This is a genomic window from Candidatus Methylacidiphilales bacterium, from assembly GCA_028713655.1.
GTDB lineage: Bacteria > Verrucomicrobiota > Verrucomicrobiia > Methylacidiphilales > JAAUTS01 > JAQTNW01.
Window position 1 is genome coordinate 1 of the sequence record JAQTNW010000019.1, and the last position, 56117, is coordinate 56117.

At 56.0% G+C, this 56117-nt stretch carries 62 protein-coding genes, 1 tRNA gene and 1 riboswitch; of the genes, 47 read left to right on the plus strand and 16 right to left on the minus strand.

The window, feature by feature from the left end:
- The 12 genes from PHD76_07705 to PHD76_07760 form a co-directional block, all read left to right on the plus strand.
- A partial coding sequence (locus PHD76_07705; GenBank protein MDD5261719.1) for a glycoside hydrolase family 16 protein occupies positions 1 to 1005 on the plus strand: 1005 nt, incomplete at its 5' end.
- A gap of 86 nt (positions 1006 to 1091) precedes the next feature.
- Complete coding sequence (locus PHD76_07710; GenBank protein ID MDD5261720.1) at positions 1092 to 2933, plus strand: glycoside hydrolase family 127 protein; 1842 nt, start codon at positions 1092 to 1094, stop codon at positions 2931 to 2933.
- 51 nt (positions 2934 to 2984) lie between these two features.
- Positions 2985 to 3851, plus strand: a complete 867-nt coding sequence (kduI, locus tag PHD76_07715; GenBank protein ID MDD5261721.1) for a 5-dehydro-4-deoxy-D-glucuronate isomerase — start codon at positions 2985 to 2987, stop codon at positions 3849 to 3851.
- A complete protein-coding gene (locus PHD76_07720; GenBank protein ID MDD5261722.1) occupies positions 3851 to 5038 on the plus strand; it encodes an enolase C-terminal domain-like protein in 1188 nt (395 codons plus the stop codon). The genes kduI and PHD76_07720 overlap by 1 nt, the downstream gene beginning before the upstream one ends.
- On the plus strand, positions 5035 to 5802 hold the full coding sequence (locus PHD76_07725; protein MDD5261723.1) for an SDR family oxidoreductase: 768 nt from the start codon (positions 5035 to 5037) through the stop codon (positions 5800 to 5802). Before PHD76_07720 ends, PHD76_07725 begins: the two co-directional genes overlap by 4 nt.
- Before the next feature lie 159 nt (positions 5803 to 5961).
- Entirely contained in the window at positions 5962 to 7221 is a 1260-nt protein-coding gene (locus PHD76_07730) for a XylR family transcriptional regulator (GenBank protein MDD5261724.1), read from the plus strand.
- Between the two features lie 537 nt (positions 7222 to 7758).
- Positions 7759 to 8541 (plus strand): glutamate 5-kinase, encoded by a 783-nt coding sequence (gene proB / locus PHD76_07735; GenBank protein ID MDD5261725.1) that lies wholly within the window; start codon positions 7759 to 7761, stop codon positions 8539 to 8541.
- Positions 8538 to 9404 (plus strand): glutamate-5-semialdehyde dehydrogenase, encoded by an 867-nt coding sequence (locus tag PHD76_07740; GenBank protein ID MDD5261726.1) that lies wholly within the window; start codon positions 8538 to 8540, stop codon positions 9402 to 9404. Before proB ends, PHD76_07740 begins: the two co-directional genes overlap by 4 nt.
- Positions 9405 to 9407: 3 nt before the next feature.
- Positions 9408 to 9803, plus strand: coding sequence for a hypothetical protein (locus PHD76_07745; GenBank protein ID MDD5261727.1), 396 nt, complete (start codon positions 9408 to 9410; stop codon positions 9801 to 9803).
- A 281-nt stretch (positions 9804 to 10084) separates the two neighbouring features.
- Positions 10085 to 10201: riboswitch (SAM riboswitch) on the plus strand.
- Positions 10202 to 10288: 87 nt separating this feature from the next.
- Positions 10289 to 11536: a threonine synthase gene (thrC, locus tag PHD76_07750; GenBank protein MDD5261728.1), complete on the plus strand. Its 1248-nt coding sequence runs from the start codon at positions 10289 to 10291 to the stop codon at positions 11534 to 11536.
- Positions 11537 to 11585: 49 nt separating this feature from the next.
- Positions 11586 to 11861, plus strand: coding sequence for a MoaD/ThiS family protein (locus PHD76_07755; GenBank protein MDD5261729.1), 276 nt, complete (start codon positions 11586 to 11588; stop codon positions 11859 to 11861).
- Positions 11862 to 12030: 169 nt separating this feature from the next.
- Complete coding sequence (locus PHD76_07760; GenBank protein ID MDD5261730.1) at positions 12031 to 12279, plus strand: NIL domain-containing protein; 249 nt, start codon at positions 12031 to 12033, stop codon at positions 12277 to 12279.
- A 49-nt stretch (positions 12280 to 12328) separates the two neighbouring features.
- On the opposite strand, the gene PHD76_07765 is transcribed toward PHD76_07760, so the two are convergent.
- Both PHD76_07765 and queA read right to left on the minus strand, forming a co-directional pair.
- Positions 12329 to 12709: a GxxExxY protein gene (locus tag PHD76_07765; GenBank protein MDD5261731.1), complete on the minus strand. Its 381-nt coding sequence runs from the start codon at positions 12707 to 12709 to the stop codon at positions 12329 to 12331.
- 42 nt (positions 12710 to 12751) lie between these two features.
- The gene (queA, locus tag PHD76_07770) at positions 12752 to 13759 is read right to left on the minus strand and encodes a tRNA preQ1(34) S-adenosylmethionine ribosyltransferase-isomerase QueA (GenBank protein MDD5261732.1); all 1008 of its coding nucleotides are present in this window, start codon (positions 13757 to 13759) and stop codon (positions 12752 to 12754) included.
- Between the two features lie 314 nt (positions 13760 to 14073).
- On the opposite strand from queA, the gene PHD76_07775 reads away from it, so the two are divergent.
- Positions 14074 to 14829 carry a prepilin-type N-terminal cleavage/methylation domain-containing protein gene (locus tag PHD76_07775; GenBank protein ID MDD5261733.1) on the plus strand — a complete coding sequence of 252 codons (756 nt, stop codon included), beginning with the start codon at positions 14074 to 14076 and terminating at the stop codon, positions 14827 to 14829.
- Positions 14830 to 15132: 303 nt separating this feature from the next.
- Here the strand turns inward: PHD76_07775 and PHD76_07780 are convergent, their stop codons facing one another.
- Positions 15133 to 16254 (minus strand): serine/threonine-protein kinase, encoded by a 1122-nt coding sequence (locus PHD76_07780; protein ID MDD5261734.1) that lies wholly within the window; start codon positions 16252 to 16254, stop codon positions 15133 to 15135.
- Positions 16255 to 16276: 22 nt separating this feature from the next.
- Between PHD76_07780 and PHD76_07785 the strand changes: the two genes are divergently transcribed.
- From PHD76_07785 to PHD76_07890, 22 genes are all read left to right on the plus strand, one after another.
- Entirely contained in the window at positions 16277 to 17272 is a 996-nt protein-coding gene (locus tag PHD76_07785) for an RluA family pseudouridine synthase (GenBank protein MDD5261735.1), read from the plus strand.
- Between the two features lie 168 nt (positions 17273 to 17440).
- Positions 17441 to 18280, plus strand: coding sequence for a uracil-DNA glycosylase (locus tag PHD76_07790; protein MDD5261736.1), 840 nt, complete (start codon positions 17441 to 17443; stop codon positions 18278 to 18280).
- 223 nt (positions 18281 to 18503) lie between these two features.
- A complete protein-coding gene (locus PHD76_07795) occupies positions 18504 to 18830 on the plus strand; it encodes a divalent-cation tolerance protein CutA (GenBank protein MDD5261737.1) in 327 nt (108 codons plus the stop codon).
- Between the two features lie 165 nt (positions 18831 to 18995).
- Entirely contained in the window at positions 18996 to 19235 is a 240-nt protein-coding gene (locus tag PHD76_07800; GenBank protein MDD5261738.1) for a hypothetical protein, read from the plus strand.
- Complete coding sequence (locus PHD76_07805) at positions 19232 to 19648, plus strand: type II toxin-antitoxin system VapC family toxin (protein ID MDD5261739.1); 417 nt, start codon at positions 19232 to 19234, stop codon at positions 19646 to 19648. Before PHD76_07800 ends, PHD76_07805 begins: the two co-directional genes overlap by 4 nt.
- 59 nt (positions 19649 to 19707) lie before the next feature.
- Positions 19708 to 20007, plus strand: coding sequence for a FeoA family protein (locus tag PHD76_07810; GenBank protein MDD5261740.1), 300 nt, complete (start codon positions 19708 to 19710; stop codon positions 20005 to 20007).
- A 10-nt stretch (positions 20008 to 20017) separates the two neighbouring features.
- Positions 20018 to 20251, plus strand: a complete 234-nt coding sequence (locus PHD76_07815) for a FeoA family protein (protein MDD5261741.1) — start codon at positions 20018 to 20020, stop codon at positions 20249 to 20251.
- Positions 20248 to 22470, plus strand: coding sequence for a ferrous iron transport protein B (gene feoB / locus PHD76_07820; GenBank protein MDD5261742.1), 2223 nt, complete (start codon positions 20248 to 20250; stop codon positions 22468 to 22470). Before PHD76_07815 ends, feoB begins: the two co-directional genes overlap by 4 nt.
- Positions 22467 to 22610 (plus strand): FeoB-associated Cys-rich membrane protein, encoded by a 144-nt coding sequence (locus tag PHD76_07825; protein MDD5261743.1) that lies wholly within the window; start codon positions 22467 to 22469, stop codon positions 22608 to 22610. The genes feoB and PHD76_07825 overlap by 4 nt, the downstream gene beginning before the upstream one ends.
- Positions 22611 to 22760: 150 nt before the next feature.
- Positions 22761 to 23588, plus strand: a complete 828-nt coding sequence (locus PHD76_07830; GenBank protein ID MDD5261744.1) for a prephenate dehydratase domain-containing protein — start codon at positions 22761 to 22763, stop codon at positions 23586 to 23588.
- 16 nt (positions 23589 to 23604) lie between these two features.
- Entirely contained in the window at positions 23605 to 24555 is a 951-nt protein-coding gene (gene tal / locus PHD76_07835; protein ID MDD5261745.1) for a transaldolase, read from the plus strand.
- Positions 24556 to 24598: 43 nt separating this feature from the next.
- Positions 24599 to 25390 (plus strand): TIM barrel protein, encoded by a 792-nt coding sequence (locus tag PHD76_07840; protein MDD5261746.1) that lies wholly within the window; start codon positions 24599 to 24601, stop codon positions 25388 to 25390.
- Positions 25391 to 25475: 85 nt separating this feature from the next.
- A complete protein-coding gene (locus tag PHD76_07845; GenBank protein MDD5261747.1) occupies positions 25476 to 25724 on the plus strand; it encodes a type II toxin-antitoxin system HicA family toxin in 249 nt (82 codons plus the stop codon).
- Positions 25725 to 25728: 4 nt separating this feature from the next.
- On the plus strand, positions 25729 to 25950 hold the full coding sequence (locus tag PHD76_07850) for a type II toxin-antitoxin system HicB family antitoxin (GenBank protein MDD5261748.1): 222 nt from the start codon (positions 25729 to 25731) through the stop codon (positions 25948 to 25950).
- A gap of 177 nt (positions 25951 to 26127) precedes the next feature.
- The gene (locus tag PHD76_07855; GenBank protein ID MDD5261749.1) at positions 26128 to 26283 is read left to right on the plus strand and encodes a hypothetical protein; all 156 of its coding nucleotides are present in this window, start codon (positions 26128 to 26130) and stop codon (positions 26281 to 26283) included.
- Positions 26284 to 26311: 28 nt separating this feature from the next.
- Positions 26312 to 27787: a circularly permuted type 2 ATP-grasp protein gene (locus PHD76_07860; protein MDD5261750.1), complete on the plus strand. Its 1476-nt coding sequence runs from the start codon at positions 26312 to 26314 to the stop codon at positions 27785 to 27787.
- 11 nt (positions 27788 to 27798) lie between these two features.
- The gene (locus tag PHD76_07865) at positions 27799 to 28791 is read left to right on the plus strand and encodes an alpha-E domain-containing protein (GenBank protein MDD5261751.1); all 993 of its coding nucleotides are present in this window, start codon (positions 27799 to 27801) and stop codon (positions 28789 to 28791) included.
- 294 nt (positions 28792 to 29085) lie between these two features.
- On the plus strand, positions 29086 to 30225 hold the full coding sequence (locus PHD76_07870) for a hypothetical protein (protein ID MDD5261752.1): 1140 nt from the start codon (positions 29086 to 29088) through the stop codon (positions 30223 to 30225).
- 49 nt (positions 30226 to 30274) lie between these two features.
- Positions 30275 to 31216, plus strand: coding sequence for an SDR family oxidoreductase (locus tag PHD76_07875; GenBank protein MDD5261753.1), 942 nt, complete (start codon positions 30275 to 30277; stop codon positions 31214 to 31216).
- Positions 31217 to 31244: 28 nt separating this feature from the next.
- Entirely contained in the window at positions 31245 to 32564 is a 1320-nt protein-coding gene (locus PHD76_07880; GenBank protein MDD5261754.1) for a S41 family peptidase, read from the plus strand.
- Positions 32565 to 32573: 9 nt separating this feature from the next.
- Complete coding sequence (gene tsaD / locus PHD76_07885; protein MDD5261755.1) at positions 32574 to 33581, plus strand: tRNA (adenosine(37)-N6)-threonylcarbamoyltransferase complex transferase subunit TsaD; 1008 nt, start codon at positions 32574 to 32576, stop codon at positions 33579 to 33581.
- An 81-nt stretch (positions 33582 to 33662) separates the two neighbouring features.
- Complete coding sequence (locus PHD76_07890; protein ID MDD5261756.1) at positions 33663 to 34853, plus strand: hypothetical protein; 1191 nt, start codon at positions 33663 to 33665, stop codon at positions 34851 to 34853.
- A 14-nt stretch (positions 34854 to 34867) separates the two neighbouring features.
- On the opposite strand, the gene PHD76_07895 is transcribed toward PHD76_07890, so the two are convergent.
- Together PHD76_07895 and mnmE are read right to left on the minus strand one after the other, a co-directional pair.
- The gene (locus PHD76_07895; GenBank protein MDD5261757.1) at positions 34868 to 35860 is read right to left on the minus strand and encodes a quinone-dependent dihydroorotate dehydrogenase; all 993 of its coding nucleotides are present in this window, start codon (positions 35858 to 35860) and stop codon (positions 34868 to 34870) included.
- Between the two features lies 1 nt (position 35861).
- Positions 35862 to 37181 (minus strand): tRNA uridine-5-carboxymethylaminomethyl(34) synthesis GTPase MnmE, encoded by a 1320-nt coding sequence (gene mnmE / locus PHD76_07900; protein MDD5261758.1) that lies wholly within the window; start codon positions 37179 to 37181, stop codon positions 35862 to 35864.
- 82 nt (positions 37182 to 37263) lie between these two features.
- Here mnmE and xylB point away from each other — a divergent pair, with 82 nt between their 5' ends.
- Genes xylB through thiS form a run of 4 tightly spaced genes read left to right on the plus strand, consistent with a single transcriptional unit; the run spans position 37264 to position 40941 of the window.
- Positions 37264 to 38784, plus strand: coding sequence for a xylulokinase (gene xylB / locus PHD76_07905; GenBank protein ID MDD5261759.1), 1521 nt, complete (start codon positions 37264 to 37266; stop codon positions 38782 to 38784).
- Between the two features lie 12 nt (positions 38785 to 38796).
- Complete coding sequence (locus PHD76_07910; GenBank protein MDD5261760.1) at positions 38797 to 39600, plus strand: thiazole synthase; 804 nt, start codon at positions 38797 to 38799, stop codon at positions 39598 to 39600.
- Between the two features lie 22 nt (positions 39601 to 39622).
- Positions 39623 to 40735, plus strand: a complete 1113-nt coding sequence (thiH, locus tag PHD76_07915) for a 2-iminoacetate synthase ThiH (protein ID MDD5261761.1) — start codon at positions 39623 to 39625, stop codon at positions 40733 to 40735.
- On the plus strand, positions 40732 to 40941 hold the full coding sequence (thiS, locus tag PHD76_07920) for a sulfur carrier protein ThiS (protein MDD5261762.1): 210 nt from the start codon (positions 40732 to 40734) through the stop codon (positions 40939 to 40941). Before thiH ends, thiS begins: the two co-directional genes overlap by 4 nt.
- Before the next feature lie 215 nt (positions 40942 to 41156).
- Here the strand turns inward: thiS and PHD76_07925 are convergent, their stop codons facing one another.
- Positions 41157 to 41876 (minus strand): polysaccharide deacetylase family protein, encoded by a 720-nt coding sequence (locus PHD76_07925; GenBank protein MDD5261763.1) that lies wholly within the window; start codon positions 41874 to 41876, stop codon positions 41157 to 41159.
- Positions 41877 to 42048: 172 nt separating this feature from the next.
- On the opposite strand from PHD76_07925, the gene PHD76_07930 reads away from it, so the two are divergent.
- The 8 genes from PHD76_07930 (at position 42049) to PHD76_07965 (ending at position 47024) form a co-directional block, all read left to right on the plus strand.
- The gene (locus PHD76_07930) at positions 42049 to 42540 is read left to right on the plus strand and encodes a hypothetical protein (protein MDD5261764.1); all 492 of its coding nucleotides are present in this window, start codon (positions 42049 to 42051) and stop codon (positions 42538 to 42540) included.
- Positions 42537 to 42725 (plus strand): hypothetical protein, encoded by a 189-nt coding sequence (locus PHD76_07935; protein MDD5261765.1) that lies wholly within the window; start codon positions 42537 to 42539, stop codon positions 42723 to 42725. Before PHD76_07930 ends, PHD76_07935 begins: the two co-directional genes overlap by 4 nt.
- Before the next feature lie 74 nt (positions 42726 to 42799).
- The gene (locus PHD76_07940; protein MDD5261766.1) at positions 42800 to 43642 is read left to right on the plus strand and encodes an alpha/beta hydrolase; all 843 of its coding nucleotides are present in this window, start codon (positions 42800 to 42802) and stop codon (positions 43640 to 43642) included.
- Positions 43643 to 44059: 417 nt separating this feature from the next.
- A complete protein-coding gene (locus tag PHD76_07945) occupies positions 44060 to 44359 on the plus strand; it encodes a helix-turn-helix transcriptional regulator (GenBank protein ID MDD5261767.1) in 300 nt (99 codons plus the stop codon).
- A gap of 18 nt (positions 44360 to 44377) precedes the next feature.
- Positions 44378 to 44563, plus strand: a complete 186-nt coding sequence (locus tag PHD76_07950) for a DUF2384 domain-containing protein (GenBank protein ID MDD5261768.1) — start codon at positions 44378 to 44380, stop codon at positions 44561 to 44563.
- A 252-nt stretch (positions 44564 to 44815) separates the two neighbouring features.
- On the plus strand, positions 44816 to 45121 hold the full coding sequence (locus PHD76_07955; protein ID MDD5261769.1) for a helix-turn-helix transcriptional regulator: 306 nt from the start codon (positions 44816 to 44818) through the stop codon (positions 45119 to 45121).
- Positions 45118 to 46341, plus strand: coding sequence for a type II toxin-antitoxin system HipA family toxin (locus PHD76_07960; protein MDD5261770.1), 1224 nt, complete (start codon positions 45118 to 45120; stop codon positions 46339 to 46341). Before PHD76_07955 ends, PHD76_07960 begins: the two co-directional genes overlap by 4 nt.
- Before the next feature lie 592 nt (positions 46342 to 46933).
- Positions 46934 to 47024: transfer RNA gene (locus tag PHD76_07965), tRNA-Ser, on the plus strand.
- Between the two features lie 303 nt (positions 47025 to 47327).
- Here the strand turns inward: PHD76_07965 and PHD76_07970 are convergent.
- The 10 genes from PHD76_07970 to PHD76_08015 form a co-directional block, all read right to left on the minus strand.
- Positions 47328 to 47666 carry a hypothetical protein gene (locus PHD76_07970; protein MDD5261771.1) on the minus strand — a complete coding sequence of 113 codons (339 nt, stop codon included), beginning with the start codon at positions 47664 to 47666 and terminating at the stop codon, positions 47328 to 47330.
- A gap of 52 nt (positions 47667 to 47718) precedes the next feature.
- Complete coding sequence (locus PHD76_07975) at positions 47719 to 49158, minus strand: TonB-dependent receptor (protein MDD5261772.1); 1440 nt, start codon at positions 49156 to 49158, stop codon at positions 47719 to 47721.
- Positions 49159 to 49399: 241 nt separating this feature from the next.
- Positions 49400 to 49702, minus strand: coding sequence for a hypothetical protein (locus PHD76_07980; GenBank protein MDD5261773.1), 303 nt, complete (start codon positions 49700 to 49702; stop codon positions 49400 to 49402).
- A gap of 25 nt (positions 49703 to 49727) precedes the next feature.
- Positions 49728 to 50006 carry a hypothetical protein gene (locus tag PHD76_07985; protein MDD5261774.1) on the minus strand — a complete coding sequence of 93 codons (279 nt, stop codon included), beginning with the start codon at positions 50004 to 50006 and terminating at the stop codon, positions 49728 to 49730.
- Positions 50007 to 50050: 44 nt separating this feature from the next.
- Positions 50051 to 50842: an ATP-binding cassette domain-containing protein gene (locus tag PHD76_07990; protein ID MDD5261775.1), complete on the minus strand. Its 792-nt coding sequence runs from the start codon at positions 50840 to 50842 to the stop codon at positions 50051 to 50053.
- Positions 50843 to 50870: 28 nt separating this feature from the next.
- Positions 50871 to 51251: a GxxExxY protein gene (locus tag PHD76_07995; protein MDD5261776.1), complete on the minus strand. Its 381-nt coding sequence runs from the start codon at positions 51249 to 51251 to the stop codon at positions 50871 to 50873.
- Positions 51252 to 51294: 43 nt separating this feature from the next.
- Entirely contained in the window at positions 51295 to 52128 is an 834-nt protein-coding gene (locus PHD76_08000; protein ID MDD5261777.1) for an ABC transporter ATP-binding protein, read from the minus strand.
- A gap of 43 nt (positions 52129 to 52171) precedes the next feature.
- Complete coding sequence (locus PHD76_08005; GenBank protein MDD5261778.1) at positions 52172 to 53203, minus strand: ABC transporter permease; 1032 nt, start codon at positions 53201 to 53203, stop codon at positions 52172 to 52174.
- A 1-nt stretch (position 53204) separates the two neighbouring features.
- On the minus strand, positions 53205 to 54215 hold the full coding sequence (locus tag PHD76_08010) for an ABC transporter permease subunit (GenBank protein MDD5261779.1): 1011 nt from the start codon (positions 54213 to 54215) through the stop codon (positions 53205 to 53207).
- Positions 54212 to 56005, minus strand: a complete 1794-nt coding sequence (locus PHD76_08015) for an extracellular solute-binding protein (protein MDD5261780.1) — start codon at positions 56003 to 56005, stop codon at positions 54212 to 54214. The genes PHD76_08010 and PHD76_08015 overlap by 4 nt, the downstream gene beginning before the upstream one ends.
- Positions 56006 to 56117: the final 112 nt, after the last annotated feature.

Below are 56117 nucleotides of genomic sequence, written 5' to 3' on the forward strand. Positions count from 1 at the left end.
ACCGGCAGCCGTTGCGCCGGGCCTGTGGGTATGAAAAACGATTCCGGCGCTGAGCTCATCTCGGTCGAGAAACTCGGCGCAGCCATCAAAAGCGACAAACGCCTCACCTGGGGTGGGGGCGGCTGGGTCGGGATGAAGTTCACCACCCCGGCAGACGGGCTGACCGTCAGCGAACTGGGTCTGTACAACATTCCCGGCAGCAGCGAGGAGCATGAGATTCGTATTTTCGACGCCGACACGGGCGATGATGTAGCCAAGGCGATTGTCAAACTGAAAGGCCAGCCGAAGCCGACGGGTTGGGTGTACGAGCCCATCATCGGCGGCAAGAAGACCCTCGTCGGCGGCCATGCCTATTACCTGATGACCTCCACGCTGGGCTGGAGCTACACTAAGAATGGTTACGCATCCGATCCCTGGTACGACGGCAACACCACGGTCAAGGCGGCGGGCGGGATCACGGTCAACGAGAGCGAATGGGGCAACTGGCACGCCGGATCGTTGTTCTCGATTGATCCAACCGGGGCCGGATTCACCCAGCAATACGGCTATTGGGAGGCCCGGGTCAAAATGCCCGCAGGCGGCGTGGGATTATGGCCGTCGTTCTGCCTGTACACTGCTAGCAGCAAGTCAGGCCTCAGTGAAGAGGTGGACATTTTTGAAGAATACGGCGGCGCGTACGACGCAGACAAAGACGGCGGCTTCGGGATGCGAAACGGCAACTGGGGTAAAGGCCCCAAGGCGGGGCACGCCAATGTCTGGCCTCCCGTTTCCAAGCCCTGGCTCAACTGGCACATCTACGGCTTCCTCGCCACCCCGACGAAGTGCGCCTTCTACGTGGATGGCGACAAGAAAGGGGAGTTTGACACGCCGACCGAATACCTCAACTCGCCCATGTACATAACATTGGAATACAACAACGGCGGGGGCTGGCCGATAACCGGACTCATCGCCAACTCGCACCTGGACGTGGACTGGGTCCGCGTCTGGGTGTTGCCCGACAAATAACCTTTTAAAATAATGTTCCTTATACTGCCCCAACTCACTTGAGCCACGGTGGAATTATTTGAATCCGAAAAGAGAGTATTGATCGCATGACAACACCATTGACCACGATTGACTCCGGCGTCCATCTCCTGCCGGGACTGTTTCAACACCGGGCTCAACTGACCCGGAACTATGTCGCAAGCTTGACCAACGAGGGCCTGCTCCAGAACTTCGAACTCGAGGCTGGCTTGAGAAAAATGTTCCATTTTCACTCCGATGCCTGTTTCCAAAAAGCACATTGGGGTTGGGAATCGCCCACCAGCGAGCTCCGCGGCCAATTCCTCGGCTGCTGGATGATGGCCGCCGCCCGTTTCGCGCAGCAAACCGACGATCCGATTTTCAAGCATAAGTTGGAGACCGTCATCGAGCGCCTCGCCCTATGTCAGAAACGCAACGGCGGGGAGTGGCTCAGTTCCTTCCCGGAAAAATTTATGCGCTGGCTGGCGGAGGGCACGCCGCCGTGGGTGCCCCATGGCGTCATCCACAAAACGTTGCTCGGACTGCGCGAAAGCTACTTGTTCTGCGGCAATGAAGAGGCGTTGGAAATGTCGAAAAAATTCGTCGCCTGGCTGCATCGCTGGTTCACTGCTCTCGACCAGGCCACGCGCGAGATGGTCCTGGATGTCGAGACCTGCGGCATGCTCGAGGAGTTGGCCCGGCTCTACGAGATCACGCGCGATCCCGCCCACTTGGAACTGGCCCGGCTTTACAGCCGCGAACGGTTCTGGAAGGAATTCCGGCCCGGCGCAGATCCCCTGACCAATCGCCACGCCAACACCACGATCGCCGAAGTTCACGGCGCAGCAGCGATGTACGAGGTCACCGGCGAGCAACGCTGGCGCGACATTACCGAAGCGTATTGGAAATGCGCCGTGACCGACCGCGGTACATTCTGCACCGGCGGACAAAATTCGGGCGAAATCTGGTGCCCGCCCCATGAGTTCGCAGCGCGCCTGGGCGACAAAAACCAGGAGCACTGCACCGTCTATAACATGATCCGCCTGGCCGACTACCTCTACCGCTGGACGGGCGAATCCACTTACGCCGATTACATTGAAAAAAATCTCTATAACGGAATCCTGGCCGGACAAAACGGCACGACTGGCATGGTCACCTATTATTTGCCGCTGGCCGCGGGTTCGAAGAAAAAATGGGGCCATCCGACGCGCGATTTCTGGTGCTGCCACTGCTCGCTCGTGCAAATCCACTCCCTCCTGCCTTCGTTCATTTACTACGCCTCGGATAAGGGCATCGACATCGCGCAATACATCCCCAGCCGAGTGGAGCGGAACATCAATGGCGTGAAGGTCGAGATTTCACAGGATTGGGCCATCACCCGGGGAGGCTGCGCCGTTGACAACGCGACGATCGCGGGAGAACGCCACCGGCCCAAGTCGTGGAGCATCCTCTTCAAGGTCAAGTGCGACCGGCCTGCCGAATGGTCGCTCTGTCTCCGCATTCCCGACTGGGTTGCCGGCCCGGTCCTGCTGCGCGAGAACGCCGGCGAGACTGTTCTCGTGCCAAACGCCCGGGGCTTTGTCGAGCTGCGCCGCACATGGGACCATGCCGAGTTCACGCTTATTCTTCCGCGCACCATCACACTCAGCGCAATCCCTGACGAACCGGAGACCGTCGCCTTTCTGGAAGGCCCGGTGGTGCTGGCGGCGATCACGGAAGAGGAACGCCGCATCGAGATCGATCCGGCCCGGCCCGAGGCTTTCCTGGTGCCGGAAAATGAGCGTCAATGGGGACAATGGAACGACACGTTTCGTTTGAAGGGACAGGCGCGCGGCCTCCGCTTCAAGCCGCTGTATGACATCACCGACGAGGCTTATGCGGTCTATTTTCCAACGATGACCCGCACCACTCCAACCAAGGATAGCTCCTAAGCTTGTTATCCGTCTCACATCTCCAGGCGCTTCACAAAAGGGAACTCATCCATGCCAAAATCAGTTGCCTCAAATGGGAAATTCCCGCCAAACACTCTACCCGGCACTGGAGCGAACGACTATCTATCGCTTAACAGTAAAGCCTTGCGCGAACGCTTCCTCATTGAACATTTGTTTGTTCCTGGCGAGTTGACGCTTCATGCTGCTGAACCCGACCGGGTGATCGTCGGATCAGTGGTGCCGACCGTCAACGCCATTTCCCTGGATTGTCCGGCGGAGCTGGGCGCGGACGGATTTTGCGCCCGGCGTGAACTGGGTGTGTTCAACCTCGGTGGGGTGGGGATGGTCACTATCGATGGGAAGACCTTCACGATGCCGCGCTTCGCATGTCTCTATGTTGGCCGTGGCGCGCGGTCGGTCTTATTCAGTAGCGCGGCGGCGCAGGAACCCGCGCAGTTCTACCTCGCCAGTTATCCCGCCCAGCACGCCTACCCGACCAGGCTGATAGGTCCTGACCAGGGCTCTGTGGCAGATCTGGGAACGGTCGAGGCCAGCAACCGTCGTCAGTTGCGAAAGATGATTCATCCAGGCGAGGTCGAGAGTTGCCAACTAGTCATGGGCTGGACACGGCTCCAGTCGGGCAGCGTCTGGAACACGATGCCACCCCACAGGCATGCCCGTCGTTCTGAGGTCTACTGCTATTTTGACATGGCCGCAGACACCCGCGTCATCCATCTGCTGGGATGTCCGCAAGAAACCCGTCACATTGTAGTTGCAGACCGCCAGGTTGTAATCTCACCCTCTTGGTCGATCCACGGAGGGGCCGGTACCGGACCCTACTCATTCTGCTGGGCTATGGGCGGGGAAAACCAGGATTTCGCCGACATGGATCACGTTACCATGCAGGAGCTACGCTGATGGAGGCAACAATCAAGGCTACGCCCTTCCCCTCAGCTCTCAATTGGGCCTGGGCGCACGAACTGCCTCGCAATTTGCGCATTTCCAGCGCAACCCCCTTCAGCATCTTATCGCATCGCGCCAAGACTGTGGGCAAGAATGCATGTCGTGGTGACCATGGCAGGTCGATGCAGGAACAGATGGTGCGCCTTGATACCAACCTCGGGATCAGTGGTTTTGGTTCTTGCGCCGCAGATGCCTCCGCTATCCAGTCGCTGGTGGGCACCGATCCATTCCACTGGTACCGCGAGCGGGGCGAGCCCGGCTGTCACCCGCAGCTTGGCCGCAACACCATGGCCTTGTGGGACCTCGCCGGGAAGCTGTTGGATCGGCCGGCTTATGTCCTCATGGGCGGGGCGGGAACCAGGCTTGTTCCGGTCTATGACGCCTCGATCTACTTCTCCGATCTGATGCCCGGGTATGCAAGCAACTACCTCGACCGTTTCCGTGCCGAGATCGATTGGGGGCTTGGCCAGGGATACCGTTGTTTCAAGGTAAAGATCGGTCGTGGCATGCGATGGATGCCCTGGGAGACAGGTTATCGCCGTGATCTTGAGGTCCTGCATTGCATCCGCACCCACGCCGGACCAGGCATCGAAATTGGCGTTGACGCCAACAATGGATATGGAGTCGAGTACACAAAGAACTTCATCCGCGAGGCCGGGTTCGAGCCGGCCTGGATGGAGGAGATGTTTCAAGAGAACGTCGGAGACTGCTTGTCGATCAAGGCTTTGATGCGCGCAAAAGGTTGGAAGACATTGCTTACCGACGGCGAAGGGCAGGGAGATCCCGAGGCCTTCCTTCCATTGATCGCGGCACGATCAATGGACGTTATTCAGGCTGACATGCGCTCCTTTGGCATTGAGCTGATTCTGCAGGTGGCGCAGTGGGCGCATGCCCAAGGCCTGCTGGTGGCCCCACACAATTGGGGCTCGGTGATCGGCTTTTATATGCAACTACACATGGCGCGCGCGGTCCCCAATTTTTTCCGTGCCGAATGCGATCCGGCCGGGAACGGCGTGGTCCATGCAAACGGCTACACAATCGCCAACGGCTTCGCCACCGTGCCCGATACACCGGGTTTTGGCCTAGACTATCCCGACGGCATCGTTGATGGCGCCATCATCGGAGATCCGGAACCGGCTTGAAACCATCACTTTTCACCCTCGATGGTCGGACGGCGCTTGTCACCGGGTGTTCGCGGGGCATCGGCGCTGCAATGGCGGTGGCTCTTGCCGAGGCCGGGGCAGACATCGTCGGAATTAGCGCCAGCATGGCTCCCGACGGCGGCGCTGTAGGAGCGGCGGTGCGGGCGATCGGACGCGGCTTCCGGGCTTATGCGGCTGATTTATCGCAACGATCCGTGCTCGACGCCTGCATCAACAGGGTGCGGGCTGAGGTTCCACAAATCGATATCCTGGTCAACAATGCGGGCGTGATTAGGCGCGCACCCGCGGCCGAGCACCCGGACGCCATGTGGGACGAGGTCCTGGCAGTCAATCTCAACGCCCCCTTCCTGATCAGTCGGGCTGTCGGACAAGACATGCTCGCACGAGGCTCGGGTAAAATCATCTTCATCGCCAGCCTGCTCAGTTATCAGGGCGGAATCACAGTGCCTGGCTACGCAGCGAGCAAGGGCGGCATTGCACAACTGACCAAGGCTCTGGCCAATGAATGGGCGTCCCATGGGGTGAATGTCAATGCCATCGTCCCAGGCTACATCGCTACGGACAACACCCGGGCCCTGCGCGACGACCCCGAACGCTGCAAACAGATCCTCGCCCGCATTCCAGCCGGGCGCTGGGGAACTCCTGAGGACTTCGCAGGACCAGTTGTTTTTCTCGCCAGTGCCGCCAGTGACTATATGCATGGCACTCTGCTGACTGTCGATGGCGGCTGGCTGGGGCGATAACGACTTCGCGATCACAGTGACCTGACGCGCCTTCTTGAACCCGATTGAGGATTTGCCAATAAAGTGAATAGGGACAACAAATCCCGGCAAGATCGCTGATATTTCCGCCGTGGTAGATTTGCATCGCAAAATGGCGCAAAGACGGTATCCAGTTGGGGAATGGGGATTCAGAAAGTTTGCCGGGCCAAAGTAGATCCCGTTCCCGTCCGAAACAGCAAAGGGAGCATCCGCCGTCCGCCCCAGGTGGCGCTGATCATCGAAACCTCCGTGAGCTACGGGCGGCGCCTCTTGACTGGCATTGCCCGCTACCTGCGATCCCATCACCGATGGTCCGTGTTTCTCGAACAACACGAGTTGGGATCTCCACCGCCCTCGTGGCTGGCCTCCAGCCGGTGGGATGGCATCCTTTGCCGCCCCACAGATCCCTTGCTGGCTCGCCGCATCCGACGCATGAAGGTACCCGTGGTGGATCTCAACGATTTGCACGAGGATCTCGGGCTGCCCTGGGTGGGCTCGGATCATGCCGCAATCGGCCGCATGTCGGCCATTCATTTTATTGAACGGGGCTTTCGTCAATTCGCTTTCTGTGGATTCAGCGGAGAACTCTGGGCCACACGGCGAAGAGACGGCTTTACTTCGACTGTGGAGCAGCATGGATTTCCCTTTTCAATTTATGAATCTCCATGGCGCGGACCGGACGCGCCGCGTTGGGACCTGGAGATCGATCGCATCGGCCAATGGCTGAGGCGCCTGCCCAAGCCCGTGGCCGTCATGGCCTGCAACGACGTGCGCGGGTTGCATCTCCTCGATGCCTGCCAGCGAGCGGGGATGCTCGTCCCGGAAGACGTTGCGGTCATGGGCGTGGATAATGAGGAAATCCTCTGCGACCTTTGTAATCCCCCCCTTTCCAGCGTCGATCCCGATCCGGAACGGATCGGATACGAAGCGGCCGAACTTCTGGATTTGCTGATGACAGGCAAGGCGCCGCCGCGACAGCGGACTTTGATCGAACCGCTTGCAGTTGTGACACGCCATTCTTCGGATGTCTTTGCCGTGGAGGATCGGCACGTGGCGGCTGCGGTGCGTTTTATCCGCGAAAAAGCCCTGCATGGTTGCCGGGTCGAGGACGTGTTGAAACATGTGCGGGTGTCGCGCAGCTTTCTCGAGCGCAAGTTTCGCCAGTATCTCAAGCGCTCGCCACAGGAAGAGATTCGAGCCTTCCAACTCAATCGCGTCAAGCAATTGCTCAGGGAAACCGATTTTACCCTGGAACGAATCGCCGGCCTTTCGGGCTTTGATCACCCTGAGTATCTCAGCGTGGTATTCAAGCGTCTCACAGGCCAGAGCCCGGGCTCATTTCGAAAGCAATTCGGAAAGCCCAAGGCCACGAACGGGCAAAGTATGGATAAATCGCGTTAGAACAAATTGCGTTTATATTCCCGCAATGATGCAGGGCCATTGAACATGAAGCCACGCTGGTGAGCGCCGATAAAAGATTCCGCAAATTTCCCAAACGGCGGTTGTTGAACCCGCTCAAACCATCCACATAAAAAATTATAAACCGGTATTTATCAGCGCCAAAAATGTTTGTGCCGGCTGTCCCAAATTTAAAAAGCAGTCCTTTGCGTCTTTGCGTTAAGCTGTTAAAGCATTAAATTCCTCCTTCTAACTTTCCCGAAGCTTTGCTAACCCGGATGCTACGCTCGTTCCCGGAAAACTCTGACAGAGTTCATTTGTCAGAAGGCCGGGGCGGAACTGAGTGGCGCCCGCATCCGGGTTTCAAGCAAAACCGCTTGAATAGGATGGAATTTTTTTGAAACGGAACTTCTTTATTTTGAGGCGGTTTTGCCATAGCCTGCATGATTCTGGCAGATGCTTTCTTGCCCAAGGGACGGAAAGGCAACCGACAGATTCTTCAATATGAACGTGAGACATGCAGGCTAGCCGGTTTTAAACATGAAAACGCTTCGTAATCTTTGGGTGATAAAAGTAGGCAGCGGATTGGTGACCAACCGCCGCGGCGGTGTGGACCAGCGGCAGATCCAGGCCCTGGCCTCGCAAATCGCGCGCCTGCGGAAACTGGACTGCCCGGTGATCATGGTTTCATCGGGCGCCATCAGCGCGGGCATGTCCGTGTTGGGCTTGAAAAAACGCCCCTCCGAACGCCACGCCATGCAGGCGTGCGCAACCATCGGCCAGCCGAAATTGATGGAGGCTTATGACAAGGCGTTCCGGAAACACGGCATGTGCGTCGCCCAGATTCTGGTGACCAGTTGGGACATCGACAGCCGCAAGGTTTGCGCCAACACCCAGGCCACGCTCAAGCATCTGATCGGCCTGGGCCATTGCGTGCCTATTTTCAACGAGAACGATGCGCTCTCATTCGAGGAAATCGAAATGCTCAACCGGTTTGGCGATAACGATAAGTTATCCGGCCATGTGGCCGCGCTCAGCGGAGCCGGGCGGCTGGTCATTTTGTCCAGCATCGACGGATTGCGCACCAACCCGGACGGGACAGGCAAGCTCATCCGGCGCGTCAAGGAAATCGACGGGCGGATCCAGAGTTACGCCGGCCAGACGCGCAGCGAACGGTCGGTGGGAGGCATGATCTCCAAACTGGAAACCGCGCGGCGCATGCTGGAACTGAAAATCCCCATGGTCATTGCGGACGGACGGGAAAAGGATATCCTTTTAAAAATCCACAGGAAGGCCGATGTGGGCACCTGGTTTGTTCCATGAACGATTTAAAATCACAGATTGAGTCCTTGGGGCCTCCCGTCCGAAAGGCGGCCCGCCGGTTGGCGGCAGCCGGAACAGCCCAAAAAAATCTTTTGCTGGAGGCCATTGCCGAAAAGCTGGGGTCGGAGCAGAAGGGCATTCTTGAGGCGAACCAAAAGGATTTGGAAAACGGTCGAAAAGCCGGTCTTAACAAGGCCATGCTTGACCGGCTGGAATTGAATGCCAAGCGGATTGGCGCGATGGCCGATGGTGTGCGCCAGGTCGCGGGCCTGCCCGATCCGTTGGAAGGCGAGCACCGCGTGCTGAAGCGTTGGGAACGCCCCAATGGTTTGAAATTGGAGAAAGTGCGGGTGCCGCTCGGGGTGATCGGCATCATTTATGAATCGCGTCCGAATGTGACCGTCGATGCCTCGGTTTTATGCCTCAAAACGGCCAACGCAACGATCCTGCGCGGGGGCAAGGAGGCTTTCTTCTCCAACCAGGCGCTGGCGGATTTGATCGGCCGCGCCGCGGTGCAAACCGGGTTTCCGAAGGAAGTGGTCAGTTTTGTTCCCGTCACCGACCGCGAGGCGATCCCGATTTTGTGTTCGATGGACCGTTACATCGATTTGATGATACCCCGTGGCGGTTATGGATTGATAGAGACCGTGGTGCAACACGCGCGCATGCCGGTGTTGAAGCATTTCCACGGAGTCTGCCATGTTTATGTGCATCAAGCAGCGGATTTGGACATGGCGGAATCGATCCTCATCAATTCCAAATGCCAGCGCCCCGGCGTTTGCAACGCCGCGGAAACGCTTCTCGTGGACCGGAAGATCGCTTCGGCGTTTCTACCACGCGCCGCGCGGGCCCTTCGCGCGTAAGGCGTGAAGATTTTGGGCGATGCCGAAACCGGAACGATTCTTGGAGAAGCCGTGGAAGCGCCGAAAAACTGGACGACGGAATATCTGGATTTGGTGATGGCGGTGAGGGTGGTTGATGATCTAGCCCAGGCGGTGGACCATATTGAAACCCATGGCTCGCATCACAGCGATACCATCGTGACCCAGGAGAATGTGGCTGCGGAGGAGTTTTTGCGCCAGGTGGATTCGTCCGCGGTGTTTTGGAATGCCTCGACGCGTTTCAACGACGGAGGCGAGTTCGGGTTCGGGGCGGAGATCGGAATCAGCACCGACAAGCTCCACGCGCGCGGCCCGATGGCATTGGAAGAGCTGACCAGTTACAAATACCTCGTTCGCGGCACCGGCCAGCTCCGGAAGTGAACGGGTGTTAAGCAAAAGGTTAAAACCAGCACAATATCTCAAGCAGAACCGCAGATAAACGCGGGCTCAGGCATTTGCCGCGAGCAATACAAACCCCCTTTTCTTCCCCCTTGTCAGGGGGATAGATGCATCTGTTTCCAATCTAAAATGCCTTCCTTCGTGTCTTGGTGTCTTCGTGGTTAAACCAGTTTTTCCCGCGGCTTTGCGTGAGAAATGTGTTTGTTGCAGTTTCCCAGTCGTGCTTGACAAAGGCGCCCGGCTCTGCTTAGTTTGCCGGACGCTTCTTATCAAGAGCAGCTGAGGGACTGGCCCTGTGACGCTGCGGCAACCGGATACGGCGCAAGCCGAATCGACGAGGTGCCAAACCCAGCTCCGCCAAAAGCGGAGACGGATAAGGGAGCAGCAGACGATCTTCGTTTGTTTGTCTTCTTTATCCTCCTTGATCTGCGGCGTGTTTTGATAAGCAGAAAAAAGGTTGATAAATTATGGCAGAACCATTTTTTAATCATTTGAAATGCCGCGAGTGTGGGCGTCTTTATGACAAAAAGGCGATCCACGTCTGCGAATTCGACTTCGGCCCGCTGGAGGCCGATTACGACTACGCCCGCATCAAATCGGCGCTGAGCCGCAAGGTGATTGAAAGCCGCCCGCCCACCATGTGGCGGTATCGCGAACTTTTGCCCATCGACGGCGATCCGACGGTCGGATTGCAGGTTGGTTTCACGCCGCTGGTCAAGGCCGGACGGCTGGCCAAGGCGCTGGGCGTGAAGGAACTCTACGTCAAGAACGACACGGTCAACTATCCGACGCTCAGCTTCAAGGACCGCGTGGTGGCGGTGGCGCTTTCTCGCGCGAAGGAACTTGGGTTGAAAACTGTCGCCTGCGCCTCAACGGGCAACCTCGCCAATTCCGTGGCGGCCAATGCGGCCTCCGCCGGCCTGGACAGCTATGTGCTGATCCCGGCCGACCTGGAGCAGAGCAAGGTCTTGAACAGCCTGGTTTACGGCACCAAAGTGATAGGAATCCACGGCCCCTACGACCAGGTCAACCGGCTCTGCTCGGAAATCGCGGGCAAGTACGGCTGGGGTTTTGTGAACGTCAACCTGCGGCCCTATTATGCCGAGGGTTCCAAGACCATGGGCTTTGAAATTGCGGAGCAATTGGGCTGGCAGATCCCGGTTCATACCGTGGTTTGCATGGCCAGCGGCTCGCTCCTGACCAAGATACACAAGTCGTATAACGAACTGATCAAGATCGGCCTCGTCGGGGAAACGGGCTTTACCATCCACGGCGCACAGGCGGCCGGCTGCAATCCGATCAGTGCCGCGCGCAAATCGGGGACTGATTTGATCCGCCCGGTGCCGAAACCCAACACGATTGCAAAGTCGCTGGCCATTGGCACGCCCGCCGACGGCTATTATGCGGTCAAGGTCATGGAGCAGACCGGCGGTGCCGCAGAGGATGCGAGCGATGAAGAAATCATTTCGGGCATCAAATTGCTGGCGGAAACGGAAGGCATCTTTGCGGAAACGGCCGGCGGGGTGACCGTGGCTTGTACAAAAAAATTGATCGATACGGGAAAAATCCCGCGTGATGAACGGATTGTGATTTGCATCACGGGGCACGGGTTAAAGACGGTCGAAGCGGTACAGAACCATCTGGGCGCGCCGCGCTGCATCAAGCCGAGCTTGAAGGAATTCGACGCGCTGGTCGCGGGGGAAGTGACGGTTTGACTGGGAACCAAGAACCAAGAACCAGGAACGAAGAATACGAACCAAATTTATGAGCATACAAGTAAGCATTCCAACGCCGCTGCGCGGCTTGACGGGGAACCGGGACGAGGTCGAGGCGGCGGGGGCCAACATTACGGAAATCATTGCGGACCTGGAAAAAAATTATCCCGGCATCCGGGACCGATTGGTGGATGACAAGGGCAGCCTGCGCCGCTTTGTGAATATTTATGTCAACGGCGAGGATGTGCGCTTCCTGCAGGACAAGGAAACCAGCGTCAAGGAAGGGGACGAAATCAGCATCGTACCCGCCATCGCGGGGGGGTGATTGAGGTTTGCCACGCGCAGCGTTTTGGGCGGGCGTCATGTCGCCCGCGGGAAAAGCGAAAAGCGGCGTCGTGCCGCCGCAGTCCAAATTAGGACGCATGCCACCGTACTTATTAGGTCGCGGTACTATTAAAGCTGGAATCCGGCGCGGGATTGACTATAGGTGGTGCATGGCCAAATCCAAATGCAGATACTGGCTGAGTTTTGACGCCGACCGCGCGACGCAGCCGCTCATTTACCAGATGGGCAAAAAATATGATGTGGTCTTCAATATCCGCACGGCCAGCGTCAGCGAGACGATGGGCCTGATGGCCATTGAGTTGGAAGGCGAGCGCGAGGTGCTGAAACAGGCCATCGCCTGGCTGGAAGCGCAGGGCGTGGCCGTGGAACCGGTTGAGATCAACACCATCGAAGGCTGATTTGATTTTGCCCGCCATTTTTTCGCGCAAAGCCGCCAAGACGCAAAGGTCAAAGCTTGTTTACAAGCCGGGTCATTCCATCCTTGATTAAGGGCGCGCCGAAGTTGACCAGTAACCCAAGCTTGAGACGGGTTAATTTCAGATAAGCTAACAACTGCTTGCTGTGGACGGGTAATATTTGTTCTACGGATTTGAGTTCAAGAATGACCTTGTCTTCCACGATCAAATCAGCGCGAAATGCTTCCTTGATAAAAATCTTTTCGTATTGAAGGGCTATTGGCTGTTGGCGCTTGAATTGCAAAGACCGCTTTTCAAGCTCATACGCCAGGATGTCTTCGTAAACAGATTCCAAAAGACCTGGGCCGAGCGTGGTGTGAATTTTATAACAAACGTTTACAACTTCTTTTGCGATTTCATTTTCAGTTTTCATGCCATATACTTTGCGTCTTGGCGGCTTTGCGCGAGACTATTTTTAAATGACAAGCATCGCGTCCCCATAGCTGAAGAAGCGGTACTGTTCTGCTATTGCCACGCGGTAAGCCTCGCGCTGGAGATCGTGCCCCATGAATGCCGCCACCAGCATGAGCAGGGTGGATCCCGGCAGGTGAAAGTTGGTGACCAGCGCGTCCGTCCGTTTGAATTTGTACGGCGGGTGGATGAAAATGCGGGTTTCGCCCGATCCCGGTCTCAATGAGGGAACGCTTTCCAACACCCGGCAGGCGGTGGTGCCAACCGCCACAACGCGCTTGCAGCCTGCGGCCTCTTCCGCGAGTCCGGGCGGGATCGTATAATGCTCGGCATGCATTTCATGCTGGGTGATGTCCGCCACCTTGACCGGACGGAAGGTCCCAAGCCCGACCCGCAGGGTGATGAAACGGCGCCGGAACCTGGCCAGCAGTTCCGGCGTGAAATGCAGCCCGGCGGTGGGGGCCGCCACGGAGCCGCTTTCGCGGGCGAAGACCGTTTGATAGGCTTCCTGGTCCTCCGGCAGATAGAGCGGCTCGTGCTGCTGTTTGCGGGCCTTCTGGATGTAAGGTGGCAGAGGCAGCTCGCCGTAGTCTTGAAGGTTGATGTCGTCAAAAAAACGCAGCACGCGCTGCCCGCCCGCGACCGTGCTGAGAATTTCCGCTTCGGCGGGCTTCCTGCCTTCTGTCCTCGGCTGGATCAGGAGTCGTTGCCCGGCCTTGAGTTTTGCCGCGGGCTTGCCGATGGCCAGCCAGTGCCGGGGCGAGGTTTCTTCCAGGAGCAGAATTTCCACCGCGCCGTTTTCCGCATGCAGACGGGCCGGAATGACACGGGTGTCGTTCAGAACGAGAAGATCCTCCGCTGTCAGATAATCGGGGAGGTCGTAAAAGTGGCGGTGCTCGATCTGGCCGGACTGGCGGTGGACGACCATGAGCTTGGAATGGTCGCGGGGCGAGACCGGGTGGGTGGCGATCCGGTCTTCCGGCAGGGGGTAAAGAAAGTCTTCGAGATTCATCGGAGCGGAACTTAACGCAAAGCCGCCAGGAGGCAAAGGCGCAAAAACGCGGGAAAACTGGTTTAACCACGAAGACACCAAGACACGAAGGAATACATTTTAGGTTGGAAACAGATGTATCCATCCCCCTGACAAGGGGGAAGAAAAGGGGGTTTGTATTGCTCGCGGCGAATGCCGGAGCCCGTGTTTATCCGCGTTCATCTGCGGTTGAAAATGTGCTCCTGCGCCTTGGCGTCTTATGTTCGCACTCCGGACGAATCCGTCCTCTGGCGGACCCTCTGCGTTAAGAATTCTGCCTGGATTGAGGGCAAACGATGAAAATTGTAATTGCAAGAATTGCTCGAACACCGTTGACAAGCGGGGTTCCCGGACTTAAGTTTGAAGTAGGAAACATTATGAAAAAAACAAATAAAGGGCATAAAGGGTTTACACTGATTGAGCTTCTGGTGGTCATCACCATTATTGGGATTTTGGCCAGTTTGGCCGTGCCGGCGATAGGCAAGGCGCTCGACAGCGCGCACCAAACGGCGGATGTTTCCAACGTCAGGCAGCTAGGCATCGTTTTGTTTAGCGTCGCGAACGATGAGAACGGCACCTATCCGATTGGACCGTTAAATACGAGCACGGGTACGCGAACTGCGGCTGGAACGTCCTCGGCTATGTTTGCAGATCTATTGGTAAATAAAAATCTGACGGATGCGCGTATCCTGTCCGTAACCGGCAAAACTCCCTATGTTGGCACTTATACCACTGTAACTGGCACACAGTTGCAACCGCATGTCGGATGGGATTACATGATAGACACAGCTGGATTAAGCACCTCAGATCCTTCATCGATTCCCCTGCTGCTTTCAGATGGTGCCTTTGCATCGGCAAATGCCATTCAAGGTACCGGGACCGTGACCATTCAAACGACTGGTCTTTGGAAAGATAAAGGCGTTGTGATTTATTCGCTCGGCAATTCCGCGCAATTTCTTAAAGCCACGACCAGCGGCAGCACGTCCAAGGTGCAGGCTCTTGTGGACTCGACTGTAACATTGCCCACAGGAATCCAACTGCTCATTCCTTAACAAGCTGATTAATTTCAGTTAGCATGTTTAAAAAAGAGGATGGGTTTTCCCGTCCTCTTTTTTGCTTTTAGGGACGGGAAGACGAGCGCCCGGCAATTCAAAGGCACACACCCCGAAGCGGTCGCCGCAGCGACCTTTCTGCCCCTCTTGATAGAGGGGATTGGATCGCCACCTCCGTGTTTGTTCTCCCGCTCGCGACGGATGTCGCGAGTGATAACCTGCTTACCCTCGGAGCTTTCATCCCTGCCTGCGGGAGAAAACAAAGGGGGGGAGAATTCCCATGAGGCGTGTGAGATAAGCAGGTTAGACCGAATTGATGAAAAACTTCCAGACGAAGATCCCGGCGACGATCAGAACGATGACCCCGACGGCGATGGCTCCAACCAGGAACAGGCGCTTGTCATCCACCCCCTCTTCCGCCACTGCGATCTGCGGCGTAAGCTGCTCGGCGGGCTCGTTCACTATCCGGCGCTTGGCGTCTTCAAGCTGTTCCACCAGTTCGCCGTAGGAGCTGAAGCGGTCGTCTGGACGGCGCGCCATGGCCTTCATGATGGTGTAGGTGCTGTGCTCGGAAACATAGGGCGCATACGTTTTCAGCGGCAAGGGGGCTTCATTCAGGTGTTTTGCAGCCACCAGCTCCGCCGTACTGGCGTCGAAGGGAGGACGCCCCGCCAGGCAGTGGTACAAGGTCACGCCGAGCGAATACATGTCGCTGTGAAAATCCTCCGGATGGAATTCCAGGCGTTCCGGCGAGACATAATAGGGGGTGCCCCAGATTTCCGAATTGAGTTCGGCCGTTTCAGGAGTGACCGCAAGGCCGAAATCCACCACCTTGGGGATGTTGTTAGGTCCAAAAAGGATGTTGCCGGGTTTGATGTCGCGATGGATCAGGCCGCCGTTCTGGAGCGCAAAGTTCAGGCCGTTGGCCACGCCGACGCCGATGTCCAGCACCTCGGCCTCGCCCAGTTTTTTCCGTTCCATGATCAGGTCGTCCAGGGTCTGATGCCCGATGTATTCCATGACCAGATAATACCGGCCCTCGTTTTCACCGAAGGAATAGACGTGAACGATGTTGGGATGGGTCAGGGACGCGGTGATCTCCACTTCGCGCATGAAGTTGCTGATGAATTTTTTGTCCTCGGAAAGTTCGGGCTTCAAAACCTTGATGGCGACGACGCGGTTCAGATTCAGGTCGGTGGCCCGGTAAACCGAACCCATGCCACCCTCACCCAGAAGAATTTCCAGGCGGTAGTGGTCGAAGTTTTTCCAGATGGTAAAACTTTTGGAACATGACGGACACTCAATGGTTGTTCCAATGGGAAGATCGGTCACATCAATCAACTGGCCGCAGTGGGCGCAGTTCAGAGTATTCTGGCTTTCCGCATTCAATAGCGTAAAATTAGAGGCGGGAAAAGCCTTAGGCAATCAATTATTAACAAAATCGCGAATGAAACTTTATGCCCATATATGGGAGGCAGAGGACGCCAGAGAGCGTCCGGACAAGGCCCTGGCGCTGAGGCTGGGCTTGTCCCGCAGCCGGCTTCAGGGGCTGGCCCGCGAGGGGCATGTAAAAATCGACAGCCACCCGCATGATTTGAAATCCAAAATCAGGGTGGGTTCTGTGATTGAAGTGATGGAGCCGGACCCGGAGCCATTGGACTTGGAAGCGGAGGCGTTGCCCCTGGAGATACTTTACGAGGACCGGGACTTGATAGCCTTGAACAAGGCCGCCGGAATGGTGGTGCATCCGGGGGCCGGCCACCGCGGTGGAACCCTGGTTTCAGCCTTGCTGCATCATTGCCGGGGGAGCTTGTCGGGTATTGGCGGCGTCGAAAGGCCGGGGATTGTCCACCGTCTCGACAAGGAAACCAGCGGGATCATCATGGTCGCCAAGAACGACGAAGCGCACCACCATCTTGCGGCGCAGTTTAAAGGCCGGGAAATTGAGAAGTATTACCTGGCTTATGTTGTACCGGGGCCGCGACTGGAGTCAGGAACCTGGGACGGTGCAATCGGACGGCATCCCGTGCATCGAAAAAAAATGGCAGTGCTGCGGGACGGGGGGCGCCCCGCGCGGACAGATTTTCGCGTTCTGCGGCGTTTTAACCGCGCCTGCCTGCTGGAGCTGCGGATTTATACGGGCAGAACCCATCAGATACGGGTTCACTGCGCTGCGGCGGGTTGTCCGGTCGCAGGGGATGAAGTCTATGGACGGAGAGCGTCCTGGTTGGGCGAAGCGGGTGTGACGCGGCAGCTTTTGCATGCCGCGCGAATGGTGTTTCAACATCCGCGGAGCGGGAAAAAGATTGAATTGTCGGCCCCCGTCCCGGAAGATTTCACCCACTTTGAACGATGGCTGCATGAACATAACCCGGATGCCTCACCCGCTTCTGAAAGCCCTTACAGAGTGTCTTGCCCAAAGGCCGGGCAAAAAAATGGGTAATCTTACATCCGGGTTAAAAGCAAAACCGCCTGAATGGAGCTTTTTGAAACGGTTTTTTTGTATTTTTAATGCGGTTTTGCAAAAAGCTGCATATTTCTGGTGTCTGCCTTCCGCACACGGGCAGGAAGGACAAACGGCGGATTTTTCCTAACGGACTGAGATATGGATATGCAGCTTAAATCCGCGGTAGTTGATTATCTGAAATGCCTGCAAGGCGCCGGAGTCCGGCGCATTACACTTTCCAACGCCACGCTCGAATCGGTCCGGGATTGGGCCCGGGCCGGAGAAAAATCCAAGGCCTTATCCCCGGCGCGGCTTCCGGAGGAAAAAACAATCCGGTCAAGCGTGGCGCAGGAAGCGCCGCTGAATTTGGAATCTGCCCAGAAGCTGGAAGCCCTGCAAAAACTTGCCGCGCGCATTCATGGGGACGGGAAGTATCGCGGCATGTTCCGTTACGCCAAACAAATGGTGTTTGGCGTCGGCTCCCACGACGCGCAGATATTGTTTGTGGGCGAGGCGCCGGGCGCCGATGAAGATGAGCAGGGCGAGCCGTTTGTCGGCCGGGCGGGGCAGCTTCTGACCAGGATGATCCAGGCGATGGGGTTGGAACGGCGGGATGTTTATATCGCCAATATTGTCAAATACAGGCCTGACATGCCGCAGGGCGGCAGCGGCAACCGCAAGCCGACTCCTTCGGAAATCGAAGCCGGGCTGCCCTATGTCCAGGAGCAGATCCGGATTATCCAACCGAAGGTGCTGGTGGCGCTGGGCGCCACGGCAGTGGAAGGGTTGTTTGGGGCGGCCAAGGCGGAGATATCCAAAAAGCGCGGGCAATGGCTCGAATTCATGGGCATCCCCCTGATGCCGACCTATCATCCGGCGTATTTGCTGCGCAATCCGTCCAATGCGGAGAAGCGGAAAGTCTGGGAGGATTTGATGCTGGTGATGGAAAAGACCGGCCTGCCGGTCTCGGAAAAGCAGCGGCGATTTTTTTCCAACAAAGATTAGAAAAATATTTTTAACCACGGATGGGGAAAGCAATTTCTCGCGCCAGGCACGCCAGGGCGCCAAGGAACGCGGTGGATAATGAACGAATGCAAAGCATTCTTAAATTCTTAATTCGAACTCCTGACTTTTTTATGGTTCTTTGTTGTTGGCTTTAAGCTCCAAAACGTATTTTGTTTTTTTTGCGGTCTTGGCGTACTTGGCGCGAAACATCTCATTTAATATTATGAAACAAACAACCGGGATTATTCTTGTTTTTTGCAGCGTACCGGATCTTGAAACGGGTCGTGCGCTGGCGGATCTGCTGCTGAAGGCAAAGGCGGCGGCTTGTGTTTCCATTTTGCCGGGTGTGGAATCGCATTATGTGTGGCAGGGCAAACGGGAACAGGCGGAGGAGCGGCTGCTGATCATCAAGGCCACGGGCTCGAATTATCCGCGGATTGAGGAGCTGTTGATTTCGAATCATCCGTATGAGTGCCCGGAAATAGTGGAAGTGCCGGCGGGCCGGGTGGCGCCGAAGTACCGGGCCTGGCTTCAAATTGATGAAGGTTGAATTCAGAAGTCAGAATTCAGAAGTAAGGCACAGTCAGAACATAGGGATGGATAGGCGGATTTCTGGATTGCCGTGGCGATCCAGTACTTGTGTATATGGGGAAGCGGATTGGCCACAAAGATTGAAAAACTTGACTTTTGCTATCAATGCTATCATATTGTTTGCATGCCCCAACTTATAGTGCGCAATCTGGAAAGCCGTGTTGTGAGGAAACTGCGCGAAGCCGCGGTGCGGCTGGGAGTTTCCGCAGAGGAGGCGCATCGCCGTATCCTGCGCCAGTCGCTCCTTGGGGAGGGATCGCCGCCGCTCTCCTTCAAGGAATACCTTCTTTCCATGCCTGAGGACCCCGGCGATGAGATTTTGGTGCGGAAGCGGCCCCATGGCCGGCGACGGATCAATCTGTGAACGGCTGCCTTCTTGATACCAATATTCTTGCCGAACTGCGCAAACGAGATCGGTGCAACAAGAAAGTGGCGGCATGGTTTGCAGCCCAGGACGATAAATCTATTTTTACGAGCGTTCTGGTCATGGGAGAAATCCGCAGAGGTATTGAATTGGCTCGTCACAAAGATCTTGAAAAGGCGAAAGCTTTGGAGCGTTGGTTGCAGGGGCTCACGCTTCATTTTGAGTCACGCATTTTGCCGGTCACGGGCGCAATTGCCGACCGATGGGGACGACTCAGTGTGGATCAAAAATTACCGGATGTGGATGGGTTGCTCGCTGCCACGGCTTTGGTTCATGACCTGACCTTGGCCACTCGGAATACGGTTGATTTCCTGCGTAGCCGGGTGAAATGGATCAATCCATTTGAAGAATGAGATTGACTGAGGCAATAGAGGTGATATCTTATTGAGATTGTGTCTCAATAAATAAGACCATGTCTGCTTATCTCAATACCGTCCCCGTCGGCACCCAAGGCGTCGTCTTCGCCATTGACGACCATCATGCCCATACCAAGGCCTTGCGACGCCTCGGCGTCCACGAAGGCGCCTTCGTCGAGGTCGTCTCCGGAATCGACCCTGTCATTTTGCGCTGTCATCAAAGCAAGTTCGCCGTACGCCGGGAGAGCCTGGCCGCTGTACAAATCCGCATCCGCCGCCCTGGCAAAGCAACGGGCAAGGCTTCCAGCTTTGTGGCCTCCAATTTTCATCCCTCCCTGCCGCCGACAGAGGAATAACAGCCAGCCCATGAAATCCCTGAATGAAATGCCGCTGGGCAGCACGGCGAAAATATCCGGTCTGAATGCCGGCGGAAACATAGCCCAGCGCTTGATGGCGTTGGGGGTGTTGCCGGGCACTGAAATCGAAGTAGTGGGCGTTGCCCCTTGGGGCGATCCGATTACGATTAAAATCCGGGGCCGCTCGATCAGCCTGCGCCGCGCGGACGCCACCTGTGTGCAGATGGAAGAGCGCGGAGTATGATTCAACCCAACCCGGATGCCAGGCAGGCCACGGTCGCCGTCATTGGCAACCCGAACACCGGAAAAAGCACCCTGTTCAACAAACTGACAGGGAAGCGCCAGCGTGTTGGCAATTATCCGGGTGTCACCGTTGAAAAGAAAACCGGGCGCTTCCAGGCCGGCGGATGGGACATCACCCTGGTGGATTTGCCTGGCGCGTACAGCCTGGCGGCCAGTTCGCCGGACGAGCGGGTGGCGGTGGATGTCCTGACGGGGCAGGGAGGCAACCCGCGCCCCGATCTCATTATTTGCGTGATTGACGCCAGTAATTTGTTGAGAAATCTTTTTTTGGCCATGCAGGCGGCCGATTTTGGCATACCAATGGTCCTGGCGCTGAATCTTTGGGATGAGGCGAAAAAAACCGGCATTGAAATCGATCCCGTCGCGCTCGCTGAAAAACTGGGCGTTCCCGTGGCGCCAACCGTGGCGACGCGCGGCGAGGGGATCGAAGCATTGAAGCTCGCGGTGGAAAGGAGCCTCGAAACCCCCTCCCGCATGAACGTGATGGAATGGCCTTCCGCAGTGGATGTGGCCATCGGGCGGTTGGACACGCTGTTGAATGAAAAACACGACTGCCGGCTCTCGAAGCCGGAATTCAGGCGGGTTTTATTCGATTCGGATTCCGCAATTTTGGGGCGCTGCGGCATTTCACGGCACAATCGCCTGGCGATTTTGGAGGAGGCGCGCAAGCCCTTGTTTGAGGCGGGTCTTAATCCGCTGGCGGCGGAAGCGGTGCTGATTTACGACAAGCTGGGTGAGGTTGTATCGAAGGTTGAGACTCGAACCCGCATGTCGCATACTCCGCTCAGCGAAAAGCTGGATCATATTTTGACCCACAGATTTTTGGGCCTGGCGTTGTTTGCCGCGATGATGTTTCTTGTTTTCCAGGCCATTTATTCATGGGCCAGGCCCGTGATGGAGGCCATGGATTGGGCGACCAAGTGGGCTCAGGGACACACGGCCTCGCTGCTCTCGGGTTCGCCGATGCTGTCAAGCCTCCTGACCGACGGTGTCATAGCCGGGGTCGGTTCCGTGATCGCGTTTTTGCCCCAGATCCTGATTCTGTTTTTCTTTATCTCGGTGCTGGAGGACTCGGGATACATGGCGCGGGCCGCATTTTTGATGGACAAGCTTTTCAGTTGGTGCGGCCTGAACGGGAAAAGTTTTGTCCCGATGTTGTCCAGTTACGCCTGCGCGATTCCGGGCGTGATGTCGGCGAGGACCATCGAAGATCCCAAGGCGCGCTTGGTGACCATCCTGATTGCGCCGTTGATGAGCTGTTCGGCGCGACTGCCGGTTTATGTGCTGATGATCGGGGCCTTTGTTGAGCCGTCCTATGGGAGGTTTACGGCCGGGTTGCTGTTGTTTTCCATGCATTTTATTGGCCTTGCGCTGGCGCTTCCCCTGGCGTTTGTTTTCAACCGCTTTTTGTTGAAGACCCATTCGCAGCCTTTTTTGCTGGAACTGCCCCCTTACCGGATGCCTGAGCCCGCGAACGTCTTCTGGCGGATGTGGGAGCGGGGGCGCGAGTTTCTCAAGCGCGCGGGCACTGTGATTCTGGCCCTTTCGATTGTGATTTGGGCTCTGGTTTATTTTCCGCGCCCTCCGGAACTGGCCCAGAAAGTCCGGCGCGATTTTGTGCAGGAACAGGTGTCGTCAGGGCGTCCGGCATCCGAAGTTGGCCAGGCGTTGGAACAACCGGGATCGGGGTTGTCGGTGGAGTTGAAGAACCGGGAACAGTCCGCCTATGTCCAGCAAAGCCTGATGGGGCGGTTGGGCCGCACGGTACAACCGGTGTTTGCTCCGGCCGGGTTTGATTGGAAAATCACGATCGGGGTGCTGGCCAGCTTTCCCGCGCGCGAGGTGATTATTTCGACGTTAGGCATCATTTACAATCTGGGGGCGGAAGTGGATGAGCACAGCGGGCCGCTGCGGGAGCGCCTGGCAGCCGAGCGTTGGACGGAAGGCCCGCTCACAGGCCGTCCGGTTTTCACCCTGCCGGTGGTGCTGGGCATCATGGTTTTTTTTGCGCTTTGCCTGCAATGCGGTTCCACCGTGGCGATCATCGGCAAGGAGGCGGGTTGGAAGTGGTCGCTTTTTGCATTTTGTTATATGACGGGCCTGGCATGGCTGGGGGCCGTGCTGGTTTATCAGGCGGGAACGGCTATATTTCCTGTATGAACAACTGGATTGAAACCGTCGTGGTGGCGCTCCTCCTGGTTTTGGCATTGGCCTATCTGCTCAGGAGCGCATGGAGAAAGTGGAAGTCGCCCATCTGCGGCGATGGGTGCGGTTGCAGCTCCAAATTGTTAAAGAAGTAGCGGAGTTACAGGCAATGTCATCCGGGGATAATCCACAAAGGCACACACCCCGAAGCGGTCGCCGAGGCGACCTTTCTGCCCCTCTTGGTGGAGGGGATAAAAATTAATGCTTGCAAGCAAAGCCATCACCCAAGGTACACTCGTTCATCCATGCCAACGACCGAATTAGTTTATTTTGGCAAGCCCGGCAGTTTTACCCATCTCGTGGCAAAAAAAATCCCAGGCAAGCCCAGGCTTGTGTCCCGGGGCACGGTTCAAGAGGTCTTTGAATACGTGAAGCAGAAAAAATCCAGACTCGGAATCGTCCCGATTGAAAACTCATCGAGCGGGATGATTCCGGACACCGTGGATCATTTGGTGGGGGAAAAGCACGGGCTCATCATCCAGGAGGAGCATGCGATCAACGTCAAGCTTGCCTTGCTGGGAAAAAAGGGGCGGGCCATCAAAAAGGTTTATTCGCACTTCGCCCCGTTTCAACACTGCCAGGAATGGCTCAAGCGCCATTATCCGGATGCGGAACAAATCATTGTGGAAAGCACCAGCGCGGCGGCCATGCGCGCGGGCAGGGAACGGTATGCGGCAGCGATTGCGCCGAGGACGGCGGCCGTCAAATACAAGCTGGACGTACTCCAGTTTCCCATCAATGAAAGGGTGCCCAATCGGACCCAGTTTTTCGTTTTGGGGCATGAAAAAAAGCAATCCGGCCAGGCCAGGGAAACCAGCCTTTCGGTGATTTTAAAAAACAAGGTGGGGAGCCTCTGCAGCTTTCTGAAACCGTTTTCCGATAACGGCATCAATCTGAAGCGCATCATCTCGCGCAATATCGTCGGCCATCCCAACACCTATGTTTTCTTTGTCGGCGTTGAGGCCCCGATCGGGGACGCGGCGATGAAGAAAGCGATGGATGAAGCCCGCACGCATTGCTCGGAAATCCGGGTGTTGGGCTCCTACCCGGTCTATCCGCCTTTTGAATCCTAACAAGACAACATTAAATATGAACGCAGCAGCAACCAATCAACTCGATCAACTGAAGAAATACACCAAAGTCGTGGCGGATACCGGCGATTTTCAATCAATCCGGGAATACGAACCCTTTGACGCCACCACAAATCCCTCGTTGATTTTGAAGGCGGTGCAAAAGGACGAGTACAAGCCGCTCCTGCAAAAAGCCATTCACGACAGTCCGAAGGCGAAGCCCTCCGATGTCATCGACTCCCTGCTGATTTTGTTCGGCCTGGAAATATTGAAGATCATTCCGGGCAGGGTTTCGACGGAAACCGACGCGCGTTTGTCCTTTGACACCTCTGGAACGATTGAAAAAGCCCGCAAACTGATCGGGCTGTATGAAAAATGCGGGATTGGCCGCGAGCGTATCCTGATCAAGATCGCCTCGACCTGGGAGGGGATCCGGGCGGCTGAAGTCCTGGAGAAGGAGAAGATCCGCTGCAACATGACCCTGTTGTTTTCACTGCCCCAGGCCGTGGCATGCGCCGAGGCGAAGGCCCAGTTGATATCGCCGTTTGTCGGGCGCATTTATGACTGGTATAAAAAGAACGAGGGCCGCGACTTCAAGGGCCCCGAAGACCCGGGTGTTGTTTCCGTGGGCCGGATCTACAATTATTACAAGAAGTTTGGCTACAAGACTGAAGTCATGGGCGCCAGCTTCCGCAACAGCGGCCAGATTTTGGAACTGGCGGGCTGCGACTTGCTGACCATCAGCCCCAATTTGTTGCAGGAACTGAAAGACGGCAAGGGGGAGGTGCTTCCCAAACTGACATCCGAAGCAGCCAAGGCCAGCCCGATTGAGCGGATTCCGAACGATGAAAAGACATTCCGTTTCCTGCTCAATGAAGACGCCATGGGGACGGAAAAATTGGCGGAAGGCATCCGGATTTTTGTGGCAGACGCGGTGAAACTCGAGGCGCTCATCCAGGCGGGGAAATAAAAAAACATTGATCCGGGCAAGTGCGGTTTTTTAGAAAGGGAAAATGGGGACACTTGATCTTCTCAAACCGGGGTTGGTTTCCATTACGTTTCGGAAATTGACTCCGCCGCAGATTGTTGCGCTTTGCTCCCGGGCGGGCGTTTCCGGCATCGAGTGGGGCGGAGATGTGCATGCGCCGCACGGCGACTTGGAAGTCGCGAAGCGTGTTTCAAAGCTGACCCGGGATGCCGGACTGGAAGTGGCCGCCTATGGCTCATACTACCGGGTTGGTTCCAGCGAGCAAGATGGCCTGCCTTTTGAAAAAGTTTTGGACTCGGCAGTGGCGCTGGCTGCGCCGCGAATCCGGGTCTGGGGCGGGGTGAAAGGCTCCGCCCAGGCGGACGAGGCTTATTTTAACTGGGTTTCGGACGAGTCGTCCCGGATTGCCGCGCTCGCGCAGGAGGCCGGGGTGCGCATTTCTTATGAGTATCACGAGGGAACGCTGTTGGACACGATTCCCTCGGCCCTGAAGTTGATGGAAAAGGCGGGGCATCCGAATCTGGAGTTTCTCTGGCAGCCGCCCCATCGCGTGGAATTATCCCATTGCCTCAGGAGTTTGGAATCGGTGCTGCCCCGTCTTTCCAATGTTCATGTTTTCCACTGGTGGCCGGATCCGGGGACCCGGCTTCCCTTGGCTGATGGAGCCGGGCCTTGGCGGCAGTATCTGGATATTCTTCTGGCGAATGGTAAACCCCGCTATTGCCTGCTGGAATTTGTGAAGGATGACGAGCCCGCGCAATTTCTGGAAGATGCCGCGACGCTCAAGCGCTGGATTTCAGAGGCTTCTGTAAAATAAGTGGAAGCGCGGCAAATTCCTTAAATTGACGAATTTCTGTCAACTATTTGCCATTATTATTTGTTTAGCTTTGTGCGAATACAGCATGAAGGCCGGGAAAATCCATGAAAAGATGCTGGCTGGTTCGCTTAATATTCGTTTTGCCGACCTCTGCAAAGTGGCTGGAGCATTTGGTTACCGGCTCGATCGCGTCAGCGGCAGTCACCATATCTTTGAGCATCCGCAGGCTTCCCGGCCACTTAATTTTCAAAACGATCGTGGCCAGGCCAAGCCATATCAGATTCGACAATTCCTGCGCGATGTGAAAGAATTCCATTTGTCGATAGATGAGTGATGCCATGAGCGATTACCACATCAACCTGTTTTACAGTGAGGAAGACGGCGGTTACATTGCCGATATTCCCGACCTGAAATCCTGTTCCGCGTTTGGCAGAACGCCTGAAAAAGCATTGCACGAAGTGCAGATTGCCAAAGCGGCATGGCTGAAGGCTTGCCGCGCCCGCAAGAAACCCATTCCCAAGCCCCGCAACCGGCCGACTATTGACGCAATCGCAGATTGAGCTGGCCTTAACTCAACAAATAATAGGAGGACACAAGGTCGCCCCTCCATCTCGATAACACCCTTTGCGTTTCTTCGCGATCTTCCTGTAGAAATGTGTTGCGCCTTTCCTTGTGGCTTCCCGAAAAAAGTCCAAATTTGCGATGATCTGGCCCGGAGAGTGCTGCTTTTTAGGGGTATGATGAAATCAAAAACCAGGATTTTCTCCATAAGGGAATCGAATGGATCCGGCAGGCCGGGGCGCAAAGCGGCGCTTTCCGGACGACGGGGTGTCGCCTACCGTTATTGCATCATGGGCCGGACGCTGTTTCGCATCCGTGTGAGCCAGGATTGAAGCCTCTATTTCCTTGCCGTTAAAAGGAGTGTCAGCCATAGCTTTGGATGGAGTTTATCCGGCCATGCTTTTCAGCAATTATAAAACAGAGGGCTTCTTCGATGAGATGTTCAATGGCAATGCACAGCTCCGCCCGCATTACAAACAGTTGTTTGCCTGCGTCAATGAACTGAGCAAAAAGGATTTCGCCCAGAAACGCCAGGCGGTGGATCTAAGTTTCCTGCGCATGGGCGTGACGTTCACCGTCTATGGCGACCAGGAGGGGACCGAGCGCATATTCCCCTTCGACCTGATTCCGCGCATCATCCCGAACAAGGAATGGCAGGTTTTGGAAAAGGGCCTCAAGCAACGCATCACGGCGCTGAATCTCTTTTTGCACGATCTCTACCACGAGCAGCGGATTTTGAAGGAAGGCGTGATCCCAGCTTCATACGTTTTGTCCGCCCGGCATTTTCGCCGCGAATTTATGAACTTCCGCGTGCCGCGCGACATTTACATCCACATTTGCGGCACGGACCTGATCCGGGACAACGACGGCACGTACATGGTGCTCGAAGACAATGCGCGCAGCCCTTCGGGTGTTTCCTACCTTTTGGAGAACCGACAGGCGATGAAGCGGGCCTTCCCCAATTTTTTTGAAAAAATAGGCGTGCGGCCGGTGGACCACTACGCGGCGGATCTTCTGGCCACCCTGCGCCATATTGCCCCCGGCGGGAAGGAAAATGCGACGGTGGTGGTGTTGACGCCGGGTATTTACAACAGCGCCTATTTTGAGCATTGCTTTCTGGCCAGGGAAATGGGCGTGCCGATTGTGGAAGGCCGGGACCTGGTCGTGCGCGATGCGAAGGTGTATATGCGGACAACCAAGGGCCTGCAGCAGGTGGACGTGATCTACCGGCGGATCGATGATGATTTTTTGGACCCCATGGTTTTTCGCCGGGACTCGTCCCTCGGTGTCCCGGGGCTGGTCAGCGCGTACAAGGCGGGCCAGGTGAGCCTGGCCAATTCCATCGGCACCGGCGTCGCGGACGACAAGGTGATGTATTATTTTGTGCCGCGCATGATCAAGTTTTACCTGGGCGAAGACCCGATCCTTCCCAATGTGCCGACCTATTTGCCGAACGAAAAACAAGACAGGAAATATGTCCTGGAAAACCTTCCCAAGCTGGTGGTCAAGGCCGCCAATGAGGCGGGCGGTTATGGGATGTTGATAGGGCCGAAAGCCACAAAGACCGAGCTGGCCGATTTCAAGAGAAAGGTTGAAGCCGAACCGCGCAACTATATTGCGCAACCGACCATTTCGCTTTCCCGCCATCCGACCTGCTGCGATGCCAGGGCGGAGGGGCGGCATATTGATTTGCGCCCGTACATCCTGTATGGCGACAAAATCCGCATTGTGCCGGGCGGCCTGACCCGTGTGGCGTTGAAAAAGGGTTCCCTGGTGGTAAATTCCTCCCAAGGCGGGGGGAGCAAGGACACCTGGGTGCTGTTTGGAGACGAATAATGCTGTCACGCGTGGCCGATTCGCTGTATTGGATGAGCCGTTATCTCGAGCGGGCTGAAAATATTGCCCGCATCGTGGACGTCAACCTGCAGTTGCTCCTGGATTTTCAGGGAATGGACGACAAAAAACTCGAGGAACACTGGGAGCCGCTGGTCAAGAGCCTGGGGGATGAGAAGCTGTTCCAAAAACTGTATAAAAAATCCGACAGCCGGACTGTGACAGATTTTTTGACCTTCAACAAAAAAAATCCAAACTCGATTTTGTCCTGCCTGATCCTGGCCCGTGAAAACGCCCGCAGCGTGCGCGATCAAATCTCGCTTGAAATGTGGGAGGAGATCAACCGGTTGTATCTGTTCATCCGTTCGACCAATGCGAAGGAGGTGTGGTCGCGCGGGCCGTATGATTTCTACCGGGAGATCAAGCAGAGTTCCTATCTTTTCCAGGGATTGACGAGCGCCACGGTCACGCACGACGAGGGGCGGGAATTTTCCCAGGTCGGGCGTTTTCTCGAGCGGGCGGACATGACCTCGCGCATTCTCGACGTGAAATACCACATTCTGCTCCCCAGCGCGCTGGATGTGGGCGGGGAGATCGACACCGTCCAGTGGGCGGCGGTGTTGCGTTCGTGCAGCGCCTATGAGGCCTATCAACAGATGTACGCATCGGACCTCGTGCCGTGGAAGGTGGCCCAATTCCTCATTTTTGGCGACCTGTTTCCGCGCTCCATCCGCTTTTGCGTCCGGACCCTGGATTATTCCCTGCACCGCGTTTCGGGGAGCGCTGTCGGCTTTTTTTCCAACTCCGCGGAAAAATTATCCGGACGGCTGGTTTCGGACCTTACCTATGCCGGCATCGAGGACGTGTTGAAAACCGGGCTGCACGAATATCTGGATCAGATCCAACTCAAGCTGACCGAGATTGGCAGTGCGGTTTTTGAAAATTACATCTTCTTCGGGCAAACGAATATCGAGGAGGAAATCCAGATACAGCAACAGCAACAGTGACAAACTGCATTTCCTCGCGCAAAGACGCCAAGGCGCAAAGGAAAGCCATTCTTAACATGAAGGCAAAAGCGAATGGGGAGTTTATCGCAAACTCGCGCCATCCGTCGCGAGCAGGAGAACACAAAAATCACAAAGAAACATGTGCGTAAAACTAAGAACGATTTTTCTTTGCTCTGTGGCTAACCCTCAGCAGTTTTTGTCTTCCTTTGCGCCTTGGCGTCTTTGCGTGAGGAATGATTTTATTCCCCGGGGAAGGTTTTGACACTGCCGGGAAATGGGCAAGAATCCCATCCCATGCCGCCACGCATTGTAATTGGAGTGGGAATCGCCGGTTATCCGGTTTCTGCGGCGGGTACCACATGGTGTTTTTTCCAGTGGGTGCTGGGCTTTCGTTCCGCGGGATGGGATGTCTGGATGGTGGAGGATATCCCGGGCGACAAATGTGTGGGTTGGGATGGCGCCCCCGCAGCTTTTGAGCAAAGCGCCAATCGCGCGCACTGGGAGCGGATCGTTCGTGAATTTGGATTGGAGGGCCGCGCCACCCTGCTGGTTGACGGGAAATCCGAGGAGAAAAAGTCGCTGCTCGACTTCGCTTCGGGAGCGGATCTGTTTCTGAATATCTCCGGCCATTTTAAAAACAAAGCGGTGCTGCGCGCGCCGAAGCGCCGGATTTATCTGGACCTCGATCCGGCCTTTACGCAGATATGGGCGGCTGTGTATGGCGTGGACATGAATTTTGGAGGGCACGAATTATTTTTCACGGTCGGTGGTCTGCTGAACCGGCCCGACTGCCGCGCTCCCAAATTGGATCGCGAATGGTTTGTCACACTGCCTCCGGTAAATCTTGAACCCTGGTCTCCGGGCAACATCGCGCCGGGGGATGCGTTCACGACAATGACGCATTGGTATGGGTATCCTCCGGCGGAATATCAGGGTCAGTGGTATGGCAATAAATCCGAGGAATTTGAAAAAATAACGGATCTCCCGCGCCAGACTCGCGCGCAGCTTGAAATCGCGACCGATCTTTCGCCCGGGCAGGATGAGTATGAGGCGTTTACCCGTGCCGGTTGGCGGCTTGTAAAGGCAGCGCCGCTGAACGAACCATGGCAACGTTACCGGGATTATCTGGCGGGAAGCAAAGGCGAGTTTTGCGTCGCAAAAAACGGTTATGTGCGTTCGCGTTGCGGCTGGTTCAGCGACCGCAGCGTCTGCTACTTGTCTCTGGGCCGCCCCGTAATCCTGCAGGATACCGGCTGGACCGAAATGCTTCCGGCGGGCGAGGGGTTGCTTCCGTTTCAAGACATGGCTTCGGCCGCCCGCGCGTTGGAGACGGTATTGTCGGATGAGGAACGGCACCGTCGCGCCGCCCGGAAGATAGCCGAGGAGTATCTCGACGCGCGCAAGGTTGTGGAGCGGATGGTCGGCAGGATTTGACGGTCAGAATCGGTTTGCCAAGCTCGCGGCGCTGCCCTATCACCGTTTCATGCAGACGACTCTCGTTACCGGTGCGGCCGGATTTTTGGGTTCTCATTTGGTGGACAGGTTGCTGGCCGAAGGCCACAAGGTCATCGGTGTTGATAATCTGTTGACCGGCAATATTGCCAATATCGAACATCTGGCGGGGAACCCAAACTTCAAATTCATCAAACAGGATGTCACGGAATATCTTTTTATTCCCGGACCCATCGACTTTATTTTCCATTTTGCCTCACCCGCGAGTCCGATCGATTATCTCGAATTGCCGATTCAGACCCTGAAGGTCGGTTCGCTGGGAACACACAAGGCGCTGGGTTTGGCGCGGGAAAAAAAGGCGAGTTATTTGCTGGCCTCCACTTCCGAATGTTACGGGGATCCCCTGGTTCATCCGCAGAAGGAAGACTACTGGGGCAATGTCAATCCCATTGGCCCGCGCGGCGTCTATGACGAAGCCAAGCGTTTTGCCGAGGCGATGACGATGGCGTACCACCGGACGCACGGCGTCAACACGCACATTGTGCGGATTTTCAACACCTATGGCCCGCGTATGCGGTTGCGCGACGGACGCGTGGTCCCGGCCTTCATAAGCCAGGCGTTGAAAGGCGAGCCTCTGACCGTGTTTGGCGACGGGAAGCAGACCCGCAGCTTTTGTTATGTCTCGGACCTGATTGACGGCATTTACCGGCTTTCGCAAAGTGATTTTCATGAGCCCGTGAACATCGGCAATCCGCATGAGATGACGATCCAGCAGTTTGCCGAGGAAATCGTCCGGGCCACAGGATCCAGCAGCAAGGTGGATTACCGTCCGCTGCCTGTGGACGACCCGAAACAGCGGCGCCCGGACATCACCCGGGCCAAAACGCTTCTCGGTTGGGAGCCGAAAATCACCCTGCGAGAAGGCCTGGAAAAGACGATTGAGTATTTCAAGAAAAAGTTACCGGAGAGCTGACGGCGCTCCCGGATGGATTGGAAGATCGATGCGCCGCTGCTTGTCCGTTGTTGTCTTGATTCTGGCCTGCGGCACCGGAGTGCTATCGCCCCTGCGCGGAGCCGACCCGAAGACCGGGCCCGATGACGACCAGGAAGCGCGCTACCGCAGTTCCCTGATGTTTGCCAGCGTCATGGAACAGATCCGCGAGCAGTATGTGGATCCTTCCGAGGTTGATTACGACAAGCTGACATACGCCGCGCTGGAGGGAATGCTTTCGTCCCTCGATCCGTATTGTGAATTTCTGGACCCCGATCGCTATGAGGAAATGCGCAATGATACCGAGGGCGAATTTGGCGGCCTGGGGGTTTACATCGGCGTCAGCAACCGGACCCTGATGATCAACATGCCGATTGAAGGCGGGCCGGCCTTTCGCGCCGGGCTGATGCCGGGAGACTGGATTGTCAAAATCAATGGAAAGACCACCAAGGGCCTGTCGCTGAATAGCGCCATTCGTTTGTTACGCGGCAAGACCGGGGAACCGATCAGCCTGGTTACATTTCGTCCCTCCACCAATGAGACCAGGGAAGTCGTATTGACCCGCGAGGTGATCAATATCCCGACCATCCGCGGTACGCGGATGCTGGCCGTCGAAGAGGCGGGTGCGGACAAGATCGGCTACATCCGCATCACGCAGTTTGGAGACAAAACGCTTGACGAATTTGACCAGGCAATGAAGGCATTGTTGGACCAGGGAATGAAAGTCCTGGTATTGGATCTCCGCAACAACCCCGGCGGGCTTCTGGAAGTGGCGGTCCAGGTTGCCGGCAGGTTCGTGCCGACGGGCACGGTGATTGTTTCAACGGAAGGCCGCCAGGGGGTCCCGAAGGCATTCTACCAGGCCAAAGGGCGCGATCATTATCTTCATCTCCCGATGATGGTCATGATCAACCGGCATAGCGCCAGCGGCGCCGAGATCGTTGCAGGCGCGCTGAGGGATCTCGGCCGCGCCGTGTTGATCGGCGAAACGTCCTATGGCAAGGGATCTGTGCAGACCGTACAGGCGCTTGATGTGAACGTGAATCCGCCCGTGGCCCTGCGCCTGACAACCGCGCGGTATTACACACCCAGCCGCAACCCGATCAACAAAGTGGGCATCCTCCCCCAAATTGAAGTGCCGGTGACCGTGGAGGAGGAGCAGGCGATCTTGCGCAAACAAAACTGGTATATGCTCAAGGACGAGGAGCGCAAGGAGTTGGCGAATCTTCGCGATGTGCAATTGGATCGCGCGGTGGCGGTCCTGAAGGGCATGATGATTTATTCCATTCGCAAATCCCCGGCCCCGGCGAAGCAGACGGCCTGGCAATAAGTCGATCCCATGCGTGTTTTGGGCATTGAAACCTCCTGTGACGAAACATCCGTTTCGGTCGTGGAGAAGGAGGGGGGACGGCTGAGGATCCTGCAAAATGAAATTGCCTCCCAGATCGAGCAGCATCGTCCCTTTGGCGGCGTGGTGCCCGAACTGGCCACGCGGCAACACCTGCTCCGGCTTGATCCCATGGTCCGGGAATTGGCGGCTGCCGGGATACCGGACTGGCAATCCATTGACGGCATCGCCGTGACAGCGGGACCCGGCCTGGCCTCGGCGTTGCTGGTCGGAGTGAGCTATGCCAAGGCGCTTGCCTTTGCGCTGGGGAAACCCTGGCTGGCGGTCAATCACATGGAAGGCCACCTGTTTTCCCCCTTCCTTTCCAACGAAGAGGTCCCGGTTTGCCCTCATGTGGCCTTGATCGTCAGCGGCGGGCACACGCTGCTGCTGCATGTGCGGGAGCCGTTTAATTATAAATTGTTAGGCAGGACCCAGGATGACGCCGCGGGCGAGGCTTTTGACAAAGTGGCCAAACTGCTCGGGTTGCCGTACCCGGGAGGACCGGAGGTCGAAAAAGCCGCGCGTGAAGGAAATCCAAGCGCGGTGGATTTCCCGCGCAGCATGCTGGATTCCGGCGATTTCAATTTCAGTTTCAGCGGGCTGAAGACAGCGGTGCGCATCCACCTGCAGCGCCATCCGGGAATTTCCGCGCCCGACGTCTGCGCCTCGTTCCAACAGGCGATCCTCGACGTGCTCGTGGCCAAGACCCTCCGTGCCGCAAAACATGCGGGCGTAAAAATCATTACTGTTAGTGGCGGCGTGAGCTGTAATCGTGCCCTGCGGGATGCGATGGAAGCTGCGGCAAAACGCCACGGCATGGAATGCCGGGTGGCTGATCCGGGGTTGAGCACGGACAACGCGGCGATGATTGCGGCCGTGGGCGCCTGCCGGTTGGAAGCGGGCTTGAGCAGTCCCTGGGATTTCGACATCGATCCCAATTGGAAACTGGCGGAATAAAGTAGAATAATCACTTCCTTGCCCTCGCGCGCGCCGCATATTTCTTTTGCCCCACAGTGAAAACGGCGCTATTGTAATAAAGTGAAGTTAGGCCAAAGACAAATCACGTTTGGGGCTTTTTGTATCTCGGCAGTGGTGCATTTTGCCATTCTACTCATCATCGGCGGTTTTGTCCTGATTGAAGCTCCGATCCAGCACGAAACCCCGGTCGGGACGCTGGATGTTGCGCCGCCGAGCAACCTTCCCCCGGAGGAGGCCAAACCTGATATGACCCAGGAGCCCACGCCACCGGAACCGGATCAGGAGCAGCAACCCAATGTAACGCAGAACTTGCAGCCTGATGCACCCAATGTTATCATCAGCCCCGTTCCCAACCAGAACTACACCATGGTGGCAGGAACAGGTCCGATCCTGTCCGGAGTATCGGGCGCTCTTTCCAATGGAAGCGGAAGCGCTGTGGCCGCCAAGGGCCAGAAATCGGCGCCCCTCGCGGTGGGCAATCCCTTCGGTAGATCGCAAATGTTAAAGGATGGGTTGACCGGCATCTTTTATGACCTGAAACAAACAGCCAACGGCAAGCCCAATAAAAGCATGAATGATGCGGAATATGGGGAGGTGGTTACCGAATTTGCCAAACATTTTAACGAATCCACTTTACGAAAATATTTTGCGTGTCCGAACCCGCTTTATAACACCCAGATTTTCATACCGTTCGTGGGCGCAGATCAGGGGCCGACGGCATTCCATGTCGAAGACCTGGTACAGCCGCGTCAGTGGGTGGTTCTCTACAGAGGCTCGTTTGCGGCCCCGCAAACAGGAACTTACCGTTTGGTTGGTTATGGAGACGACGTATTGATCGTCAATGTGGATGGGAAAGTGGTTTTGGATGGAAGCATCAACAAAAATAACGACCAGGATTACGGGCCGCCTCTTACGACTTTCAAATCACCCGAGTTTATTAAAAAACATAAAATCGGCGGGGGCACGGCCTACCTGGCCTATGGATATTGGATGGACCTGAACGCCGGGGAAGCCCATGACATCCAGATTCTCATTGGGGAACGTCCGGGCTTTGTCTTTGGCACGTTCATTCTGGTACAGCAAAAAGGAGTCGATTACCCGCTGGAAAAGAACGGGCGCCCGATTCTTCCTATTTTCAAGCTGGCAGACACGGACGATTCGCAATTTCAGAACATTGACAATGCCCCCGCCATCGGCACCAAAGGGCCGATTTTTGCCCTGCCTGACGCAAAAGATGAGTCTTCAAAATAAAATGCGTAAATTAATCAGCCCAAAAGCCTTCGGGCCAGAAACGGGCCTTGATAGACAAAACCGGTATAGACTTGCACCAGGCTCGCGCCGGCATCGAGTTTTTCCTGGAAATCGTCGCGGGTGAAAACCCCGCCCACGCCGATCACCGGCAGTTTTCCGCCCGATTCGGACGAGATAAAACGGATGATTTCGGCGCTTCTTTCTCGCAACGGCAGGCCGCTGAGCCCGCCTGTTTCATTCAGAGAGACGGAGCTGTGGTCGAGGGTGGTGTTCGTCGCGACAATGCCGTCGAGTTTTTCGTCCGAGATCAGATTCAGGATGGCTGAGATTTGCTCTTTTGATAGGTCCGGCGCGATCTTTAACAACAGCGGCTTGGCTCCGAGGCTCCGGTTTTTTTGCTGCAAGGCCGAGAGGATGGGGCGGAGGTTGTCCACATTCTGCAGGTCGCGCAAGCCGGGCGTGTTCGGGGAGCTGACGTTGACCACGAAATAATCGCCAAAGGCATGCAATTTTTGGAAGGAATAAAGATAGTCGTCAGCCGCCTCATCCAGCGGGGTGAGCTTGGATTTTCCGATATTGATGCCCAGTGGATAATTCCAGCAGCGCCAATTTTTGCGGACTTCGGCCAGGCGGTCGGCGATGATGTCCGCGCCGCTGTTGGGAAATCCCATGCGGTTGATGAGGGCCCTTTGCTGCGGGCAGCGGAAGACGCGCGGAGTGGGATTGCCGGGCTGGCCCAGTTGCGTGACAGTGCCGATTTCGGTAAAGCCGAATCCCAGACGGTACATGGCTTCAATGGCCGTGCCCTCCTTGTCAAAACCGGCGGCCAGGCCCAGGGGATTGCGGAAAGTCAGATTCCAAAGCTTCACGGGCCTGTCTTTGGGCGTTGCGAGGTGTTGGAGCAGCCTGGCGGCGGGGGTGCGGGTCAGAAGGCTCAGCGAAAAGTGATGGATCCATTCCGGATCGGTTTGGAAGAGCAGGGGGCGCAGGATGCGTGTGTAAAACATGTTATTTGCCTATGCAGAAATTTTTAAACAACCTGTCAAGCATATCCTCATTGGTGGCTTCGCCAACTATTTTACCACAGGCGTTGAGCGCCTGCCGCAAGTCGGAACTGATGAGCTCCGGCGGCGACTTTTGATTTGTCATTTCAAGGGCGCGGTCCAAATTTTCCACCGCTTCCCGCAGCAGGCTTTCATGACGGCTGTTGATGGCCACATGATCCAGTCCGGCGCTGCTTTCGTTCAAACGCAGTATTTTGACGATTTCGGATTTTAATTCGGCCAATCCGGTTCCACTGCGGGCCGATAACGCCAGCCCCCCGGCCTTGGTTTTTCGGGGCAGGTCGGATTTGGTCAGGCAGGCAAGCAACGGAATTTTTTCTGGAAAATCCGGCGCTGTGAAGTTCCCGGAGGGGTCCGAGCCGTCAATCAGGAACAGGATGAGGTCGGCCTCATTCAAGGCTTGCCGGGTGCGTTCAATGCCGAGCTTTTCAATTTCGTCCGGGTTTTCCCGCAAACCCGCGCTGTCGGTCAGGCGGATGGCGATCCCTTCCAGAAAAATGACTTCTTCGATGGTGTCACGGGTCGTCCCGGCGATGGGGCTGACAATGGCGCGGTCGCGTTCCAACAAGGCATTCAGCAGGCTGGACTTGCCGGAGTTCGGCGCGCCGGTGATTACAACGGACAAACCGGAGCGAATCCATTTCCCCTCCCGGGCGGAGGCGAGCAGATTTTGGATGCGCAGGCGGGTCTGCTTGATTTTTCCGATAAAACCGCGGCTGACATCGGGAGTGATGTCTTCATCCGGAAAATCGATAAACGCTTCCAGGTGGGAAAGTACTTGCAACAGGTTTTCACGTTCTTCCTGCAGGATTTGGCCGAGCCTGCCGTTTTGCAGGGCGTGGGCGGCGCGCAGGGCGCGTTCGCTGCGTGCGTGGATCAGGTCCATGACCGCCTCCGCCTGGGTCAGATCCATCTTGCCGTTGAGAAAGGCGCGCTGGGTGAATTCGCCGGGGTCGGCCGGCCGTGCGCCGCTCTGGCAAAGTGTCTGGAGAATGCGTTCGACGATCAGCATGTTGCCGTGGCAACTGATTTCCACCATATCCTCGCCAGTGTAGGAGGCCGGAGATTTCCAGAACGTCGCAACCACCTCATCGATGATTTCAGTGCCGGAGCGGAAGCGGGCGAAGCTTGCGTGTTGGGGTGCGAAAGGGGAGTTGATATGGTTTTGGATGATGGCATGGGATTGGGGCCCGCTCAGGCGCAGGAGTGCGAGGGCAGCCGGACCCGGAGGCGTGCTGAGGGCGATGATGGTGTCGTTAGCCATGCGGGTTCCATCATGGTGGGGGTTTTAAAAAATACAATAATCTCTCGATTTAACAGAACGCTTGTAGTATGCTCAGCATCCCATGGGTGAACATTTCATCGGCATTGATTGCGGCACTCAAGGCGCCAAGGCCGTGGTGGTGAATGGACAGACCGGCAAAATACTCTCATCCGGTTCATCTTCTTACGGTTTGATCCCGGGTTTGCGGGACGGCGCAAAGGAACAGCATCCCAAGACGTGGGTTGCGGCCATGACGGAGTCGGTCCGGGAGGCGCTGGCCAAGGCTGGGATTTCATCCGCCACAGTCAAGGGGATCGGAGTCTCCGCGCAACAGCACGGCCTGGTGGTGCTGGACGAAAATGGCGAGGTGATTCGTCCCGCCAAGTTGTGGTGCGACACCAGCACGGCATCGCAGGCCGAATCCCTGATCAAAAAATTGGGCGGGCTGAAAAAAGTGATCGCGCTGACCGGCAACGGAATCCCGGCCGGGTTTACCGCCTCGAAGCTTCTCTGGCTGAAGCAGCATGAACCGAAGAATTATCATGCAATTCATACCGTGCTCCTGCCTCACGATTATTTGAATTATCATCTGACGGGGGTCGCCACCATGGAAGCCGGAGACGCATCCGGAACCGGTTTTTTTGACACCAAAACGCGGGGCTGGCAGCCAAAAGTCGTGGCCGCCATTGATCCGGAGTTGGCGGACAAACTTCCGGCCATTCAGCCTTCCTGCCAGCCCGCCGGCGCGCTTTTGGCGGACGTGGCAAAAGCCCTTGGGCTGGAACCCGGCACCCTGGTCTCTGCGGGCGGTGGAGACAACATGATGGGCGCCATTGGCACCGGCAACACCAAGCCCGGGATTGCCACTGCCAGCCTTGGCAGTTCCGGCGCCATTTACGCCTATTCTTCCAGGCCGGTGATTGACCCGTTGGGCGAGGTGGCGGCTTTCTGCGACAGCACGGGCGGCTGGCTGCCGCTGGTTTGCACCCAGAATGTGACTATCGCTACCGAGTTGTTAAAAAAGGCCCTCGGTTGGGATAATGACCGCCTCACGGCGGAAGCCGGAAAAGTGGCGCCCGGTTCGGATGGCCTGTTTCTCCTGCCTTATTTTCAAGGCGAACGCGTTCCGAACCTGCCGGATGCGCGCGGCGTCTTTTTCGGCCTGGATTCCAAAAATTTCACGCTGGAACATTTCGCGCGCGCCACGCTCGAAGGCGTGGCCATGGGCTTGAATTACGGCATGGAACGGTTGAAAGACCTCGGAATCCGGCCCAAACAAATCCGCCTGACAGGCGGAGGCTCGGCGAATCCCCTGTGGCGGCAAATCCTGGCTGATGCTTTTGACACGGAAGTGGCGGCTCTGGAAACGACCGAGGGAGCCGCCTATGGCGCAGCCCTGCAGGCCAAATGGGCGTACGCGTGCAGCCGCGGGCAGCGCGTTCGCATCCAGCAGATCACGGATGCCTTTGTCAAAGTGGACGCCTCCACCCGGACGGTGCCCAACAAGAAAAACGCGAAATTATGCCGCGACCTGCAGCAATTTCATCAAAAATTATCGAAGGCGAATGCTCCTGTATTTGCCAGCCACGCCGCGTTGCGTTAATTTTAAGCCTCCATGAGTTTGAAAACTGAAAGCTGGTCGATTGCGGGGCGTGAGTTTCATTCCCGGCTGCTGGTGGGCACAGGTAAATTTGCTTCGCCCCAGGACATGAAGGACGCCCTGGAAGCCTGTGGCACCCAACTGGTGACCGTGGCATTGCGCCGGGCGGACCTGAGCGGAAAGGACGATCCTTCCGCCGACATTTTAAATTACATCGATCCGGCGAAGTACCTCATCATTCCCAACACCAGCGGCGCGATGAACGCTGAGGAAGCTGTCCGGCTGGCCCGGCTCGGCGTTGCGGCCGGATTGCCGAAGTGGGTCAAACTCGAGATCCATCCCGACCCGCGCTATCTCCTGCCGGACCCGATTGAAACGCTCAAGGCCGCCGAGATTCTGGTGAAGGAAGGTTTTACCGTGCTGCCCTATATCAACGCCGATCCCGTGCTGGCGAAGCGTCTGGAAGAAGCGGGGACGGCGGCCGTCATGCCGCTGGGATCGCCCATCGGTTCCAACCGCGGATTGGAAACCCGGGGCCAGTTGGAAATCATCATCGAGCAGGCCAATGTGCCCGTGATTGTCGATGCCGGCTTGGGCGCTCCTTCACATGCCGCTGCCGCCTTGGAAATGGGGGCCTCTGCCGTTCTCGTGAACACCGCCATCGCGATAGCCAATGACCCGCAGCGGATGGGGAAAGCCTTTGCGGCGGCCGTCGAAGCCGGGCGGGCCGCGTATGAAATGGGACTGCCGGGGCCGAGGCATTACGCTTCACCCACAAGCCCGCTGACAGCATTTTTGGACGCCGAGGCGAAACCATAACATCCAAACTGATTTTCATTCCATGAGTTTCGTTTCACATTTTGACCGATTGCAAGAGCATCGATCTCCGGTTTTGGATCGTTTTCGGAGTTTGTTGGAGGAGGATCAGCCCCTCGAATCCATGGCCCGCGAGTCGGCCCGGCTGACGCGGCAGAATTTTGGCCGCACCATGCGTTTGTTTGCGCCGCTCTATGTTTCCAACGAATGCGTCAACATCTGCAAATACTGCGGCTTTTCACGCAACAACCCCATCAATCGCGTGACGCTCGATTTGGAGCAGGTCCGCGCCGAGGCCCGTTATCTGGTGGCAGAGGGGTTCCGCAGCATCCTGCTGGTTGCCGGCGAGCATCCGAAGTTCGTCTCCGAGGATTATCTCGAAGAATGTGTCAGATGCGTGCGCGGCCTTGTGCCATCCGTCTCGCTGGAGGTGGGCCCCCTGGAGACGGAACAATACCGTCCGATTGTCCGGGCGGGCGCCGACGGGCTGATTGTGTACCAGGAAACCTATGACCGCGCGATTTATGCGGACCTGCATGTGGCCGGGCCGAAAAAGGATTTCGAGTGGCGCATGGAATGCCCCGAACGCGCCTATGCCGCGGGGTTCCGCCGGATCGGCATTGGAGCGCTGCTGGGCCTCGCGGACTGGAGGCGGGAGGCGTTTGCGCTGGCCGCCCATGCGGAATACCTGTTGAAGCACTGCTGGAAATCCTCCCTGACGGTTTCTTTCCCGCGCCTGCGTCCGGCGGCCGGTGAATTCCAGCCGCAGGTGCATGTGACCGACCGTGAATTCACGCGCCTGGTTTGCGCCTTCCGGATTTGCTTTCCGCAGGTCGGCCTGGTGCTCTCCACACGCGAGCCTCCTTCGTTGCGGGACGGCCTGGCGCAATTGGGAATCACACTGATGAGCGCCGGCGCCCATACCGAGCCGGGAGGGTACACGCGTGTCGGCGCTGAAAAATTGCACCGGACGGAAAAAGGCAAGGCGCTGCCGGTGATCGAATCGGAGGGGCAGTTTGCCACCGAACAGTTTGCGGTGTCGGACAACCGCCCCTGCCATGTGGTGGTGTCGCGCTTGCAGGAACTGGGACTGGACCCGGTCTGGAAGGACTGGGACTACGCATTGTCCGCGGCATGAGCAAAATTGTTGTTTTTCTCAACGGCAAAGCCGGGCAGGTGGAGGAACAGGTTTTGATTCCCGACCTGTTGAAAGAGGCCGGACTCGATCCCAAAATGATTTTGGTTGAGCACAACCGCCGTGTTCTGCTGCGAGGCGAATGGCCGGATATTTCGCTCAAGCATGGGGATAGGCTTGAATTCTTGCGCGTGGTCGCCGGAGGTTAAAGGCCGGATCCGCGCCAATTACCACCCTAGGAAATCTTAACCACGGATAAACGCGGATGACAGGGATATGGAGTGCGGTGGCAAGTCCGGCATCCGCCGGTCGCGACACCGCTTTGGATTTTTCGCAAAAGTGCAACTCCGACATGGGTCGCGAGTAAAAAGCGCCGTCGCCACTACGCTGAATTCCTAATTCTGAATTCAACATTCTGAATTTCCTACGTCTTATTCGCCGTGTAATAGGAGGCGTACGGTGCGCCGACAAATCCTGAAATGTGGGTCAGGTTGAAATCCTTGTCTTCCAACTGGTCCAGGATGCCGGGAACCGCAGTTGCGGTCTGCGGATGCAGATCGTGCAGCAGCACAATGCTGCCGGGCACTGTGGCGGTCATCACACGGCTCGTAATGGTTTCCGCGCCTGGCTGAGACCAGTCGCGCGGATCCACCGACCAGAAGACAATTCCCAGACCTTTTGAGGCAGGAATATGCCCCTGATCTTTGACGCGGAAAGCACCATAAGGAGGACGGAACCAGACCGGGGTTTTTCCAGTGGCGGCGAAGATCGCGTCCTGGGTGCGTTGGAGTTGGCTGTCCACCTTGTCTTCTGACATTTTGCTCAGGGCGGGATGGTCCCAGGAATGATTGCCGATTTCGTGGCCGGCATCGGCAACTTCCTTGGCCAAAGCAGGATACATCTGAACTTTGGAGCCAATCATGAAGAAAGTGGCGCAGAGCTTCCGGTTGGCGAGCTCCTTGAGGACGATCTCGGTGATACCGGGGGAAGGGCCGTCGTCGAAAGTTACGGCAATGCGATTGCCAAATCCCGGGCCGCTGGAAAGAGAATGAGGGGGAACTTGATATTCGCCCTTTTCAGAGCCGACGGCTTGGCTGAAAACGCGGGCCGGGGGCAGGCTCAAGCCTATAAGGCCACCTGCCATCAGTTGTAGAAATTCTGATCTCTTCACCGTACAAGGATGGTATCTGCCGCAGAATTTGCAACTTTTAAAATGCCGGGCTGTGCTCGCATTTTCCACCTGTGTGAATCGACAGAGTGCAAAAAATAGTTCAGATTGATTTTCGACCTGCAATGTCCGAGACATTGTAAAAATCATGAATACGGACGCGATCTTGGCCACGTTAAACAAGTATCAGGTGGATTATATCCTGATTGGAGGGATGAACTACCTGATCCGGCATAAGCCTGTGCTCACGTTCGACACGGATGTCTGGGTGCGTAACACCGGGGCGAATCTTGCGCTCCTGAATCGAGCCCTGCGCGACTTAAAGGCCCAGTGGGGGCCTGATGATGAGCAATGGGGGCCGGTGCGTGATGACCCGCAATGGCTCGCATCGCAATCGGTTTTTTGTTTAACGACCGAACACGGTCCGCTGGATATTTTTCGGGAGGTTCGAGGACTTGAAGCGCAATATGACCGCTGCAGACAGGACGCTGCTGCCGCCAAGACTGCGAACGGGACGTCTTTTTTAAGCCTTTCGGACCGGGACATGCTGGCCTGCCAACTGGCTTTGCCTGAAGGAGAGCGCAAGCTCGACAGAACGATTCATCTCCAGGCAATTTTACAGTCGAATCCGATCTCATGAGCCCGCAAGATAACAAAGTCAAGGAAGCTGAAGAAGCCAGGCGTGACCGAAACCTGACACCCCGGGAACGGTGGGCGCAGATTCTGGCGGCCATTGAGTTTGCAGAGTCCAACATGCAGCCGGCGCAGCGCCGGAATCGCCCGCGCTGGGCGAAGTATTCCCGGCCCTTGCCGGTGGAAGCCTGACAACTGATGATTTCGATCCAGGGTGATGGCATCAACAATCCGACCGCAACAGCCTGAAAAAACAAGAACTGACGATGAACGCAAAAACACAAATTCAAGTGCCCTCCACGGCCCCGCTCTGGACTGGCCCGGCGCCCGGAGCATTGGGCAATGGCGAAAACGACATCCCCACTTTGACTTCCTTTTTCCCCGAACCCGGCAAGGCCGGCGGCGCTGCTATCGTAGTCTGTCCGGGTGGCGGTTACTGGGAGCTTAGCGGGCATGAAGGAGAAGGCTACGCGCGGTGGTTGAATGAGCAGGGCATCGCGGCTTTTGTTCTCAAATACCGGCTTGGTTCAAACGGTTATCGCCATCCTCTGATGCTTCAGGACGTCGCGCGCGCGTTGCGTACCGTGCGGGCCAATGCTGAAAAGTGGAAAGTGGACCCGAACCGGATCGGCATCATGGGTTCTTCCGCGGGCGGGCATCTTGCGGCCACGCTTTTGACGCATTTCGATGCCGGCAAGCCCGATGCCAGCGATCCGATTGAACGGGCAGGCAGCCGTCCGGATCTTGGCATCCTTTGCTATCCTGTCATCACGATGGGAGCCAACACGAACGGAGGCACCAAAGACAACCTCCTTGGGCCCAATCCGGATCCGCGGTTGGTCGAACTGCTTTCCAACGAAAAGCAGGTGACCCGCGGCACGCCTCCCTGTTTTCTCTGGCACACATGGGAGGACCAGACGGTCAGGATTGAGAACAGCCTGGACTTTGCCGCCGCGCTGCGCGGGCACGGGGTGCGCTTTGATTTGCACATTTATCAGAAAGGCGAGCACGGCATGGGATTGGGGAGGCATGAATGGAATCCTAACGAACTTCATCCCTGGACCGGGGATTGTCTCTACTGGCTGCGCCTCCAGGGCTTCGTGAGCTAATGGTGCGGAGGTTATCCCGCTTTAAGAAAAGCTGTTGATGGGCATTTTCATCGGAATAACCTCGACGCTCATGGCCTTTAAGTACTATTGCCCCGATCCGTCGTTCCGGATTTATCCCATCCGGACTAAGCGGCAGCTTGCCCGCTATTCCTTCCCGACACTCTTTTTCACCGCACTTGTTTTCCCTTACAAACGAAACGTGGTTTACCAATCGGGCGTAGCGAGATGAAGAGTCGGATTGCCCTCGTCCAAGATTCTGTCTAAGGTTATCGATTCAGGACAGGTGGCTGAGTGGTTAAAGGCACTCGACTCGAAATATTTCATGGTTGACGATGTTATCATAAATGATAACCTTCAAGTCTGAAGTGAAGGTTGAATTTTACCGCACGAGCGACGAGAAATGTCCCGTAACAGACTATGAAACACGATCCAGTAAGTGATGTGGAGAAATATATTGCGGGCCGCAAGGGAAGAGATTCCCGGTTTGCGAAGGGGTTTGAAGAGGGCTGGGAGGTTTTCCGCCTTGGCGCAATGCTGGCCGCTCTTCGCGAACGCGAAGGCCTGACTCAGGCGGAATTGGCCCGTCGCGTGGGCACAGCCCGCAGCAATATTTGCCGCTGGGAGCGAAAGCCCTCGAACATGACCTTGGGCACCCTCGCCAAACTCACAGCCGCATTGGGACAAACGCCTTCCATTATGCTGAAACGAGCGGCTTGACGGCCGGGCGTTAAACGGTTGACCGAACTCGAACGCCTGTTTGATGCGTTATCCAAATTGGTTGATGCCAAAAACATCGGTGCCTGGCTGAACCGCTCCAATCCCGCTTTTGAAGGCTCGACTCCGCTTCAGATCATCGAACGGGGGGAAAGCGACCGCCTGTGGCGCATGATCTACCAGCTCGAATCCGGGCAGCCGGATTAAGCGGCAGCTTGTCAGACCACTAGGCATGAATGCCATGTTTAGGATAGGAGCATCTGAACCAGCATTAGGTACGATCCGATTCTCCATGTATTTTTGTAGGGAGCTATGCAGCCAATTGGCGATCCTACAACTTGCTGAGGTAGAGTTCGCAAGCAGGTAGGGAGATTCAACTCTTAAGGAGGCCCAATTTAGCATGCATATAATAAAAATTATAATTGCTAAACAGATAGAATATAGCATATTAATGTAATTATGATTTCTATTCTAGGCGATACAGAGGCCATAGCCAAACTCGGTGCCAGGCTGCGCACGGAACGCTTGCGCCGCAATTTGTCACAGGATCATATGTGCAAGGTTTTGGGAATCACGATTCCCACCTATCGAAAAATCGAGTCCGGCGATGGTACCGTTGAGTTCCGCCATGTGGCCCGGGCTCTCGGGATGCTCGGCTACAGCGATGCCATTGGCGAACTGATCCCCGAAACAAAGCCGGAGATGCGGCTTGAGGATCTTTTGCTTCCCGAGCGCAAACATGCGTCGCGGCCACGGAGGCAATGATGGAAAAACACCTGCAAGTTCATTGGTGGGATGGTTCGGTTGTAGGGCATCTCATCCATCGCGGCGCGATTTACTTTGTCTATGACGAGGCATGGATCAGGCGCGGCCACAATCTTTCTCCGTTGTCGTTGCCCTTTACCAATGTGGTATTCAACGGTAGCAAAGGGATCGATGGGTTGCCGGGGCTGATTGCGGATTGCCTGCCGGATTCGTGGGGCCGTAAAGTTGCGCGCAAGGAATTTGCCCGAAACAAATGGGGAGAACCAACCTCAATGACCCTGCTCGCGTGGCGGGGAACTCGTGGCTTGGGAGCGTTGCGCTTTCTTCCTCCCCTCCAGGAAGGCTCAGGCGCGGGCCGACTCGAAACCATCAGTGCCGCAGCACTTGCCCGTGGCGCTGCTGAAATCGAGCGTGGAGAGCCGACCGAGGTTCTGGCGCAATTGGCCCAGGGTGGTACGGCCGGTGGAGCTTACCCGAAGGCCGTCGTTCTGGCCTACCCCGATGGAACTTTGAGCGTGGGCAGTCCAGACGGATTGGGTGATCCGTGCCTGCTCAAGTTTGATCTTTCCGAAGGAGGGGACAATGCGCCATGTGAACACGCGTACGCTTTGATGGCCAGGGCGGCTGGAATCCGTGCGGTGCAAACCCGTTTGATTGAGGAGAATCCTCCGGCGAAACGCCGCCACCTCTTGGTGAAACGTTTTGATCTGCCCGACTTGAAAAAGCCGGAACGTCGTTTTCATTTCCACTCCGCCAGCGGGCTCCTGCACAAGGGCGCGGGCGATCTGGATTACCGGGATTTGTTCCGTGCGGCGATCCGGCTCAATACTCAACCCGGGGAATTGCGGGAACTGGCCCGCCGCATGGTCTTCAATGTTCTTTCATCCAATCATGACGACCATGGCAAGAACCACGCTTTTCTTTACCATGAAGAACGCAGGGAATGGTCGTTGGCGCCTGCGTACGACATGACCTACAGTTCCGGCATGCTCGAACGCGGGACGCTCGTGAACGGGGAGGTTTGGCCGACGATTGCGATAATGGAATCCCTCTGCCTGGATGCCGGTGTAACGAAAGCGGAGTTCCGGCAACTTTTTGAAAAAGTAAAAAATGCCTTGGACCAATGGAATGATTTTGCAAAGCAAAGTGGCCTTTCCGCAGCCAAGGCCCGGGAAATCCGCGAGCGGCACCTTCTCATCCAAAATCGAGTTTTGATATGACTATTGGATGACCGCGAACCCTGTCGGCACTGTGTGCGGATTTCTCAAGGGAGCTGAAGAAGTGGATTAGTTTGCAACCCATTTTGGGTATGATTTCAACACTTCACACGTTTGAAGTATCTGTTATCTTCTTGGCCTACGTTTTATCCGGGGATTCCAGGGCTGTAGCATCATGCCACGAACGAATACAACTTCGAGAAGCTGGCGAACCCGCCGGAGTATGAGCCGACACGCTGTGACGGCTGCAAGGCGATCATTCGACTGAGCGAGGGAGGTTACTCACAGGGAGCTGACGGCATTTTCTGTGGAAAATGCACGCGGAAGAGATTTTAAAATCCCAAGTTGGACCGAGCGCATGCTTCTCAATTCTAAATTATTTGACGCAGTTGGTGCTCATGTCACACGATATTGCATAATATTTTGAATTGGACAGGTGGCTGCGGCTTTATGTGTGCTCGACTCGGCCTTTTCGCGAAGCGAATTGTATCAAAAGGGGCAACAAACTTCGGCGACCGGGAGGTCTCAATCGGGCGTAGCGAGATGAAGAGTCGGATTGCCCTCGTCCAAGATTCTGTCTAAAGTTATCGATTCAGGACAGGTGGCTGAGTGGTTAAAGGCACTCGACTCGAAATCGAGCGTGCCCTCTAAAGGCACCGTGGGTTCGAATCCCACCCTGTCCGCCATTGAAAATGGCGGCTCTCGACGAAGTCGAGATATTTATCATGGATTCGAACATAGTTCGGCGATTTCGCGACAGCGAATTTTATACAAGCAACGCACACTTCCGCTACGTCCCGCAGCAGCGGGATGGACATTCCCACCCTGTCTGCTCTCTTGGTAAGTTGTTGGCTTTCAGCACACGACACATCAGATAAGCGGCTGGGGCAGTTCAAATCGTGGCCTGTTGTCACCGATTTTGTCACTGGTGGCTTCGCATTCTTCATAACCGTGCGGTCGATTTGTGCTGGCTGCTCCAGCCTGTCATGTCAAAGCGCAGTTGAAAACCTCAGCAAAGTGTCCTGCTCGCAAGTGTGGCGGGAACTGGGGTGCAGGAACATCCAGGTTACAAGCAAAACCGCCTGAATGGGTATTTTGTTTTGATTTTTGAATTGGAACTGCCTTATTGGAGGCGGTTTTGCAGTAGCCTGCATATGCCCAGTGACCTCCCAGAGCAGCCTGTAAAATAGGCCGTATTCGCTCATATTTTCTGCTTGGAGGACTTTGGCGTGCTCTTCGGGCGTTAATAGCGCGGCGTTTTTTGTAATGAATTTTAGGCCAGAAGCGTGTGAAACATCCGGGTTAGGCTCTGTAAGAATGCCGGTCAAAGGACGGATTCGTCCAGAGTGCGAATTAAGGGTTCGTTTTGTGCGCCGTCGTCTAATGCGCGAGCCCTTGTTCGGGGGAAGGAGCAGAACCGGTTTGTTTCCAGCCGAAGTAGCCATGCTCTTTGATCATCCGGGCGACCTGGGGTATGACGAGGTCTTCCCAACTGCCGTTGTTAGAGGTGATGAGAGCCGCCACCTCGCGCGAGGTGAACGTCACGCATTTGGGTTGACGCCCGGTGATGCCGATGATGTGGCGGTTTTCGCGCAGGTGCTTATAGAGGTTGCGGAGGTGATGGGCCACATGGATGGTTTCGGCAGTGATCAAGGACCCGTCGTGCTCGCTGAGAGCCGGGTAAATATAAAGTTTAAGGCCGGATTTGAAAAGCCGCCCGAACGATTCCAGGATTCCGCCTTCGAGGTCGGTATAATATTTTTCCTCGAAGATTTGCTGGAGCAGGGCGATGCCCAGGACGATTCCGATGGGCTGTTTCGAATAGCGCCTCATGTAGGCGCCGAGGCGGTGAAATTCCGCATAGTTGGAAATCATGACGGTTTTTCCGATGGATTCGAGAATGTTCACGCGCGCCAGGAAATCTTCCGCATCGAAGCTGCCGGAGCTCAGAAGGTTGCGAAGCGTGATCTCCATGATTTCGATGACTTCAGGCTGCCCCAGGGTGAAGTCGCTCAGGAAGTGCTCGCGCGCGGCTTCCATCATGTCGAGGTTGACATGGGTTACGGGCCTGAAATTGCCACGCTCAACCAGGATGGGCTTGTTGTAGATGTGTTCGGCGGCGAGCAATACCTGCTGCCCGGGGGCGAAGACGACGGCGGAGGTGTAGCCTTTGCTGACCAACTGGACGTTGATGAGGCGGTTGTCGATCCCTTTGAAATCGGGGCCGTCGAACAACAGGAGATCGATTTCAATCCGGTCCAGGGAAAGCCCGTCGATCAGGGAATCAATGAAGCGCTGGATGTTGTCGCTGTAATGAAATGCGCCATAGAGCAGGTTGACTCCGATGATGCCGAGCACTTCCTGCTGCTGGAGGTTTTCCTTGTCGAGCATGCGGACGTGGAGCTTGATGCTGCTCGGTTCGGCGTTGGGCGCTTTTTGAAAGCGGACGCCTAGCCAGCCGTGGCATTCCTTGTCGCTGTTGTAGGCCTTGGCGGCGACTGTGTTGGCAAAGACAAAAAATTTGGTGTGGTCTCCGCGCCGGGCTTGCAGCCGCTCGATGAGAAGGCGGTATTCGTGGTCCATCATGGTTCCCAGGCGCTGGCGGCTGACGTAACGCTCGCAGGGGCCGTAAATGGAATCGCTGAAGGTCATGTCGTAGGCCGACATGCTTTTGGCGACCGTGCCCGCCGCTCCGCCAACCCGGAAGAACCAACGCGCGGTTTCCTGTCCGGCGCCGATTTCCGCGAAGGTGCCATACTGGGAGGCGTCCAGATTGATTTGTATGGCTTTTTGGTGCGTGCTCAGGGCTTCGTCGGACATAATATAAACAGGCGCCTGGGTTTGGGGTTAGGCTCCTAACCCGGTTTTTTACCACCCACGGGATGATCCATGTGATTTTCACAGGGATCGGCAGGTGGCGATCCAAGCTATGAGATATTGGGTCATAACACAATCCCAAGTTGCCCGGGTTGTTGTGCTGGATGGCGATGCTGCCATGCGTGCCAAAAAACAAAAAAGCCCATCCGGTGGGATGGGCTTTTGAAGAGGGGCCAATGAAGGATTACTTCGTCGGCGCAGTCTGGCGGATTTGATATTTGTCCACAATTGCCTTGGCATCGCTGTCGGACTTGGAGAGTTCCAGCAGGTCCACAACAATTTTTTCCAGGCTGTCCTTGGTTTGTTGGGCCACGCTGCTGACGCGGTTGAGGTTGCTGGCCTGGGCCTGGATCATGGAGTGCGCGTTGACAGCCAGTACGATCTGCCAGAGCATGATGATGATGAAGGACACAGCCAGCAGTGTGTAGGGCCAGAAATTCGGGTTGGAGCTGGAAGAGGCCTCGGGATTTTCCTGATATTCGTTCATAAGTTTTTCCAAAAATCGGCGCTGATTATTTGTTCTGGTTCACGTTGACGGTAATGCCGTGCTTCGCGAGCAGGTCCTTCATCTTTTGATTGTTCACGGATGAGGCCGCCATATCCTTGATGATGGCGGTGCCGAGTTGCTGGCTGAGCTGGCCCTGGTTAATGCTGGGCTGCTCCTTTTGCGCCTGTTCCTGAAGATTTTTTTGCAAGTACTGATTGCTTACGCCTATACCGACCAGGGTGATTGTCAAAAACAGCGCAAGAACCCCCAAAACGACCGAAGTCGTGTTTTGCCAATTGTTCATCCAAGCTTTTCTATAGGATCAGAAGGCGGCGTCAAGTATCCATTTTAGAACTTGGGCACGGCATCCAGCAGCTTGCGCGTGTAGGCGTGTTTTGGAGCGTTGTAGATTTGGTCCGGCGTTCCGTTTTCCACAATTTTCCCCTCGGTCATGACCAATACCTGGTCGCAGAGATGTTCCACAACAGCCAAGTCATGGGAGATGAAAAGGTAGGTGAGCCCCAGTTTTTTCTGAAGGTCCTGCAGCAGGTTCACAATCTGGGCCTGCACCGAGACATCCAGCGCGCTGACGGGCTCGTCGCAGACGATGAATTCCGGCTCCACGGCCAGGGCGCGCGCGATGCCGATGCGCTGCCTTTGGCCGCCGCTGAATTCGTGCGGATAACGGACGATGTGATCGCCTTGCAGGCCGACCAGATCCAGAAGCTCCAAAATGCGGGTCCGGCGTGCGGCCCTGCCCATCTTTCGGAAATGAATGTCCAGCGCTTCGCCCACGATTTGTTCCACGGTCATACGGGGATTGAGCGAATTGTAGGGGTCCTGGAAAATCATCTGGATTTTTTTGCGGTAGGGCAGAAAGCCGCGCCGGTTCATGCTGGAAATTTCGTGATTGTGGTAATGGACGGACCCCTCGGTGATTTCAACCAGCCGCACGATGCTTTTGCCGATGGTGGATTTTCCGCTGCCGCTTTCGCCGACGAGCCCCACGGTTTCGCCCTTTTGTATTTCAAACGACACGCCGTCCACGGCCTTGATCTGGCCGGTGACCCGTTGCAGCAGGCCGCTGCGCACCGGGAAGTGGACTTTGAGGTTTTGTACTGAAAGCAAATTTGAATTCATTTTAACGCAAAGGCGCAGGTCTTGATTGTTACAGTCTATTTACCACTCGGTGGATTCCAGTTTTAAGGTATTTCTCGCCAAAATTAATCACATAGCCCAATTTTAATCCTGTTAATCTGAGGTATGTGAGCATTTGCGCTTCAAAGATTGGATTGTAGTCAGTTACGGCCTTGTTATCAATCAATACCAGTTTTTCCACCATCAGGCCTAATCGCAAGGGGTTTCCCAATTTTTTGCCCTTATACGATATGGGGACTTGTATTTGCCGTTCAACATGCAGGTTGCGCAATTCCAGTTCACAGACCATTGCCTCTTCGTAAACGACCTCCAGGAGCCCCGGGCCGCCCAGTGTTCTGTGAACTTCCACGGCACAATCGACAATAATTGTCCCAATTTCATTTTCAGTCATTTTGCGTCTCTGCGTCTTATGCCCTCTGCGTTAAAGTTTTGCGTTAAACGATTTTACTGTAATCAATGGTGGTGAGGCGCTCCTTTTTCTGCCCCAGCCGCGGGATGCAATCGATCAGCGCCTGGGTGTACGGATGCTGCGGGTGGTTCAGCACTTTTTGCGTGGGCCCTTCCTCCACGATCCTGCCGCGGAACATGACCAGTACCCGGTCGGCAAAACCCGATACAATCCCGAAATTGTGCGTGATGAGCAGGATCGACATGGAAAGTTGCTCCTTCAATTCCTTCAGGAGCTCGATGATCTGGGCCTGGATGGTCACATCGAGCGCCGTGGTGGGTTCGTCGGCGACGAGCAGTTGGGGCCGGCAGGCCAGGGCCATGGCAATCATGACGCGCTGCTGCATGCCGCCGCTGAGCTGGTGCGGGTAATCCCTGCAGCGCTTTTCGGAGTCGCGAATTCCGACCCGGTCGAGCACGCGGACGATTTCGCCTTTGACGTCTGAAACATCGGGCCGGTGCAGGCGGATGGCTTCTTCGATTTGATAGCCGATGCTGAAGACGGGATTGAGGGAAGTGGATGGCTCCTGGAAGATGTAGGCGATGTGTTTGCCGCGGATCTTTCGGATTTCGTCCCCGGGAATCGAGAGCAGGTCGCGGTCCTGATAAATGATCTTACCCTCGACCTGGCAGGCGGGTGGAGGAGGGAGCAGCCGGGTGAGGGAAAGTGCAGTGACGCTTTTGCCGCTGCCGCTTTCGCCGACCACGGCCACGGTTTCACCGGGGTTGATGGAAAAAGAGATGCCGTCCACGGCCTTTGCGGCGCCGAAGCTTATCGAGAGGTCTTTGATTTGGATGAGCGCTTTTTCCACGGTTGTCATAATCTATCGGGGGTTGGCTGCGGGTAAAATGGAAATGATGAGATCATTTTATAAGGCCGGACGATTTTGGATCGAAGGCCGCCCGGGCGCCTTCGCCGATAAAGCTGGCCAGAAGCAGGGTCGCAAAGAGAGCGGTTACGGCGGAAATGGCCAGCCAGGGGGCGTAGAGATAGGCCAAGCCTTCCTGCAACATTTCACCCCAGGAAGGCGCGGGTGGAGGCAGGCCAAAGCCCAGAAAATCGAGCGCGGTGAGGGAGGAAATATAGCCCACCAGACTGAATGGAAGCAGGGTGATGACGGGGTTGAGGGCATTGGGCAGGATGTGGCGGAAAATGATCCGGACATGCCCTGCGCCCATGGCTTGTGCCGCTTGTACGAAGGCCTGGTTTTTCAGGCGAAAAAATTCGCCGCGCATGTAATAGGAAAGCCCGATCCAATTAAAAAGTGTGAATACAACCAGCAAAATGCCAAAACCCTGGCCATAGATGGATCCGAGCAAAATGACTACATAGAGAAACGGCAGTGCGGACCAGATTTCGATCAGGCGTTGGCCCAGGATGTCGGTTTTGCCGCCGGCATAGCCCTGGATGCCACCGACGATGATGCCAAAAAAAGTGCCGATGCATGCCAGGCATAGTGCAAAACTCATGCTGCTGCGGAATCCATAAAGGAGCCGTGCCAGGACGTCGCGCGCCGAGTTATCGGTTCCCAGCCAATGTTCCCAGGATGGCGGCTGAGGGGGATTGCCAGGCAAATCCAGATGGGAGTGGAGGGGATCGGAACTAATGAGAGGCAAAATCATCCAGCCGCCTTTGGCTTTGAAATCCGGGTTCCCGCGCAAAGCAGTGTAATCGGCTTCGGTTCGATACGGGCCGCCAAAGGTTTGGCCGGAATAAAATTTGACCGTGGGGAAGAAAAGATGGCCGTTGTAGCCCAGCAAGAGAGGGCGGTCATTCGCGACGTGTTCGCTGAAAAGCGAGACTATATAGAGCAGTGCCAGGATCCAAAGTGAAACCCAGGCGCGCCGTATGGAGCGGAAGCGTTGGATTTGGCGGCGTGTGACTTCGGAAAACATATCAGTCAAAACGGATTCTGGGGTCGGCTGCGGCGTAGAGCATGTCGGAGAACAAGCGGCCCAGCATCGTGAAAAGGCTTATCAAGACGATCAGGCCCAGCACAACGTTGTAATCCCTCCCGACGATGGAGTTGTAAAAAAGCAGGCCCATGCCGTCGAGATCGAATATTTTCTCGATCAAGAGAGCGCCGGCGAACATGACGGTGAAGATTTCCCCCATGCCTGTGGCGAGGGGGATGAACGCGTTGCGCAGGGCGTGTCTCCATGCGGCGCTTTTGAAGCTGACTCCCTTTGCCAGGGCGGTGCGGAGATAATCCTTGTTCAATTCCTCCAGCAGGCTGTTTTTGGTCAACAGGGTCAGGACGGCGAATTCGCCGACCATGTAGCATGTAAGCGGGAGCACCATGTGATGCAGAAAATCCAGTGTTTTGTCCCAGGGGCCGAGGAATTCAAAATTATCCGAGACCATGCCCGAGATGGGGAACCAATTCAGAAAACTGCCGCCGCCGAAAAAGATGATCAGCAGGACGCCAAGGGCAAAGCCCGGCATGACATATCCGGCAAAGATCAGCGTGGAACTGAGGGTATCAAAGGCGCTTTGGTTGCGCAGCGCCTTCGCCACGCCGAGAGGGATGGAGATGAGATAGGAAAGAAAAAACGAGGTTAGGCCGAAAAAGAGGGATATTGGCATCTTGCTGAGGATGACGCCCAGCACAGGTTTGTGATAGGTGTAGGAATTTCCAAAATCCCCCTTGAGAAGATGCCCGAGCCAATGGAAGTAGCGTTTGTAGGCGGGCTGGTCGAAACCGAAATAGGATTTGATGTTCTCCACCTCCGCGGGCGAGATTTCACGCGTGCTTCCGCCGCGCATGCTGGAGAAGGCCCGGATTTTGGAGATGGTTTCCTCGACCGGTCCGCCAGGGACAAATTGGATCAGTATAAAGCAGGCGAGCGAAATGCCCAGCAATGTGGGCACGAGCAACAGGAGCCGGCGCAGGATATAAGCCGTCATTCGCTGTAATGAATTTCCTTGGGTTCCGGCGGCAGCGGACTGTTTGCCTTCATGGCGGCATCCAGCGCGTCCGATTTTTGTTTGTCAAACCACCAATAGGGTGTGGCCGAGTCTTCCCGGTCAAATTTATCCAGCACAGTGCGCGGGGTGCCGAAGCGGTTCCAGTAGAGCAGCCGGGTGTGGTCCGCCTGCCAGAGCAGGACGTAGGGCATGATTTGGGTCAGGCGATTGTCAATTTTCCGGAGGATTTCATTGCGCTTCGAGAGGTCCATTTCGAGTTTCTGGGCCTCGATCAGGCGGTCGATTTCGGAGTCTTTGACACCGCTGATATTTTGGGTGGCGATCTCGTTGGCGGTTTTTGAGTCCCACATGGTTTCGGGATCACGCAGACGGGAACCTTCCCAATTCATCCAGACCAGGTCAAAGTCATGTTCATCCACCCGCTTGGTGAAGCTGGCCTGTGAAACTGTTTCAATCCGGGCCTGGATGCCTACGGCTTTCAGATCTTCCAGGTAAATATTCAGGTGGGGCAGGTCTTCGCCATGATGAAGAATGACCAGTTCAAAGGGCTTGCCGTTTTTGGCCAGTATGCCTGCATCGTTCACTTTCCAGCCCGCATCCTTCAGCAATTGCCGCGCTTTCTCCGGGTCGTAAGCCTGGAGTGGGGCATTGGGGTTGCGATTGTTCGGATAAAGGTCCGGGTAGTAGGAGTTCAATAAAAAGTACTCGTTGAACATGAGTTTTTCCAACATGAGTTCACGGTTGAGCAGATGCGCCAGGGCTTCACGCACGCGCACTTCCTGAAATACCGGTCGGCGCATATTCAGGGCGAATCCCTGGAAGCCTTTGGGTTCCTGATTATAAATATTCTGCCGAACCACCCAGTTTTTCTGGACCTGCGGGAAGTCCGTTTGCTGCGCCCAGATGCGGGCGGTATAGACGGGGTAAACGTCAAAATCCCCGCGCTTGAGAGTTTCCAGCGCTTTGTTGCGTTCTTCCATGGAGCGGAACACGAGGTAATCGAAATTGTATTTATATTGGTTGATCCGGCGTTCGCGTCCCCACCAGTCGTCCCGGCGTTGAAGGATGACAGACCGGTTGGTTTTGACTTCGTAGATGCGGTACGGGCCGTTGACAACCGGAAATTCAAAATTGATCTGGTTGAAGTCCAGATTCTTCCATGCATGCTTCGGGAGGGCGACGAAACCTGCGGCTGTCCAAAAATTTTTCCAGTGCGCCTCCCGGGCTGTGATCCGGACGGTTTTTGCGTCGATGATTTCGGGTCGGTTGAAGCGGCTCATGTCCACCCGGAACAGCGATGTCAGGTTTTTCGGATTCATGATGACGTCGTAATAGAACTGGACGTCCTCCGCCGTGACAGGTTGGCCGTCACTCCATTTTGCCGACGGATGAATTTTGAATGTGTACGTTTTTTTATCGGGTGATATTTGCCAGGATTCCGCCAGATCGCCGACCGGCTCGTCTTTTACCGGATGTATCCCCACCAGAGGCTCAAACAGGAGTCCTGTGATCTGGTTGGAAAATGAGTTGTAGTCCAACCACATGTTAAGCGACTTCGGGAATTCCCCGCCCCAGGTGATGAAAGTCCCGCCATGAACTGCCGCTGGATTGGCGATGGGATCTGATTCGCCCGAGCTTTCGACAGTTACCGGTGTATCGACAACCGGCGGCCCCACCTGTCGGGGGGAGACAGTGTTGCGGCTGCAGGCGCCCAGCAAAACGACGAGGACGGGAATCAGACAGACACGGCTAACTTGGGTGGAGGTCATAAGGGTTGAAAACCCCTGCGTTTTAACGCCAAGTCGCAAAGGGCACAAGACGCAAGGTTTAAATAAATAATTCTTAGATGAGGAATATGATGAGCAAGAAGGGTTCAAGAAG

What these genes read in the sequence shown, in the direction of transcription:
- tsaD (MDD5261755.1), top strand. Translation starts at nt 32,574, where the DNA reads ATGCGTGTTTTGGGCATTGAAACCTCCTGTGACGAAACATCCGTTTCG.
- PHD76_07975 (MDD5261772.1), bottom strand. Translation starts at nt 49,158, where the DNA reads ATGTCCGACGAAGCCCTGAGCACGCACCAAAAAGCCATACAAATCAAT.
- PHD76_07930 (MDD5261764.1), top strand. Translation starts at nt 42,049, where the DNA reads ATGAATACGGACGCGATCTTGGCCACGTTAAACAAGTATCAGGTGGAT.
- PHD76_07775 (MDD5261733.1), top strand. Translation starts at nt 14,074, where the DNA reads ATGAAAATTGTAATTGCAAGAATTGCTCGAACACCGTTGACAAGCGGG.
- PHD76_07870 (MDD5261752.1), top strand. Translation starts at nt 29,086, where the DNA reads ATGCCGCCACGCATTGTAATTGGAGTGGGAATCGCCGGTTATCCGGTT.
- PHD76_07935 (MDD5261765.1), top strand. Translation starts at nt 42,537, where the DNA reads ATGAGCCCGCAAGATAACAAAGTCAAGGAAGCTGAAGAAGCCAGGCGT.
- PHD76_07720 (MDD5261722.1), top strand. Translation starts at nt 3,851, where the DNA reads ATGGAGGCAACAATCAAGGCTACGCCCTTCCCCTCAGCTCTCAATTGG.
- PHD76_07875 (MDD5261753.1), top strand. Translation starts at nt 30,275, where the DNA reads ATGCAGACGACTCTCGTTACCGGTGCGGCCGGATTTTTGGGTTCTCAT.
- tal (MDD5261745.1), top strand. Translation starts at nt 23,605, where the DNA reads ATGAACGCAGCAGCAACCAATCAACTCGATCAACTGAAGAAATACACC.
- kduI (MDD5261721.1), top strand. Translation starts at nt 2,985, where the DNA reads ATGCCAAAATCAGTTGCCTCAAATGGGAAATTCCCGCCAAACACTCTA.
- PHD76_07980 (MDD5261773.1), bottom strand. Translation starts at nt 49,702, where the DNA reads ATGAACGAATATCAGGAAAATCCCGAGGCCTCTTCCAGCTCCAACCCG.
- PHD76_07740 (MDD5261726.1), top strand. Translation starts at nt 8,538, where the DNA reads ATGAACGATTTAAAATCACAGATTGAGTCCTTGGGGCCTCCCGTCCGA.
- PHD76_08005 (MDD5261778.1), bottom strand. Translation starts at nt 53,203, where the DNA reads ATGTTTTCCGAAGTCACACGCCGCCAAATCCAACGCTTCCGCTCCATA.
- PHD76_07855 (MDD5261749.1), top strand. Translation starts at nt 26,128, where the DNA reads ATGATGAAATCAAAAACCAGGATTTTCTCCATAAGGGAATCGAATGGA.
- mnmE (MDD5261758.1), bottom strand. Translation starts at nt 37,181, where the DNA reads ATGGCTAACGACACCATCATCGCCCTCAGCACGCCTCCGGGTCCGGCT.
- PHD76_07955 (MDD5261769.1), top strand. Translation starts at nt 44,816, where the DNA reads ATGATTTCTATTCTAGGCGATACAGAGGCCATAGCCAAACTCGGTGCC.
- xylB (MDD5261759.1), top strand. Translation starts at nt 37,264, where the DNA reads ATGGGTGAACATTTCATCGGCATTGATTGCGGCACTCAAGGCGCCAAG.
- PHD76_07710 (MDD5261720.1), top strand. Translation starts at nt 1,092, where the DNA reads ATGACAACACCATTGACCACGATTGACTCCGGCGTCCATCTCCTGCCG.
- PHD76_07840 (MDD5261746.1), top strand. Translation starts at nt 24,599, where the DNA reads ATGGGGACACTTGATCTTCTCAAACCGGGGTTGGTTTCCATTACGTTT.
- PHD76_07925 (MDD5261763.1), bottom strand. Translation starts at nt 41,876, where the DNA reads ATGGCAGGTGGCCTTATAGGCTTGAGCCTGCCCCCGGCCCGCGTTTTC.
- thiH (MDD5261761.1), top strand. Translation starts at nt 39,623, where the DNA reads ATGAGTTTCGTTTCACATTTTGACCGATTGCAAGAGCATCGATCTCCG.
- PHD76_07845 (MDD5261747.1), top strand. Translation starts at nt 25,476, where the DNA reads ATGAAGGCCGGGAAAATCCATGAAAAGATGCTGGCTGGTTCGCTTAAT.
- PHD76_07945 (MDD5261767.1), top strand. Translation starts at nt 44,060, where the DNA reads ATGAAACACGATCCAGTAAGTGATGTGGAGAAATATATTGCGGGCCGC.
- PHD76_07910 (MDD5261760.1), top strand. Translation starts at nt 38,797, where the DNA reads ATGAGTTTGAAAACTGAAAGCTGGTCGATTGCGGGGCGTGAGTTTCAT.
- PHD76_07730 (MDD5261724.1), top strand. Translation starts at nt 5,962, where the DNA reads ATGGGGATTCAGAAAGTTTGCCGGGCCAAAGTAGATCCCGTTCCCGTC.
- PHD76_07825 (MDD5261743.1), top strand. Translation starts at nt 22,467, where the DNA reads ATGAACAACTGGATTGAAACCGTCGTGGTGGCGCTCCTCCTGGTTTTG.
- PHD76_07995 (MDD5261776.1), bottom strand. Translation starts at nt 51,251, where the DNA reads ATGACTGAAAATGAAATTGGGACAATTATTGTCGATTGTGCCGTGGAA.
- PHD76_07850 (MDD5261748.1), top strand. Translation starts at nt 25,729, where the DNA reads ATGAGCGATTACCACATCAACCTGTTTTACAGTGAGGAAGACGGCGGT.
- PHD76_08000 (MDD5261777.1), bottom strand. Translation starts at nt 52,128, where the DNA reads ATGACAACCGTGGAAAAAGCGCTCATCCAAATCAAAGACCTCTCGATA.
- PHD76_07940 (MDD5261766.1), top strand. Translation starts at nt 42,800, where the DNA reads ATGAACGCAAAAACACAAATTCAAGTGCCCTCCACGGCCCCGCTCTGG.
- queA (MDD5261732.1), bottom strand. Translation starts at nt 13,759, where the DNA reads ATGAATCTCGAAGACTTTCTTTACCCCCTGCCGGAAGACCGGATCGCC.
- PHD76_07795 (MDD5261737.1), top strand. Translation starts at nt 18,504, where the DNA reads ATGAAACAAACAACCGGGATTATTCTTGTTTTTTGCAGCGTACCGGAT.
- PHD76_07990 (MDD5261775.1), bottom strand. Translation starts at nt 50,842, where the DNA reads ATGAATTCAAATTTGCTTTCAGTACAAAACCTCAAAGTCCACTTCCCG.
- PHD76_07765 (MDD5261731.1), bottom strand. Translation starts at nt 12,709, where the DNA reads ATGAAAACTGAAAATGAAATCGCAAAAGAAGTTGTAAACGTTTGTTAT.
- PHD76_07880 (MDD5261754.1), top strand. Translation starts at nt 31,245, where the DNA reads ATGCGCCGCTGCTTGTCCGTTGTTGTCTTGATTCTGGCCTGCGGCACC.
- thiS (MDD5261762.1), top strand. Translation starts at nt 40,732, where the DNA reads ATGAGCAAAATTGTTGTTTTTCTCAACGGCAAAGCCGGGCAGGTGGAG.
- PHD76_07810 (MDD5261740.1), top strand. Translation starts at nt 19,708, where the DNA reads ATGTCTGCTTATCTCAATACCGTCCCCGTCGGCACCCAAGGCGTCGTC.
- PHD76_07785 (MDD5261735.1), top strand. Translation starts at nt 16,277, where the DNA reads ATGAAACTTTATGCCCATATATGGGAGGCAGAGGACGCCAGAGAGCGT.
- PHD76_08010 (MDD5261779.1), bottom strand. Translation starts at nt 54,215, where the DNA reads ATGACGGCTTATATCCTGCGCCGGCTCCTGTTGCTCGTGCCCACATTG.
- PHD76_07760 (MDD5261730.1), top strand. Translation starts at nt 12,031, where the DNA reads ATGGCCAAATCCAAATGCAGATACTGGCTGAGTTTTGACGCCGACCGC.
- PHD76_07895 (MDD5261757.1), bottom strand. Translation starts at nt 35,860, where the DNA reads ATGTTTTACACACGCATCCTGCGCCCCCTGCTCTTCCAAACCGATCCG.
- thrC (MDD5261728.1), top strand. Translation starts at nt 10,289, where the DNA reads ATGGCAGAACCATTTTTTAATCATTTGAAATGCCGCGAGTGTGGGCGT.
- PHD76_07960 (MDD5261770.1), top strand. Translation starts at nt 45,118, where the DNA reads ATGATGGAAAAACACCTGCAAGTTCATTGGTGGGATGGTTCGGTTGTA.
- PHD76_07755 (MDD5261729.1), top strand. Translation starts at nt 11,586, where the DNA reads ATGAGCATACAAGTAAGCATTCCAACGCCGCTGCGCGGCTTGACGGGG.
- PHD76_07815 (MDD5261741.1), top strand. Translation starts at nt 20,018, where the DNA reads ATGAAATCCCTGAATGAAATGCCGCTGGGCAGCACGGCGAAAATATCC.
- feoB (MDD5261742.1), top strand. Translation starts at nt 20,248, where the DNA reads ATGATTCAACCCAACCCGGATGCCAGGCAGGCCACGGTCGCCGTCATT.
- PHD76_07800 (MDD5261738.1), top strand. Translation starts at nt 18,996, where the DNA reads ATGCCCCAACTTATAGTGCGCAATCTGGAAAGCCGTGTTGTGAGGAAA.
- PHD76_07830 (MDD5261744.1), top strand. Translation starts at nt 22,761, where the DNA reads ATGCCAACGACCGAATTAGTTTATTTTGGCAAGCCCGGCAGTTTTACC.
- proB (MDD5261725.1), top strand. Translation starts at nt 7,759, where the DNA reads ATGAAAACGCTTCGTAATCTTTGGGTGATAAAAGTAGGCAGCGGATTG.
- PHD76_08015 (MDD5261780.1), bottom strand. Translation starts at nt 56,005, where the DNA reads ATGACCTCCACCCAAGTTAGCCGTGTCTGTCTGATTCCCGTCCTCGTC.
- PHD76_07985 (MDD5261774.1), bottom strand. Translation starts at nt 50,006, where the DNA reads ATGAACAATTGGCAAAACACGACTTCGGTCGTTTTGGGGGTTCTTGCG.
- PHD76_07790 (MDD5261736.1), top strand. Translation starts at nt 17,441, where the DNA reads ATGCAGCTTAAATCCGCGGTAGTTGATTATCTGAAATGCCTGCAAGGC.